Genomic DNA, 56,351 nt, shown 5'->3' with positions numbered 1-56,351 from the left:
GTGCCTGGCGCTGGTTGATGCACGGTTGGTTCGCGTTGATCGGCGTATCGGTGTTGACCACTTACCAGCATCACTTTGTCGACGTACCGACCGGCGCACTGGCCGGCTGGCTGTGTGTCTGGTTGTGGCCGCTGGACCGGCCGAGCCCGCTACTCAGTGCCCGCCTGACGCCTGATCGCAGCCGTCTGCAATTGGCCCTGCGCTATGGCGTGGGTGCGGCGGCGCTGTTCGTCCCGGCATTCGCCTTTCGCGGCGCGTGGCTCTGGTTGATCTGGCCGGCGGTGGCGGTATCGTTGGTGGCGCTCAACTATCTGCTGTTCGATGCCGGCGGCTTTCAGAAGCGTGCCGATGGCCAACTGAGCCCGGCGGTGCGCTGGTTGTTGGCGCCGTATCTCGCCGCTGCCTGGATCAACTCTCGCTGGTGGACGCGCAAGCATCCGCAGCCGGATCACGTGACCGATAACGTCTGGCTGGGGCGCATTCCCACCCCGCTGGAGTTGAAGGACAGCGCGTTTACCGGGGTGCTCGACCTCTGTGCCGAAATGTCCATGGACAGCAGCGCGATTGCCTATCGCTCGTTGCCAGTGCTCGATCTCACGGCACCGACCAGCGAGCAATGCCTGCAGGCGGCGCAAGCGATTGAAAAACTGCGCCAGCAAGGGCCGGTGCTGGTCTGCTGCGCCTTGGGTTATTCGCGCAGCGCCACCGCGGTGATCGCCTGGCTGTTGCACAGTGGCCGGGCGGCCAGTGTCGACGCTGCGATTGTGCAACTCCAGCGCGTCCGCCCTCATATTGTTTTACATCAGGCGCACCGTCAGGCGCTGGAGCCATTGCGCAAAGGCCATCGCCATGAGCAGTGACATGCAGCTGCACACTGTGGCGAGCCTGTTGCGCCGGGGCCATTCGCTGGACCAGTTTTCCACCGGGTTGGCCCTGCTGGCGGCGCTGCTGGGGTTGGGTCAATGGCTGGTGGGCAATGTCGATCCCTGGTTGCTGCTGTTCAGCGTCGTGCTGTTCAGCCTCGGCGTGTTGCAAAAATACTGGGCGTTGCGCGTGGCGTTCGACGCCGATCTGTTCCAGCGCGTGGCGGACGGTATCCAGCCATTGGCCGAGCGGACCCAGGCACTGGATCAGGCACTGAGTACGCTTGGCCTGCAACCGCCCGAACGCAGTGGCCGCCCCTGGAGCGAACGCAGCCACGGCGCCTTGCGGCTGCTGCGCAGGCAGTCGCTGTTGTTGGCCGCACAAATCGTCTTGACGCTGGGCTTCATCCTGGCCAGCCCTTGGTTAGCTTTTTCAGGATAAGGAATCCTCATGCTCGAACCCGTGGTCGCCAATCTCATCACCTCCGCCGCCCGCATGGTCACGGGCGCCCGCAGCCTGTGGCTCGGCAGTGCGCCGCGACCGGTGCAGCGGATCTACTTCGCCAACCACAGCAGCCACGGTGATTTCGTGCTGCTCTGGGCCTCGCTGCCACCGGCATTGCGCAAGCTCACCCGGCCCGTGGCGGGTTCCGATTATTGGCAAAAGAGCCCGGTGCGTCGCTACATCATCAACCGGGTGTTCAACGGCGTGCTGGTGGATCGGGAGCGCAAGGACCCGTCCTATAACCCTCTGCAGCCGATGCTCGAAGCCCTGGAGAACGGTGACTCGCTGATCATCTTTCCGGAAGGCACGCGCAACCCCGATGAAGGATTGCTGCCGTTCAAGAGCGGGATCTATCACTTGATGAAGAGTCATCCCGAGGTCGAGGTGATCCCGGTGTGGATCGCCAACCTCAACCGCGTCATGCCCAAGGGCCGCGTGCTGCCCCTGCCGCTGTTGTGCACCACCAGTTTCGGCGCGCCGTTGTGTATCGAAGACGGTGAAAGCAAAGAGCATTTTCTTGAACGCAGCCGCGCCGCGCTGCTGGCACTGGCCCCGGAGCACGTCTGATGGATCGATATACCCTCATGTTGTTTGGCGGGATTGGCGCAATTCTGGTGCTGGCTTCGCTGATCGGTTTCATTCTCAAGCTGAAGACCAAAGGCACGCCGAACTCAGTCATCGACAACCTCAATGCGCGGATCAACGCTTGGTGGATCATGGTGCTGGTGATTGGCATTGCGTTCTGGCTCGGCAATGCGGCGGTGATCCTGTTGTTCTACGCCGTGTCGTTCTATGCCCTGCGGGAATTCCTGACCCTCACACCGACCCGGCGCAGTGATTATCCAGCGTTGGTGGCCGCGTTCTACCTGGCACTGCCGCTGCAATACCTGCTGATCTACTACGACTGGTACGGACTGTTTTCGATCTTTATCCCGGTGTATGTGTTCCTGCTGTTGCCGATCCTGGCGTCCCTGGGGGGCGACAGTACGCACTTCCTGGAGCGTGCTTCCAAGGTGCAGTGGGGATTGATGATTGCGGTGTTCTGCATCTCCTTCGTCCCGGCCTTGCTGACCCTGGACATCGCCGGTTTTGAAGGACGCAACCTGCTGTTGATCGCTTACCTGGTGATCGTGGTGCAACTGTCGGATGTGCTGCAGTACGTGTGCGGCAAGCTGTTCGGCAAACACAAGATCGCGCCGAACCTGTCGCCGTCGAAAACCGTCGAGGGTTTTGCCGGCGGTATTTTCCTGGCTTCGCTGATCGGTGGTGCGCTGTGGTGGATCACGCCGTTCAACCCTTGGCAATCATTCCTCATCGCCTTGCTGATCAACCTGCTGGGCTTTGCCGGCGGCATCGTCATGTCGGCAATCAAGCGCGACCGGGGCGTCAAGGATTGGGGGCACATGATCGAAGGCCATGGCGGCATGCTCGATCGGTTGGACTCGGTATGCTTCGCCGCGCCGATCTTCTTCCATCTGGTGCGGTACTGGTGGACCTGAAAAAAAGCCCACTTGAAGTGGGCAAAGGGAAAACGAGTGTTACGTCACGCCGGAAAAGCATCAGGTCGACTGCTTACCGGTGGCTGGGGGCATAGCGGTGCAATCGCCTCGGACTTTGCGCGCCCGGGCCAGGGCGCGCTCCCATTCCCGAGAGTCGTGGCTGCAAAAGATATCCACGGGTTGATGGTCCCGGGACAAGGCCAGTTCCCGCAAACGTCCCTGGTTATGCAGGCGCGCCGGACGATGGGTGTCCATCATGTACTGATAAAGCTTCAGGCCCGGTGGGCAATGGGGCTCGGGCTGGTGGACTTCATCGTGAAAGAAGTACGCATCGCCGGCGTGTAGCATCCAGCCGTCCGGGGTGCGCAGGGCGATTCCGGCGTGACCGGCGGTGTGGCCCTGTAGCGGCACCAGGAAAATATCTTCTTCCTCGGCACCGATCAGTGCACGCACCGAGTCGAAGCCGAACCAGGTATCGCCTTCGGTGGTGTAGAACTCCCAACTGTCTACCCCCTGCCACTGGCGGGCCTGGAACCGACGCCGACTGATCCAGGTATTTGCAGAGCGGGCCACCGCCATCTCATCGCGCATCACATGCACCCGGGCCTGGGGGAAATCCTGCAGCCCACCAGCATGATCGAAATCCAGGTGGGTCAGCAGGATATGGCGCACATCGTGGGCATCGAAACCCAAGCGCCGGACTTGCTCCAGGGCCGTGAGGCGATGTTCGAACTTGATGTTGTTGAAGACACGAAAGAACCGGCTCAGCCGCTCCGGCGTCTGGACATCCCGCTGGCCGAAACCGGTGTCCACCAGGATCAACCCGTTGGTATCGGTTTCAATCAACAGGCAATGACACACCAGACACGCCGTCAGCCCCCCGCTATACCCATCGAACAAAGCCCCACCCACCGGGCACATGCAACCGCAGTTCAGGTGATGGACACGCATGGATGGCCTCCTGTCGCGGGGGGGTGGGCTTGTCCCGTTTTATGAATGGGCTCTTTGAAATCGACTGGAAGTCAGGGGGAGAATTCAGGGAAAGCGACAAGCGGCGGACCGCAAGCTGAAAAACCTGTGGTGCCTAGTGCAAAACCTGTGGAGAGGGAGCTTGCTCTCGCCACATTTCTGTACGTGGCAGAGCGATGGTGCAAATCGACAGTTGCCGAGTGGGCCATGCAATCGCTAACTTAACCTGAAATATCATTACAGGCCTCGCAATGCCTTCCATCAGTTTTCATATCGACGATGACCTCAAACACCGGTCATTTGCCGAGCTGAAGAAGCTCGGCATTACTCCATCCGAACTGATGCGTCAGGCCCTCCAATACGTCGCAGAACGAGGAACGCTACCGTTCGACGAAGAGGACGAAGTGCTCTTTGAAAAGGCTAAAAATCGTCTAGCTGCCCCTCAGCGAGTGAAGGTCAGCTTGGACGATTCCGATTTCACGGATAGCTAAAGCTCTTCACCAACGTCAGCTCCCCCACCGCCCGCATCGGCACGACAAACGTTTCCATCTTCTCGCTCGGAGTGCCTTCCTCGGTGATCACGGTGACTTGCGCCGTGGTCAGCGCTTGCACAGCGTCCTGCCCGCCGCTGCTTTCCCCGTCGCCTTCCTCGTCATCCGGAACGCTGCGATAACCGCCGCCGTAGTAGTTCAGATAGACCTGGTATTGCCCTTTGATCGGTGCGGGCATGGCGAAGATTTCCGGGCCGTAGCCGGTGGTGACGTCGACGTCGAGGACCGCGCCGTTGGGGGCGACGCGGTCGCCGTACCAGATGTGGGCGCCGTCCGGGGTGATGACGTGCAGGTCCAGGTCGGTGCCGTCGCTGTCCCAGGTCAGCAGCACCCGCAGCTTGGCCGGGGTGGCGCCGCCGCTGGTGTTGAGGAACTGGGTGCGGTGACGATGCTGGCCGTCGGGGCTGCGCACCTCGACGCTGTTGCTGCCGTTGGGGAACGAGAACGGCCGGTCGAAGCGACCTTCCTCATCGAGCTTCAGCGGCAGGGCCACACCGTTGACGATGAGCTTGCCCGGCTCGTTGTTGTCCTTGGGCATGGCCTTGATCTGGCCGGTGATGCGCGCGGTGTTGGCCTGGCCCTGGGGCGTGTTGACCGACGAGGCCGGATAATTGACGGTCTGGCTGAAGTTTTCGCCTTCGCCGCCCGGCGCCCCGCTGCGCCACCCACCAATCGGAGTGTCGAGTTTGATCCCATCGGCGGCAATGGCCAGGGGCAACGCGGTCATGGCGCAGAGCAACAGCAAGACCTGTGGATAACGGAGTGTCATGGTCTATTCCAGCAAGAGGTGACGGGCGAGCCCTTCGATATAGTCTTCGTCCTGGCCGTTGGGGTGAGCTTCAAAGGCCAGGTGCAAATATTCGTGTGTCAGGTCGAGACGGTCCTGCAGCGACAGCACACCACGGACGTAGATGCGCTGGCGTTCGCGGTCGACGTAAGGCCGGCCGAAAGCGACGCGGCACACCGCGAATGAGCTGATTTCGTTGTAGCCCACTTCGCTTTCCAGCCTGGAGCGCCAGCCTCGACGCTGCTTGAGCAGCCAGTCCTGGGCGGCCGGCAGCGCTTCGCAGGACGCCACGGGGTTATCCCAGCGGCTGAGACTGGCACGCGGATAGGCATGCAACAGGATGGCGTCGTAGCGTTGGCCGGCGTTGGCTTGTTCCACGGCTTGCAGCCAGGACAGTTTGTCCGGGCCGGGTTGGTCGGAGTGGTAGGTGACGTCGGTGCCGGCCAGGACCAGATCGCTCGTCCAGGCCGCAATGGCACGGGTTTGCGCTGCCGCCGGGCGGGGGGCGACGCGCTGGCGATGGCTGCTGTCGTCGATGCTCAGGCAATCGCCGTTGCGTTGGGCGTTTTGCAGCAGATAGGTGCGGATCGCCACGGCCAGGGCCTTGGCTGCTTCGGCGGGTTCGGCCTTGGCCTCGCGTTGCAGGACCCGGGCGACGTATTCCTCCCGATCCAGCCGCGCCACCAGTTTGCCGGGCGTCAGGAACAGTTCGCCATCGCTGTGAATATCCAGTTGGTTGCCATTGGTGAACTCGACGCGGTAATCGCCGCGCAACTGGCCCAGCGAGGCTGGCTGGTTGCCCGACATGACCTGCTGCAACGGATAACGGGCAAACAACCCCACTTCCACGCAACGCCCTGTCTCGGCCGGCCAGTGGGTCGGCAGCGCCGTGGCCAGTCCATCACCGAACACCTTCAGGACCTGCTGGCTGGTGCCGCGCCCACCGGCCCATACGGGCGTGCCATCGGCCAGCCAACCGGCGAAGCCGCCCTGGCGCGACGACGGTCCCTGGTCGCCCAGCCAGCTCCAGGTCTTGACCCGCAAACGGCTGCCCAGTTGCCCCACGAGGCGACCATCCGCCGCATTGAGCGCCACGTCCAGCAGCACCCGGCGGGCCTGGTCCTGGGCCGGCAGCGTCGCCAATGCCTTGAGCAATTGCGCGACGGGAACCTGTTTTTGCGGTTGCAGGGTCGGCAGGTCGAGCAGCCACGCCGGCGCCTGACGGGCCTGCCAGTAGTCGCGCCAACCGGCGGCCGAAAGCCCGAGCCGCTGCGGTTCGAAATACAAGCCGCAGGACTTCACCAGTGCCTGATCGCGACCAATACTTTTCCCGGCGCTGCAGCAGTAAACCTCTTCTTTCGACTCCCCGCGGCATTCATACACCGGTTCGTGGGCGCCGGTGTCCACCAGCCACGCGTAGACGAACAACTTCCACAGACTGCCCAGCGGTGTCTGCAGGGAATCGGGCAATGGCTGGCGATCCAGCACCTGGGTCTGGCTCACCCGCAACAACTGGCCGTCGAAGGCCAGGCGCAACGGCTCGTCCTGCGCCGTCGCCAGCGCAGGAATCAAGCACAACAGCCACCCAACCCACCGCTTGCGCATGTCAGTTGACCGTGACCTGACCGAGCGCCGGTTTCTTTTCCCAGGCCTGATTCTGTGGCGCATAGACCTGAGTGAAGCGCACCGGTGGCAGGTTGAACTGGCCCTTCTGGGAGAAGCGCACCAGATGCCGCAGGCGCAGTTCGCCACTGAGGGCATCCACTGGTACCGCATAAGCCATCTGGCCCGGCTCGAAGCGCGCCTTTTCCAGCGACGTCGGTTCGCTGTCGGGTTTACCCTGCAACTGGATGCCCCAGGTGGTGCGTTCCACGTCGGCGCCTGGTGGCAGTGGTACTTCGAGCATGCCGTAGCGCAATGGTATGGCGGCCTTGCTGTTGATGATCACTTCATCCAGGTAGAGGCTGTCGCTGGACAACGGTTTGTTGCCCACGGCCTCAAGCGTGAAGGTAAAGGCATCGGTCCCCGGTACCAGGCGCGACAGCCGACGGGTAATGGACACTGCCATCGGCGCCACCGGCGGTTGCTGGCTCTGGAAACTCAGAGCCGCTTGCAACGGACGCTGCTGCGCACCGCTGAGGGTCAGAGTGGTCGGTAACTGCGCGCCCTGCCACTGCCAGTAGGTTTCCCCGGTGGCGCCTTGACGGGCTTTCCAACCTTCGCCTGGAGCCAGTGCCACGGCCGGCGATGCCTGCTCGATGCTGCGCTGCAACCAGGTCAGGGCCAGGGCCCGTTCCAGGGTGGACTGTTGTGGCAACAGCCGCTCCAGCAGCGCGGCTGCCCGGGCCTGATCGAAGGTTTGCAACGACAACACCAGGGCCTCGACAAACGGCTGAACGCTGACATCCAGCTGCTGTTGGGCGGCGGCCAGCTGACGGTTGAATGCATCCGGCAGTGGCACTTTCGCCTGTTTGGCGAGGGCTGCGGTCAGTACGCGAGCAGTGGCCAACCCCAGGGCCGAATCCGGTGTGTTCATGACCAGGCTGTCGTCACCGTTGTCCATCACACTCCCGGCGTTGCCCGCACCGGCCTTCGCCAGATCGTCCACCAAGCCGCTGAGCAAGGTGTTCACCGGCAGCTGCATCTGCTTGGCAAACGACAGAATCAGCGCGCGCTGCAACAGCGGCGTATCGCCGGCCTGCTTGGCGTAGACCTCCAGCACGCGCTGCCAGTGTTCCGGCGGCAAGCTGATGTCCAGCGCCTTGCTGGCGTGCCAGTCGGCGTAATAGGCGTAAGCGGTCAGGAAGGCATCCGGCTCGCCGTCCTGGCCCCACCAAGTGAAGCTCGCCGATGGGCCGGCCATCTGTACCAGGCGCAGGCGACTGTTTTGCATGATCAGGCGCAAGCGGTCGCGGGTCTGCGAGTCCGACGCCAGGGTCGGGTACGCAATGCTCAACGGCAGCAGGCCACTGGCGGTCTGCTCGACACCACCGTAGGGATAGCTCAACAGGTCGTCCAGGGCGGAACGGAACAGCGCTTGCGGGCTGTCGTCCAGGCGCAGGCGGACATCGCTGGCGTCGGCCGGCAAGGCCAGTGGCGTGTCGCCGGCGGCCACATCAAGGCGTTGGCTCTGGGTGACCAGCCAGCCATTGCCGCTGGCGTTCAGGTGAACGGCCAGGGCGTCCTGGGTTTCGCCGCTCAATTGCAACTGGACGTTCAGGTCGCCGCTGCTCAACTCCATGGCTGGCAGCGCCACGTAGTTGATGCCTTTCTTCAGATCCGCTGCCACACGTTGCTCGGCGCCGGCGTAACGGATCAGCAGTTCCGCCTTCAGCGGTTTATCCGGCTGACTGAAGGCGAACAGGCCCAGTTGCGGCTTGTCGCCGGTGCGGAACCGGGTCGGGCCGCTCCACTTCAGGTACAGCGGCTTTTCCGAGGCGATGAATTGCTTTTTCTGACCGACCTGGCCGTCGTCGGAGATGGCCTTGGCGGTGATGCGCCAGCGGGTCAGCGAGTCCGGCATCTTGAAGGTGAAGCGGGCCTTGCCGTTGGCATCGGTGACCAGCTCCGGCTGCCAGGCAGCCGTGTCCACGTCTTCACGACGCGGCCGCTCCAGCACCTTGACCCCGCGTTCGCTGCGGTTGGCCTTGCCCGGCGCACCGGGGCTGCCCGGCAGCGCCACGTCGTAGCTGATGAACGACAGGCTGGCACTGGTGCGCACGTTGTTGCGGCGCGGGTGATAGAAGAACTGATCGATGGTCGGGGCCACTTCCGGTTGCAGGGCGTAGATCATTTCATCCACGACACTGACGGTCAGGTGCGCCGCAATTGCCTTGCCGGCGAACTGGGTGCTCAGGTCCACAGTCACCGTGTCGCCAGGCCGGTAAGTGGCCTTGTCGGTGACGACCGCGACGTCGATCTGCGGCGTAATCACCTTGATGCCGGCGTTCTGGAAGCTGTACTGGCCGCCCTTGGTGTACAGGACCGAGAACGTCATGTTTGGTGCAAAGTTGTCTTTCACCGGAATGCGGGCGCGGTATTGGGTCGGACTGAGGCTTTCCATTTTCAGCCAGTCGCCACCCTTGGACAGCAGCGCCGTGGCCTCGACCTTGTCCCGCTCCAGGGACAGCAGCGCATCGCTGACTGGCTCCGGGAAGGTGATCAGTGCCAGTGCTTCGTCACCGGCCTTGTATTCCTGCTTGTCGAGGACGATCTCGACGGTGCCCGGCACGGCCTTGACGCCTTCGCCGGTCACCGCATGCGCCGCGGCGCCGATGACCCGGCCGTGGTCGTCCTTGAGGGTCAGGTTATAGGTACCGGGACGATCAAAGGCCACGGTGAACCCCTTGTCCTTGGCCGTCAATTTGCCCTCGCCGGTGCTCTGGTCTTCCAGGCGCACCCAGGCGTAGCCCGCCGGCGTCACGGCCTTGCTTTGCTCGCTGCCGCCTTCGTTGACGTAGCTGAACGCAACCTTTTCACCGGACGCACTGAAACGCTGGCGAGCGCTCAAGCGGAAATTCGCCGCGCCGCGGTCGATGAGGATTTCCTTGGTGGTCTTGACCCGATACGCCGCGCCGTCGCTGGCAAACACGGTAAGGGTGTAGCGGCTCGGCTTGTCGGCGGCCGGCAGTTCGAGCATCGCGACGCCCTGGTCGTCGGTGGTCACTTCGCTGCTGGTCAGTTCAACCGGGAATTGCCCCAGGTATTGCAGCTCGTTGTCCACCATCGACAGTTGCTGGGCCCGCAAGCTCAGACTCACCGTGGCATCGACCACCGGCTTGCCATCCGGGTACAGCAGCACGAGCTTGCCCTTGACCGGCTCGCCGGTGCGGTATTCCTGCTTGGCCAGGTTCAAGGCAATCTCGAAGTGCGGCTTGATGTATTCAGCCACACGGAAGGCGCTGCTGTAGATCTGATCCTTGTAGCTGAAGCGCAGTTCATAGCCGCCGGCCACGGCATTTTCCGGCAATTGGAAACGGCCTTGGGTACCGGCCTTGGAGTCCAGCTTGAGGGCCAGGGTCTGCAGCGCGGTGCCCGTGGCATCCAGCACGCTGACATTGACGTCGGCCGCCGCCGGTTGCACCGAGTCGCGGGCGTTCTTGAATTCACGGCCGACGATTTTCAGCGAGACCCAATCCCCCGGGCGATACAGCGGCCGGTCGGTGAAGGCGTAGAGCTTGGTGTCGTAGATTTCGCTGTCGTAGTAGAAGTTCTCGGAAACGAATACCCCACCCTCCTCATCCTCGCCAATGACGAACGAACGCTCCGGGCTGACGTGCTTGAGACGCAGCAGGCCGCTTTCATCGGTAGCACCGCTGTTCATCACGCCCAGGCCGTCGGTCCACAGCACATTGACCTTGGGCACCGAGCTGCCTTCATGCTTGCGGGCAGCCCAGACCAACAGTTCGTCACCGGAAATCTTGCTCACCGCCACGGTGTTCGAGACGAAGACCATGGTGGTCGCCCGGTACTTGCCGACCAGTGCTTCCACCAGGTACAGGCCAGGCTTGAGCTGGCCCAGCGGGATGTAGACATTGCCCGGCGCGACGCTGACGAACTCGCTGGACGAACCGGCCAGGTTGACGCCCGCCGGCGGCTGGATCGGCTTGGCTTGCCACAGCGGATAACGGAACTGGCTGACCAGCGGCAGGCCCGGGATCAGGGCGAACTGGGCCGGAGCCTCGTAGGGCGTCGGTGCAACCAGGGCATCACCAATCTTCAGCTCCGGTACTTCCTCGGTCACCTGCCGGCGGGATTCGTAGGAGAACGCCCGCTGCATGACCCGACGGGACTTGCGGTACCAGTTGTCCCACAGGTACGCGAGGGTGTTCGAGAGCCCTTCACCCTTGAACTGGCCGTCGCTGACGACACGGTGCAGGTTCTTCTGGCGCTTTAGGAAGTCCAGGGGCTTTTCAATGCGATAGACGCGGATATCGGCGCCACCGTAAGGCTCCATACGAAACCGGCGATAGTCGCGGCCCGGCGCTTCGAGGCGGACCATGGCCTGCTCATCGCTGGCGAAACTGCTGTCGGCCAGCAGGAAGAAGCTTTCACCGGACACTGGCGTGTAGCCGCTGGGCTCCACCGTGTCTTCGGCGTGCACGAAGGAGGCCAGCAACAAGGCAAACAGCAGGGACAGTTTCGAACACAAGCGCAGCATGCGGGCACCGGTCATTGGGAGAGAAAGTTGAGTCGATAGACGCCGATGAAGTTGGGGTTGGCTGCGTCGGGTATCCATCGGGTGTCCTTCCAGTTCATGAGTTGTTGCAGGCTTGCGGAGCGCATGCCGTTGTCGGTAGGGGTTGTGGTGCCGGTGTGATAGGCGATGTAGCGGCCCATCCAGATCATCAGGTGCTGGTCATCGCCCTGATCGAAGAACATCAGGTCGCCAGGACGGGCCTGGGCCACGTCACGGCCCACCAGACGACTGTTGAACTGGATCAACTTGATGGCGTTGACGTAAGGCCCGACCTTGCCGCCACCCTGCTGCCATTTCTGGGCCAGGCGTCGCTGGTCGTCGCTCAGCTCAAGCTCCGGCGGCAGGTAGCGATTGGACAGGCCATTGCTGCGCAGCCATTTTTCGTTGTGGACCTTCAGCGCTTCGTTGGCGGCAAAACGTACCAGCCCGGCACAGTCCTGCTGGTACCAGCGCGGGCTCGGGCCCCGGCTCAACTGCTCCTCGGCGATGCGCACGAACCAGGCACGGAACACCTGGGATTGCTGCACATCCAGCGACGGCGTTTCCATGGCAAACGCCTGTCCTCCCAGGAACAGTGCCATCAGCCCGAGCGTGCGGATCAGTCCGGTCACAGTGCTTTCCATTCCAGCGGCAACCACTGCCAGTGGCCGTCCGGCTCGCTGCCTGCCGGCAGGGTCAGGGCGTATTTGCCATAGCCACCGAGGGTGCGCAGTTTTGGAATCAAGTAGGTCTGCGCGGCGTTGTAGAACACCGGTTCCATGTCCTGGGGCAAGCTGTCCAGGGTTTCACGCTGCATCAGTTGCGCCATGGAGTCCGGGCCGAAGTAGAACGGCATCAGCAGGTCCTTGGGCACCACGTCGGCCATCGGCGGGAAGCGCTTGTCGAGGGTGCCGAGGGCCTTGTCCACCAGTTTGTCGTCGAGGGAGAACAGCAGAGTCGAACCGTGGCGCGCCAGGCTGACCCGCATGAACGCCTTGCCGGTGATGGCATCGGGTTGCAGCGAGTCCTTGGCCAGGTACGGGCCGAAGTTGGAGCTCACCTGGCGCTGCCAGTGATGCATCGAGCCTTCCTGCTTCTCGACGACCGGGAACGCGTGCTCGGCCACGTTGTTTTCATAGGCGCCGACCATCGACCCGAACAGGTTGCCCAGGTCGGCGTCGAACTTGCCGTCGTCTTCGTTCAGGCTGGCCACCAGCAACGGCGTGTACAAACGCGAATCGGCATACCAGCACAGGCCCGCCGCGCCGGCCATATGGTCAACCATGGCCTGAGCAGCTTTTTCCTCGGCCCCGAGTTTTACCAGCAGCGGTTTCTGCTGTTCAGCGGCCAATGGCAAGGCCACGCAGGCACTGGCGCCCATGGGCATGGCTTGCCAGATCGGCTTGAAGTCGAAATCCGGTTGGTTCTCCAGCTCGTCCATGGCCAGGAAGCTGTGCCAGCCCTTGTCGTCCATGTCGAAACGCAACCCGGCGAAGTTCGGAATGAAACGTTGGTAGCCCATGGCGAGCACGCTGGCGTTGACCGAGATGCGTTGCTTGACCTCAGGTGCCTTGGGCGGCAGGCCGAAGGCTTCGGTAAAGAGCTTGTCGCCATTGAGCAGCGCCGCCAGTGCGGTAGTGGAAACGGCACCACGCTCGTCGAACGCCCCGTTGGCCGGATCATAGAGCTTGCTCGGATCGGACAGCACCACCAGCTTGTCGCCATGGGAGGCGAACACCAGGGATTTGCTGGCGTTGTAGCTAAGCTGGTAGAGCGCGACGTCATCGCCGCCGACCTTCAGGTCGCTGAGCTTGCTCAACTGCGTATCGTCCAGGGCGACTTTTGCCAGCGGCTCCAGCACCTTGGCCAGCCCGCCGCGGTCCATCACCAACAGGAAATCCTTGAGCCGGCCATCCGCACCGCGCCACAGCGCCACATCGGCGGGCTGGTCAAAAAGTTCCTCGATCAGGCTGTCCTGCAGCTTGAGGTCATGCTCATAGATGATTCGGCGCAGGCTGCCGATCAGCCCCAGGCGGTCGGCATGGGCCTGGTAATAAAAGACGAAATCCTCGGTGAGTGTGGCCTTGAGGAACGGCACTGCCAACAGGTCCTTGGGCAACTGGCTCAGGGAATGGGCTTCAAGCAGCCCATCGGGACGACTCAGGCCGAGCTTTTCCAGCGCCAGCGCCGTGGGTGGTGTTTTGGGCTTGTGCATGAACCAGCCCAACCCGGCGGCGACACCGGCCACCAGGCACAGCCCGATCAGCAGCGCCGGCCAGCGGCGCGCAGGTTTAGCGACAGGTGTCGGCACGGTCGGGGAAGCAGTGTTGTCGCTCATATTCACAAGGGCCTGTTCATCCGTGGAGCGGAATTAGTAGTTGAAAGTCTTGACCAGCAAGAGATCGCCGATGGCCCGCAGGGGCACGACAAAGGTTTCGCGTTTCTCATTGACGGTGTTTTCGTTGAGCACCAGATTGATCTGCGAGGTGATCACCTCGTTCTGGTTGCTGGTTTCGTCGAAGTTATAGCCGCCGTCGCCGTAGTTGCCCCAATAATTCACGTAGACCAGGTAGGTGCCGTGCATCGGCGCAGTCATGGTGAACATTTCGGGACCGGGGCCATCGACGCCGTCCGGGTCGAGGCCGCCGCCGTTGCTCAGCGCCGGCTGGCCGAAGAAGGCATGCTGGCCGTCGGGGGTGATGATGTGCAGGTCCAGCTCGGCCTTGGGGTCGTCCCAGCCCAGCACCACGCGGATCTGCGCCGGGGTCCGCAGGTTGTTGGCCTCATAGAACTGCACACGCTTGAGGGACTTGCCTTCGGAACTGCGGACCTCGACGCTGTTGGAACCGGCACCGAACGCGTACGGCCGGGCGAAACGACCTTCTTCGTCGGTATAGAGATTCAGTGGATTGCCGTTGACCGCCAGGCTGTGGGGCGGACGGGCGGTGCCCATGGCCTTGAGCCGGCCCTCGATCATCGTGCGATTGCGCTGCACGCCTCGGTCGATGGGCGGCGTGGGATAGGCCACCTGCGGGTTTTCAGTGCGATCGAGCAAGCCGCTGTAACGCCAGCCGCCCACCGGCTCCGACATCTCGGCCGCAGGCTCGGCCCACACCAGCGGTGTGACCATCAGCGCAATCAGCAATGAAAGAAAACGCATGTATGCCTCCTGCCATGCACAACGCAACCTGGCGCCCTTCCTCGGCGCATTGATTATCTTTTTTCAGGTTTCGTCAGGAGCCCGCCATACGGGGGCTGTAGATGGCGCGAAGGTTAGCGATTCGGCGCATTATTCACAATCGGGGAACGCGTGATTCTGTGTGGGAAATCACGTCTTGGGGAGAGCGTGAGCCGATTAGCGAAGTTATTCGGCTCACGAAATGAGCCGAATAACGTTATTATTCGGCTCATCCCCGGTATGGACAGGCTCATGGAACCCTATTGGATCTGGCAACAGCCCGACTGGCCCAACTTTCACTGGCAGCCCGAAACATTGGCGGCTCTGCTACGCGAATGCGTGCAAACCCAAGGTCAACTGCTCGGCATGACCGGCGCTGTCACCGCGTCGCTCAACGCCCAGAACGAATTGGATGCGTTGTTGCAGAACATCGTGACCTCATCGGCCATTGAAGGGGAGCAATTGAATGTGGGCTCGGTGCGGTCGTCCCTGGCCCGACGCCTGGGCCTGGAGCGGGCCAGTGACACTCCGGTCAGCCCGCGCAGTGAGGGCCTGGCGAACCTTTTGCTGGATGCTACCCGACACTTCAGCCAGCCCCTGACCGTCGAGCGGCTGCTTGAATGGCACGAGTGGCTCTTCCCTGAACAGACGAGCGACCTGGCCCATCAGCACATTCGCGTAGGTTCGCTACGGGGAGACGAGCCAATGCAAGTGGTCTCGGGCAGATTGGACCGTCCCACTGTTCATTTCGAAGCCCCGCCTCGCCAAGGTCTCGAGCAGCAACTGCAAACCTTCCTCGACTGGTTTGAGGCCAGCCGTCATCAATCCGGACTCGATCCTTTGTTGCGGGCCGGTATCGCCCACTTCTGGTTTGTCACCCTGCATCCATTTGACGATGGCAACGGGCGCCTGACCCGCAACCTCACCGATCTCGCACTGGCCCAGGGCGAAGCCCAGGCGATCCGTTTCTACGCCATGTCCGTGAGCATTCTTGATGACCGCGCTGGCTACTACCGAGCACTTGAAAGCGCTCAGAAAGCCACGCTGGATATCACCGATTGGCTTACCTGGTTTTTGCAGACCCTGTCGCGCAGCTTGCACAAAGCCATGGCCCAGATCGAAAGCGTGTTGGGCAAGGCTCGATTCTGGCAGGTTCACCGCGCCTCGGGACTCACCCCGGAACAGACCAAAGTGCTGAATCGGTTGCTTGATGGTGGTGAAAAAGGTTTTGAGCACGGTATCAGCGCAGCGCAGTACCAGGCCGTGGCCAAGGTTTCCAAGGCAACCGCAACCCGACACCTGGCGGAGTTGCTGGAAAAAGGCTGTCTGGAGCGATTACCGGGAGGTGGACGCAGTACTCGGTACCGAATCAATTATCCAGCTGCGTGAGACTGTGTTTGTGGTAAGCGGATGTTGCTGCGGCAAAGACACGCCACAGAGGAACACTCCCCCCCAGCCCTGTCCTGATTTGCCCCGAACCCCCATGTCTGCTAGTGTCGCGCCGGTTTAACAGTCAACCGGAATAGCCGCCATGGCCCGCAAAAAAGCTGCATTGGACTTCGAACAATCCCTGGCCGACCTGCAAACGCTGGTCGAACGGCTGGAGAACGGCGAATTGTCGCTGGAAGACTCGCTGACTGCCTTCGAACAAGGTATCGGCCTGACTCGCGACTGCCAGGCGGCGCTGGCCCAGGCCGAGCAGAAGGTGCAGTTGTTGCTCGAACGCGATGGCGAGCTGACCGAAGAACCTTTCGACGCGGAACAACCTGAATGATCGGTGCCTATCAGGCCAGCAGCCAGGCCCGGGTCAATGCTGCACTGGGCACGTTGTTTAGCGCGCCGAGCCCCGAGCTGGCGCGCCTGTACGAAGCCATGCGCTACAGCGTCATGAACGGTGGCAAGCGGGTGCGGCCGCTGCTGGCCTATGCCGCTTGCGAAGCCCTGGGCGGTGTGGCCGAACAGGCCAACGGCGCGGCGTGCGCGGTGGAGCTGATCCACGCCTATTCCCTGGTGCACGACGACCTGCCGGCCATGGACGACGACGACCTGCGTCGCGGCCAGCCGACCACCCACAAACAATTCGACGAAGCCTGCGCGATCCTGGCCGGCGATGGTTTGCAGAGCCTGGCCTTCAGCGCCCTGCTTGACCCGGCCCTCAGCGACTGCCCGGCGCAGATCCGCCTGGACATGGTCAGTGCCCTGGCGCTGGCGGCAGGGCCCGCCGGCATGGTCGGCGGCCAGGCCATCGACCTGGGTTCGGTCGGCCTGAAGCTGGATCAGGGTGCGCTGGAGTACATGCACCGGCACAAGACCGGGGCTTTGATCGAAGCCAGCGTCAAGCTTGGCGCCCTCGCCAGCGGCCGGGCCACCCCAGAACAGTTGCACGCCTTGCAGACATACGCGCGGGCCGTCGGCCTGGCGTTCCAGGTGCAGGACGATATCCTCGACGTCGAAAGCGATACCCAGACCCTGGGCAAGCGCCAGGGTGCCGACATCGCCCGTGACAAGCCGACTTACCCGGCCCTGCTGGGCCTCGACGCCGCCAAGGCTTACGCCCTGGAGTTGCGCGACCAGGCCCTGGAAGCGTTGCGGCCGTTTGACGCGGCGGCCGAACCGTTGCGCGACTTGGCGCGCTATATCGTCGAACGACGCAGCTAATACGGGGTCAATCTTTCAGACTGCGTATCGGCCAAGTTCCGGCCAACGCGTGGGCAGCTTGCGATGCATAAGGTAAACTGCCGCCTCTTTCTATACCTATAACGATTCGCCTGATGCCCACGACGTTTCAAGAGATTCCCCGCAAACGCCCGACCACGCCCCTGCTGGACCGCGCCAACACGCCGGACGGCTTGCGTCGGCTGGGTGAAGCCGAGCTGGAAACCCTGGCCGATGAGCTGCGCCTGGAACTGCTCTATACGGTCGGCCAGACCGGTGGGCACTTCGGTGCCGGTCTGGGCGTCATCGAGCTGACCATTGCGCTGCATTACGTATTCGACACCCCGGACGACCGGCTGGTGTGGGACGTCGGCCATCAGGCCTACCCGCACAAGATCCTCACCGGTCGCCGCAAGCGCATGGGCACGCTGCGCCAGAAGGACGGGATCGCCGCTTTCCCACGGCGTTCCGAGAGCGAGTACGACACCTTTGGCGTCGGCCACTCCAGCACTTCCATCAGCGCTGCGCTGGGCATGGCCATTGCCGCCCGCCTGCAGAACAGCGACCGCAAGGCGATTGCCGTGATCGGTGATGGCGCCCTGACGGCGGGCATGGCTTTCGAGGCGCTGAACCACGCGCCGGAAGTCAACGCCAACATGCTGGTGATCCTCAACGACAACGACATGTCGATCTCGCGCAATGTCGGTGGCTTGTCCAATTACCTGGCGAAGATCCTTTCCAGCCGTACCTACGCCAGCATGCGCGAAGGCAGCAAGAAGGTCTTGTCGCGCCTGCCCGGCGCTTGGGAAATCGCCCGCCGCACCGAGGAATACGCCAAGGGCATGCTGGTCCCCGGCACACTGTTCGAAGAACTGGGCTGGAACTACATCGGCCCGATCGACGGTCATGACCTGCCGACGCTGATCGCCACGCTGCGCAACATGCGCGACCTCAAGGGCCCACAGTTCCTGCATGTGGTAACCAAGAAAGGCAAGGGCTTCGCCCCGGCGGAAGTCGATCCCATCGGTTACCACGCCATCACCAAGCTCGAACCACTGGACGCCCCGGCCTCTGCCCCGAAAAAGGCCGGTGGACCCAAGTACTCCGCCGTGTTCGGCCAATGGCTGTGCGACATGGCCGCCACGGACCCGCGCCTGGTGGGGATTACCCCGGCCATGAAGGAAGGCTCCGACCTGGTGGCCTTCAGTGAACGCTACCCGCAGCGCTATTTCGACGTGGCGATTGCCGAGCAGCACGCCGTGACCCTCGCTGCCGGCATGGCATGCGAAGGAGCAAAACCGGTGGTGGCGATCTACTCGACCTTCCTGCAACGCGGTTATGACCAGTTGGTGCATGATGTCGCGGTGCAGAATCTCGATGTGCTGTTCGCCATCGACCGCGCCGGCCTGGTGGGTGAAGACGGCCCGACTCACGCCGGCAGCTTCGATCTTTCGTTCCTGCGCTGCATCCCCGGCATGCTGGTGATGACCCCGAGCGATGAAAACGAGCTGCGCAAGATGCTCACCACCGGCCACCTGTTCAATGGTCCGGCAGCAGTGCGCTACCCCCGTGGCAGCGGACCGAACGCAACCATCGAGGCCACCCTCGAGCCAATTGAAATCGGCAAGGGCGTGATCCGCCGCCAGGGCAAACAGACCGCCCTGCTGGTGTTCGGCGTGCAACTGGCCGAGGCCATGAAAGTCGCCCAGACCCTGGACGCCACGGTCGTTGACATGCGTTTCGTCAAACCATTGGACGAAGCCCTGGTCCGCGAAATGGCCGCCGGCCATGAGCTGCTGGTGACCATCGAAGAAAACGCCATCATGGGCGGTGCCGGTGCGGCAGTCAGTGAGTTCCTGGCCCGGGAAAACATCCTCAAGCCGGTGCTTCACCTGGGACTGCCGGACATCTACGTCGAACACGCCAAGCCGGCGCAGATGCTGGCCGAGTGCGGCCTGGACGAGGCTGGGATCGAAGCCTCCGTGCGCCAGCGGTTGCAGCTGCTGGGTCTCTGACCTTCAAACACCACAGACTCCTTGTGGGAGCGGGCTTGCTCGCGAAGGCGGAGTGTTACTCGACATCAGCGTCGACTGACACTCCGCCTTCGCGAGCAAGCCCACTCCCACAGGGGCGTGCGTAACAGACATGGCGAGGGCATCGCTGACGGCCGGCAGCAGACGCGCCAGCCAACAGCCTATCAGCCGAGCTGACGCGGAAGGCGATACAGGTAGAACAGCACCGCGGAAGACAAGGCCAGCAACATCAGCGGCACCGCTTCCAGGCCCACGAACACCGCCAGGGCACCGATCCAGGCCGGCAACCCGGCAGCCAGGAAGGCAGCACGTCGACGGGCCGCCAACGTGATCCAGGCCTGAGGCTCTTCGGGGGTATCGAGGGCATTCTGGGTGGCGATCAAGGCGTGCTTGTATGCGCCGAAGAATCGCAGGCTGACGAACATCGAGGCCACGCCGGCGATGAACAGTGGCATCGCCAGCACCGGCAGAATCGCTTCGCCCTGGCCGAAGGCCAGATTGATCACGAACAGCGGCAGCAACGCCAACGCCAGGTACTTCCACCAACCGATGGACAGCCGTCGCCGGACCTGACCCCGCGTCACGCCCGGTCGACCTCGCCCTGGTGCTCGTTGCCCATCATGTGGTCGAGCTTGCTGGCCTTGGTCGCCAGGTAGAGCTTGTTGTGGGGATTATGGCCGGTGTGCAGCGGCACCCGCTCCGCCACCACGATGCCCATGTCGGTCAACGCCTTGACCTTGCGCGGGTTGTTGGTCATCAAACGCAGGGACTTGACGCCCAGGTGTTCGAGCATGGGCAGGCAGATGCTGTAGTCGCGCAGGTCGGCGGCAAAACCTAGGCGCTCGTTGGCCTCCACGGTATCGGCACCGCCATCCTGCAATTCATAGGCACGGATCTTGTTCAACAGACCGATGCCACGCCCTTCCTGGCGCAAGTACAGCAACACGCCTCGACCTTCGCGAGCAATGGCCTGCAAGGCGGCTTCGAGTTGCGAACCGCAGTCGCAGCGCTGGCTGAACAGGGCATCGCCCGTCAGGCATTCGGAGTGCAAGCGGCCCAGTACCGGAGCGCCATCGGCAATATCACCCAGGCTCAGCACAACGTGCTCGCGGCCAGTGGCCTCATCCAGAAAACCATGCATGGTGAATTGCGCAAAGGGCGTTGGCAGCTTGGAAGCGGCAACAAAAACGACAGGCACCGGTGTGCTCCTGATCTAGTACTGGAGATTCGCAGAGAAGGGCATTGTAACAGCAGGTCCCGGCAGACGCTTAAGCTGAATTGTCGACTATTACTATCGACAAGATTGATTACGCCTTCGGTGGCTTACCGTGCTCGTCGAAAGGATAAGGTTGCTTCCAGCGCTCGAAAATCGGTTTCAACTTGCCACTTTTCACCAATACCTCCATGCGCCGGTCGAACAGCGCACGCAGCGCCCGTCCATTTTCAGTGTTGGCGAAGCCCAGGTACAGCGGCAGGTTGATCAACGGCGAGAGCTTGTACTGCTGGGGATTGTCGGCCTTGGCGAGCACGCCCTGGATCTCCATCAGGGCATCGATGTAGAAATCGGCCCGATCATGCAGCAGCATCGGCAGGATACCCACCGCCCGGTGGATTTCGTTGAAACGGCGGATGTTGGGCAGGTAGGCGTTGTATTCGTACCCGCGCATCCATACCAGTCGATAATTGCCGACTGTCTCCAGGGTAGGTGACGGCTTGGAGGCCAGTCCCAAGGCATAGATATGATCGACGTCGTAGTGCCATTGGGGATAAAGCAGCCCTTCGGTTTCATTGCGATAGGCACCGACCTGTGCATCGGCCTCGCCGCGCTGCACCAAGCCGATCGAACGGGTATAGGGGACGCTGCGGATCTCCAGCTTCACGCCTTCGGGTTCGAACACCTCGCGCAGGATGTCCCATGCCATGCCCCGGCCATCAGCGCCGGTATAGTCGCTCCACTCCTCGCTGGCCGCGCGGATCTTGCCGGGCAGCGGCGTCGGCTCGGCCGCCAGAACGCCGAAGCAAGCCCCTAGACACAGCAACAGCAACAGCGCTCGGCTTACGCCCATGCCTGGATCCCTCAGGTAAAACACCACACCAGTCCTTGCATTGCCAGCCAGGCAAACACCCCGGCCAGGATATCGTCGAGCATGATGCCGACGCCTCCGTGGACATGCCGGTCGATCCAGCGGATCGGCCATGGCTTGAGAATATCGAAGAAGCGGAACACCAGGAAACCCGCCAAGAGCCAGTACCAGCCTTCCGGCACCAGCCACAGGGTAATCCACATCCCGACCATTTCATCCCAGACGATCCCCTCATGATCGTGCACACGCAGGTCGTCCGCCACCTTGCCACACAACCAGAAGCCAAACAGCATGGTGATGCCGAGCATCAGCCAGTAACCCCAGTCCGGCAACATCTGCCACAACGGTATGAAGGGTAGCGCAACCAGCGAACCCCAGGTACCTGGCGCCTTGGGTAAAGTGCCTGAACCGAAGCCAAATGCCAGGAAATGCCAGGGATTACGCCAGACCGAGGGAGGTACGAACTCGGCTGGAACCTGGTTGGGATGATCTGTCACGGTGTCTCCCGAAAATGTTGATAACCCCGGACTTGCGGGGTGATGTCGCCTCCGTCGGCGTCCACCAGCATGACGCCCTGACCTGTCATGACACTGCCGATCACGTGGATCGGCCAGCCTTCGGCCTGCAATGTCGATAATCGGACCGGTGGCAAGCTGAACAGCAGCACGTAATCGTCGCCCCCGCTCAGCGCGGCCTGCTCCGCGCCCGCTTGGCCGAGCAAGGCCCGCAAAGCGTTGGACAGCGGTAGCCGGTCCCGTTCAACCTGGATTGCCACGCCGGACGCCAACGCGATATGCCCGCAATCGGCCAGCAGGCCATCGGAGATATCCATGGCCGCACTGGCCCTGCCCCGCAGCGCCAGCCCCAAGTCGACCTGCGGACGCGGTGACCAATAATGCGCCAGCAACGGCTCGGCGACGGTGGGCTCAGTGTGACGCTGGCCGAGCACGAGGGGCAATGCACCGGCGGCATTGCCCAGCTCTCCACCGACGCAGAGCAGGTCGCCGGGTTGCGCGCCGCTTCGAGTCAACGCCTGGCCGGACGGAAGGCGACCGAACACAGTCATGGTCAGGCTCAGGGGGCCGCGAGTGGTATCCCCGCCTACCAGCGCTACACCGCAGGCCTGGGCCATCTGGTTCAAGCCATGGGCATAGGCCTGCAGCCAATCGGCTGTCACCGTCGGCAAGGTCAGGGCAAGGGTAAAGGCCAGGGGCCTGGCGCCCATGGCGGCGAGATCACTGACCGCCACGGCCAGCGAGCGCTGGCCGAGCAGGAACGGATCGCAAGGATCTGGAAAATGCACACCGGCCACAAGCGTGTCGGTGGACACCGCCAACTGCTCCCCGGAAGGAACCGCCAGCAAGGCACAATCGTCACCGATCCCCAGCGCAACGCCGTCGCCGCCCTGCGCACAAGGCGCGGCGGCGAAGTAGCTGCGGATCAGCTCGAATTCACCCATTCAGCGCTTGAACGCCTTCACTTCAGCTTCCCGCAGGCGCGGAGCGAGCTTGTCGAGCACACCGTTGACGAACTTGTGTCCGTCGGTGGAACCGAAGATTTTCGCCAGTTCGATCCCTTCGTTGATCACCACGCGATACGGTACATCGACACGCTGCATCAATTCCCAGGTGGACAGGCGCAACACCGCCAGCTCGACCGGATCCAGCTCTTCGATGGTCAGGTCCAGGCAAGGCGCCAGGGCCTTGTCGATTTCGGTCTTGTGCGCCGGAACCCCATGAAGGATCTCGCGGAAATACGCGCCATCGACATCGCTGAAATCGTTATCGACCCGGAACTGCGCTTCGATCTCGTTCAGCGACTGCTTGGCCATATGCCATTGATACAGCGCCTGGGTCGCAAGCTGGCGGGCTTCGCGACGCTTGACGCTTTTCGAAGGCTTGCCGGCATCGGCAGGCTTGGGATCGCGCGGGTTGAAACGATCGCTTTCGTCGCTAATCACTTGGCCTCCAACTGCGCCAGCAGACTGACCATTTCCAGGGCGGACAGGGCGGCTTCGGCGCCTTTGTTACCGGCCTTGGTGCCGGAACGTTCGATGGCTTGCTCGATGGAGTCAACAGTCAGTACGCCGAAAGCGACCGGCACGCCGAACTCCATGGACACCTGGGCCAGGCCCTTGGTGCACTCGCCAGCCACGTATTCGAAATGCGGAGTACCGCCACGAATGACCGCGCCCAAGGCGATGATCGCTGCATATTCGCCCTTTTGAGCGACTTTCTGCGCAACCAGCGGAATTTCGAAGGCGCCAGGGGCACGGATGATGGTGATGTCGCTCTCGCTCACGCCATGGCGAACCAGGGCATCGACCGCACCGCCAACCAGGCTCTCGACCACGAAGCTGTTGAAACGGCCCACTACCAGAGCGTAGCGGCCTTTGGGGGCGATGAAGGTACCTTCGATGGTCTTCAGGGTCATTCGTCAATTCTCTTAAAGAGCCGGAACGCGCTCTATGCGCGCTCCTCAATGTTGTTGGGGCTGGAAACCCCTGTGGGAGCGGGCTTGCTCGCGAAGGCGATGTGTCAGCCAACATCAATGCTGGATGTGCTATCGCCTTCGCGAGCAAGCCCGCTCCCACAAGGGGGACCTCCTTAACTGAACGAGGTCATTATTCAGAGGGCACGTATTCTACAACTTCCAGATCGAAACCGGATATCGCATTAAATTTCATCGGCGCACTCATCAGGCGCATTTTGCGTACGCCCAGGTCGCGCAGGATCTGCGAACCGGCGCCGACCGTGCTGTAAGTGGTGGTTTTCTTCGCTGGCAATTGCTCGCCGGTTTCGCGGATATGCGCCAGCAGCACGTCGCCATCAAGGGGATGCCCGAGCAGCAGCACCACACCGCTGCCGGCCTCCGCCACCGCAGCCATCGCGGCCCGCAGGCTCCAGCGGCCAGGCTGCTTGACCATCAGCAGGTCCCGCAACGGGTCCATGTTGTGCACGCGGACCAGGGTCGGCTCTTCGGCGCAGACGGTGCCCAGGGTCAGGGCCATGTGCACGTCGCCCTCCACGGAATCGCGGTAGGTCACCAGGTTGAAATGGCCCAGTTCGCTGTCCAGCGGCTGCTCGGCAATCCGCTGAACGGTACGTTCGTGGATCATCCGGTAATGGATGAGGTCGGCGATGGTGCCGATCTTGATGTCGTGTTCGGCGGCGAAGGCCTCCAGTTCCGCGCGACGGGACATGGTGCCGTCGTCGTTCATCACTTCGCAGATCACGCCGCTGGGTTCGAAACCAGCCATGCGCGCCAGGTCGCACGCCGCTTCAGTGTGGCCGGCACGGGCCAGGGTGCCGCCGGCCTGGGCCATCAGCGGGAAGATGTGGCCGGGGCTGACGATGTCTTCAGCCTTGGCGTCCTTCGCGGCGGCGGCTTGCACGGTGCGCGCGCGGTCGGCGGCGGAAATGCCGGTGGTCACGCCCTCGGCGGCTTCAATGGATACGGTGAACTTGGTACCGAAGCCGGAACCGTTGCGCGGAGCCATCAGCGGCAACTTCAGCAGCTCGCAACGCTCACGGCTCATCGGCATGCAGATCAGGCCGCGGGCGTGCTTGGCCATGAAATTGATGTGTTCGGCCTTGCAGCATTCGGCGGCCATGATCAGGTCGCCTTCGTTCTCGCGGTCTTCGTCATCCATGAGGATGACCATCTTGCCTTGGCGGATATCTTCAACCAGCTCTTCGATGCTATTGAGCGCCACGCGGCACCCCCTTGGGTCAGGATTTGAGGTAGCCGTTGGCGGCCAGAAAGCTTTCGGTGATGTTGCTGCCGGACGTCGGTTCTGCAGCCTTGTCACCGAGCAGCAGGCGCTCCAGGTAACGAGCCAGCAAGTCGACTTCCAGGTTGACCCGGCGTCCAGGCCGGTACGAGGCCATGATGGTTTCGCTTAAAGTGTGCGGGATGATCGTCAACAGAAATTCGGCGCCATCCACCGCGTTCACCGTCAGACTGGTGCCGTCGACGGTAATCGAGCCCTTGTGGGCGATGTACTTGGCCAGCTCCTTCGGCGCACGGATACGAAATTCCACGGCCCGGGCATTATCGGTACGGGAAACCACTTCGCCGACGCCGTCGACATGGCCGCTGACCAGGTGCCCGCCCAACCGGGTCGTGGGCGTCAAGGCTTTTTCCAGGTTGACCGGGCTGCCGCTCTTGAGATCGTTCATGGCGGTGCAGTCGAGGGTTTCGCGGCTGACGTCCGCCAGGAAACCATTGCCAGGCAGTTCGACGGCGGTCAGGCAGACACCGTTCACGGCGATGCTGTCGCCCAGTTTGACGTCGCTCAGGTCGAGCTTGCCGGTTTCGACATGGACCCGCACATCGCCGCCCTTGGGGGTGAGTGCGCGGATGCTGCCGATGGATTCGATGATGCCGGTAAACATGAGTCCTCCTCGAGAACAGGCCGCCGCTTGAGCGAAGGCCGGGAATTATACGCTGGCCGGCGGGATGGGAACGGCGATGACTCGCCAGTCATCACCCACGGCACGAATTTCGGTGATTTTCAGCGCCGGAGCGTCCTTCATGTGCGCCAGCGGCCAGTCCAGCAGCGGTCGCGCCGAAGATCCCAGGAACTTGCCGGCGATAAAAATCTGGAATTCGTCCACCAGGCCTTGCCGGGCGAATGCCCCTGCCAGGCGCGGACCGGCCTCCACCAGCACCTCGTTGACGCCACGGGCCGCCAGCTCCACCAGCAGGCGACGCAGGTCGACCTGACCATCATCGCCTGCCACGATCATGCATTCGGGGCCGTTGGCGTATTGTTCTTCCACCGCCATGCACGTGGCGACCAGCGCCGGGCCGGCCTTGAAGAAGGGCGCATCGAGCGGCACCCGCAGGCGACCGTCCACCAGCACCCGCAGCGGCGGACGACTCATGACCAATGCCGTCTGGTCGGCGTCCAGCCCGAGTTCATCGGCGCGCACGGTCAACCGGGCATTGTCCGCCAGCACCGTGTCGGCGCCGGTCAGCACCACACTGGCCTGGGCCCGCAAGCGCTGGACCGCCGAACGTGCCGCCGGGCCGGTGATCCACTGGCTTTCGCCACTTTCCATGGCGGTGCGGCCATCGAGGCTCATGGCGAGCTTGACCCGCACGAACGGCAGGCCGTGCTCCATGCGCTTGAGGAAACCCTGGTTGAGCTGGCGGGCCTCGCCTTCGAGCACGCCGCTTTCGGTGGCGATACCGGCCTGGGCCAGGCGCTGCAAACCGCGACCGGCAACTTCCGGGTTCGGGTCCTGCATCGCCGCCACGACCCGAGCGACACCGGCGTTGACCAGCGCATCGGCACAAGGCGGCGTACGGCCGTGATGGCTGCAAGGCTCGAGGGTCACGTAGGCCGTGGCGCCCCGGGCCAGTTCACCGGCGGCGCGCAAGGCATGGACCTCGGCGTGGGGCTCACCGGCGCGGATGTGCCAACCTTCGCCGACAATCTGCCCATCACGCACCATGACGCAGCCCACCCGGGGATTGGGATGGGTGGTGTAGTGACCGCGCCGCGCCAGCTCCAGCGCGCGGGCCATGTAATGGGCGTCGAGGACGGCCTGTTGCGCCGAGGCAGTCATTCTTTCACCGGTTCGCGGGCCAGGCGGTCGATTTCCTCGCGGAATTCGTTCAAGTCCTGGAAGCGTCGGTACACCGAAGCGAAACGGATGTAGGCGACTTCATCGAGCTTCTGCAGCTCGGCCATCACCAGCTCGCCAACCACCAGGGATTTGACCTCGCGCTCGCCGGTCGCCCGCAGCTTGTGCTTGATGTGCACCAGCGCAGCTTCCAGGCGTTCGACGCTCACCGGGCGTTTTTCCAGCGCGCGCTGCATGCCGGCGCGCAGTTTTTCTTCGTCGAACGGCTGGCGGCTGCCGTCGGTTTTGATCAGGCGCGGCAACACCAGCTCAGCGGTCTCGAACGTCGTGAAACGTTCGCCGCAGGCCAGGCACTCGCGCCGGCGGCGGACCTGTTCGCCCTCGGCGACCAGTCGCGAGTCGATGACTTTGGTGTCGTTGGCACCGCAGAATGGACAGTGCATGGTGGCAGGCAACAAAAAAAGGGAGGGCCATGGTAGCGCATCCCACTGGCAAGACAAGCCATAGGGTTTACGGTATACAGACGGGCTTACCGTCAGATCCATGGAATTCACCTTGCTGGAGCCGCACATGCCGTTACGATCGCTCTTTTTGCTCAGTCTTTTCAGCCTGCTGATGGCGTGCAGCAGTGACGCTCCCAAACCCACTGCTCCGGCACCGGCACCGGCGCCGAAACAGGCCCAGGAAAAAGCCCGCCAAGCCGCCGAGGTGGGACCATTGCCCGCGTACCAGCGGGAACTGAGCGGCACCCTCGAGGGCGTACCGACCGGGGCCGAGGTCGAACTGGCGCTGCTGGTGATCGATGACAAGGGCCGTCCGCAGCAATTGCTCGCCAGCTCCAGCCTGATCGGCACCAACCGCGCCCTGCCCTTCCGCCTGCGTTTCAACCCGGATGCCTTCCCGGTCGGCGGTCGCGTGGAACTGCGTGGCCGTGCCAGCCAGTCGGGCCAATTGATCCTGCACCTGCCGGAACAGCGCATCGCGCAACCGACCACCCAGGCGTTGGGCGCGCTGCAATTCGTCAAAGCACCATGAATGCACCGCAGGACTTGCAAGACGCGCTGAGCGAGTTGCTGGGAGACGCGCACCTGGTGGCCTGCCCATTACCCGGCACTGACTTGAAGCTGTGGCTGATCGACGGCGACAACATGGACCGCGCCTTCAGCCCGGAAGAAACCCGGCGCATCCTCCACGAACCGCCCTACTGGAGCTTCTGCTGGGCCAGCGGCTTGGCGATGGCCCGCTACCTCGCCGAGCAGCCGCAGTGGGTCGAAGGCAAGCGGGTGCTGGATTTTGGTGCCGGTTCCGGCGTGGCAGGCATCGCGGCGGTCAAGGCCGGGGCGCTGGAAGTGGTGGCGTGCGACCTCGACCCACTGGCAATCGCGGCATGCCGGGCCAACGCCCTGCTCAATGGCGTGGAGCTGGCTTATTCCACGGACTTCTTCGCCGAGGCGGATCGCTTCGACCTGATCCTGGTCGCCGATGTGCTTTACGACCGGGCCAACCTGCCGTTGCTGGACCAGTTTCTCAGTCGCGGCCGCGAGGCCCTGGTGGCCGATTCCCGGGTACGGAATTTCGAGCATCCGCTGTACCGGCGCATCGAAATGCTCCAGGCCATGACCCTGCCGGACCTGGCCGAGCCGGAAGAGTTTCGCCATGTGAGCCTGTACCACGCGCGGCGCGCCTGAAAAGCTTCGCGAGCAGGCCCGCTCCCACAGGGGATCCAGAGTGAACGCGAATGTTGTCTCCACTGCAGATCAACTGTGGGAGCGGGCTTGCCCGCGAAGGCGTCCTGTCAGACACCACAGGGCGAAAGACCAACCCGCTTTCAGCCACCCACCACCACGCCGTATAGTTGCCCCATTCAAGCGTTCTACGAGATTCCCATGACCCAGGACACCTCCTACATCTTCGACGCCACCACTGCCGATTTCGACCAATCGGTGATCGCAAACTCTTTCCACAAACCGGTACTGGTGGATTTCTGGGCCGAGTGGTGTGCACCGTGCAAGGCGCTGATGCCCATGTTGCAGGGCATTGCCGAAAGCTATCAGGGCGAACTGCTGCTGGCCAAGGTCAACTGCGATATCGAGCAGGACATCGTCGCCCGCTTCGGCATCCGCAGCCTGCCGACGGTGGTGCTGTTCAAGGACGGCCAACCCGTCGACGGGTTCGCCGGGGCCCAGCCGGAATCGGCGGTACGGGCGATGCTCGAACCCCATGTGCAGATGCCGCCTCCCGTCGCGGCCGATCCGTTCGAGCAGGCCCAGGCGCTGTTCGATGACGGGCGTTTCGCCGATGCTGAGGCGCTGCTCGCCGGGCTGCTGGGCGAAGACAATACCAACGCCAAGGCGTTGATCCTGTTTGCCCGTTGCCTGACCGAACGCGGCGAGCTGGGCGAAGCGCAGACCGTGCTGGACTCGGTGAAAAGCGACGAGCACAAGGCTGCCCTGGCCGGGGCCAAGGCGCAGATCCAGTTCCTCGGCCTGGCCAAAAACCTGCCAGACGCCGCTGACCTCAAGGCCCGCCTGGCAAAAGACCCGCAGGACGATGAAGCGGCGTATCAACTGGCGATCCAGCAACTGGCGCGCCAGCAGTATGAGCCGGCGCTCGAGGCACTGCTCAAGCTGTTCAGCCGCAACCGCAGCTACAGCGAAGGCCTGCCACACAAGACCCTGCTGCAAGTGTTCGAACTGTTGGGCAACGACCACCCGCTGGTGACCACCTATCGCCGCAAGCTGTTTGCCGCGTTGTACTAGGCGTCAGCCCCGACCCAGCTATAGAGCGGCGTATCGCCGCCGCTCAAGACCTTGACCTCGGCGCTGTGGCGCAAGCGCACCAGCAGGCGCTTGCCCGCCGGCGCACTGCCCGTCAGGCCTTCCAGTTGCTCCAGCAGGTCCGGGCCGCTCAACTGCCCGGCCTTGCGCAGCAATTCCCTGGCGATCTGCCACAACGCATCGTCCTGACTCGCCGGTCTGGCCGCCGCCATCGCCGCGCCCTCCGGCTTGACCGCCTGCAACTGCGCGCCGAGCTGCGCCCAGTCGCCCGCGTCCATTTCGATCGACAAGTCCACCGGCCAATCGCCGACGGTTCCGCGTATGCGCAACATCACCTTGCTCCTGAAGATTTAATCTTCCCATGCTCCCATGGGCCTTGCGCGACGCCAAGCAGACGGTCAAACTCTGCGCACATTCGTTATAAGATTACATAACAAAACATTCACTTTACCTGGAGACTCGTCATGCGTCGTCTGCTTCTCGCTTTGCCTTTCGCCCTGTTGCCATTGGCTGTCGCTCACGCCGCGGTCGAGCACGACCATGACCACGATCATGAACATGGCAGCCTGGGTGCCCATGAACACGGCGTTGGCCGCCTCAATGCCTCATTGGACGGCGAGACCCTGGAATTGGAACTGGAGAGCCCGGCCATGAATTTGGTGGGCTTCGAACACGCCGCCACCAGCGATGCCGACAAGGCTAAGGTGGCCGCTGTCCGCAAGCAGTTGGAGAAGCCGGCGGCGTTGATCATTCTGGCCGATGCCAAATGCTCCCTGGAGCAGCAGGAACTGGAAAGCCCGCTGTTCGGCGACGAGCCGGATCACGAAGATCACGCCGAAGATGCCGATGACGATGGCGACGAGCACCACGAACACAGCGAAATCCACGCTCGCTACCAGTTCCGCTGTGTCGCGCCTGGTTCCCTGACGCAACTGAACCTGGCACCGCTTTTCAAGACCTTCCCGGCCACCCATAAAATTCTGGTGCAGATGATCGGCCCGAAGGGCCAGCAAGGCGGGGAATTGACGCCTGAAGCGCCGGCACTCAAATTCTGAGTATTGCGAATCATCCCTGTGGGAGCGGGCTGGCTCGCAAAGAGACCGGCACATCCAACACAGAGGGTGTCTGACACACCGCTTTCGCGAGCCAGCCCGCTCCCACAGGGGCTACTCCATTTACCCTGACTTCGGCCAACATGACCCAAGCACTCATCGAATTGTCCGACCTGGTCTTCAGCTGGCCCGGGCAACCACCACTGCTGGATATCCCGGCCTTTCGCCTCGAAGCCGGCGAAACCCTGTTCCTCAAGGGCCCCAGCGGCAGTGGCAAGACCACCTTGCTGGGGCTGCTGGGCGGCGTGCAGACGCCGGATCGCGGCAGCGTCCATCTGCTCGGCCAGTCGCTCACCGAACTGGGTGCGGGCAGCCGCGACCGCTTTCGCGTGGACCACACCGGCTACATCTTCCAGCAGTTCAACCTGCTGCCGTTTCTCTCGGTGCGCGAGAATGTCGAACTGCCCTGCCACTTCTCCAAACTGCGAGCGCAGCGGGCCATCCAGCGTCACGGCAGCATCGACCAGGCTGCCGCCACGCTGTTGACCCATCTGGGGCTGACCGATGCGAATCTGCTGGAGCGCCGCGCCGACTCGCTGTCTATCGGCCAACAGCAGCGGGTCGCCGCCGCCCGGGCGTTGATCGGCCAACCGGAACTGGTAATCGCCGACGAACCGACCTCAGCCCTGGACTATGACGCCCGGGAAAACTTCCTGCGGTTGCTGTTTGCCGAATGCCGCGAGGCCGGTTCAAGCCTGCTGTTCGTCAGCCATGATCAGAGCCTGGCATCGCTGTTCGACCGCCACCTCTCGCTGGCCGATCTCAATCGTGCCGCCAAGCCACTCGAGGTCTGAGATGTATTTGCTCCGTCTAGCCATGGCCAGCCTGGCGAACCGCCGTTTCACTGCGATCCTCACTGCCTTCGCCATCGCCCTGTCGGTCTGCCTGCTGCTGGCGGTGGAGCGGGTGCGCACCGAGGCAAAAGCCAGTTTTGCCAGCACCATCAGCGGCACCGACCTGATCGTCGGCGCTCGCTCCGGCTCGGTGAACCTGCTGCTGTACTCGGTGTTTCGCATCGGCAACGCCACCAATAACATCCGCTGGGACAGCTTCGAACATTTCGCCAGCAACCCGAAAGTGAAGTGGGCGATCCCCATGTCCCTCGGTGACTCCCATCGTGGCTATCGGGTAATGGGCACCACCGAGGCCTATTTCGAGCATTACCAGTACGGCCGCCAGCAGCACCTGGAACTGGCCGATGGTCGAGCTTTTGCCACCGATCCGTTCGAAGTGGTGCTCGGTGCCGAAGTGGCCGAGGCGTTGCATTACAAGCTCGGCGACAAACTGGTGCTGGCCCACGGCGTGGCGGCGATCAGCCTGGTCAAGCATGACGACAAGCCTTTCACCGTGGTCGGCATCCTCAAGCGCACCGGCACCCCAGTAGACCGCACGCTACACATCAGCCTCGGCGGCATGGAAGCGATTCACATCGATTGGAAGAATGGCGTGCCGGCCCAGGGCAGCGGTCGCATCAGCGCCGACCAGGCCCGCAACATGGACCTGACACCCCAAGCCATCACCGCGTTCATGCTCGGCCTCAACAGCAAGATTTCCACCTTTACCTTGCAGCGCGAAATCAATGAATTCCGCGGCGAGCCGTTGCTGGCAATCCTGCCTGGCGTGGCCCTGCAAGAGTTGTGGAGCCTGATGGGCACGGCGGAAAAAGCCTTGTTCGTGATTTCGCTATTCGTGGTCCTGACCGGGTTGATCGGCATGCTCACGGCGATTCTCACCAGCCTCAACGAGCGCCGCCGGGAGATGGCGATCTTGCGTTCGGTGGGTGCGCGGCCGTGGCACATCGCGAGCCTGCTGGTGCTGGAAGCGTTTGCCCTGGCGTTGACCGGGGTGGCCGCCGGGCTGGCCTTGCTGTATATCGGCATCGGCGCCGCCCAGGGTTACGTACAATCGGCCTATGGCCTGTACCTGCCGCTGAGCTGGCCAAGCGAATATGAATGGACGCTCATGGCTGGCATCCTGATCGCCGCCCTGCTGATGGGCAGCGTGCCAGCCTGGCGCGCCTATCGCCAATCGTTGGCCGACGGCTTGTCGATCCGTTTATGAGGACATTGAAGATGCCCCGCGCCCTGCTTGCGCTGTTGATGATGGTCGCCCTGCCGCTGTGGGCGGCCGAGCCAAGGGACCTGGCCTGGTCAGAAATGATCCCGCCCGACGCGCCGCCGGAAGTACCAAACATGACCCCGCTGCATGACCTGTCGCAGATGGGCAATGCACTGTCCGCCGAATCCGCCCCGGCCGCCAAACAGGACTTGCCCAACGCTCCGGTGGTCAAGGCGCTCGACGGCCAGCAGATTCGCTTGCCGGGCTACATCGTGCCGCTGGAAGTCAGCGAGGAGGGCCGTACCACAGACTTTTTGCTGGTGCCGTATTTCGGCGCCTGCATCCATGTGCCGCCACCGCCTTCGAATCAGATCGTGCATGTGAAAAGCGAAGTCGGGGTGAAGCTCGATGAGCTGTACCAGCCGTACTGGGTCGAAGGGCCGATGCAGGTCAAGCCGTCCACCAGCGAACTGGCCGATGCCGGGTACCAGATGGAAGCTGAGAAGATTTATGTGTATGAGCTGCCGGAGTGAATCCGATGGTTCGTTATTGCCGGTGAGATAGCTTTCGCGAGCAAGCCCGCTCCCACAATTTGACTGCATTCCTCCTGAAGGAACTCGTTAAACTGTGGGAGCGGGCTTGCTCGCGAAGGGGCCTTAGAGGTGCTCATCACACTTTCATTGAGCTGAGTCAAAAGACCGGTCCAGAGCGCTCCGTACCATGGGACATCCTTTTCAAATGTCCGCTGGAGCCCCCATGCACAAGTCCTTGCTCAGCACTTCCCTCGTCGCCCTCGCACTCGCGGCCCCAATCGCCCAGGCCCATACAACCGGCGATATCATCGTTCGCGCCGGCGCCATCACCGTCAATCCGCAAGCCGACAGTTCCAGCGTCAAGGTCGACCGCGGCCCGTTGGCCGGTGCCGACCTGGGCGGCAAGGCGACCATGAGCAGTGATACGCAACTGGGCTTGAACTTCGCCTACATGATGACCGACCACCTGGGCATCGAGCTGCTGGCAGCCTCGCCGTTCGAGCACGACGTGAAGATCAAGGGCACCGCCCTGGGCGCGGCCAACGGCAAGCTCGGCAGCCTCAAGCATCTGCCGCCGACCCTGAGTCTGGTCTACTACCCACTCGACGCCAAATCGGCATTCCAACCGTATGTCGGCGCCGGCATCAACTACACCTGGATCTATGACGAACACGTCGGCAGCGACGCCAGCGCCAACGGCTTCAGCAATTTCCGGGCGAGCAACAGCTGGGGCATGGCATGGCAAGTGGGCGCCGACTACATGCTGACCGACAACATCATGGTCAATGGCCAGATCCGTTACATCGACATCGATACCACGGCGTATGTCGACAACAACGCAGTGGCCGGTGGCACCCGGGCCAAGGTGAATGTCGATGTGGACCCATGGATCTACATGGTGGGGTTGGGTTACAAGTTCTGAGCCAATTCGATAGCGACACAATCACTGTGGGAGCGGGCTTGCTCGCGAATGCGTTCTGTCAATCACCTGTTAAGTGACTGACCCACCGCATTCGCGAGCAAGCCCGCTCCCACAGTGGGTTTTGTGGCGACTGGAAACTCAGCGTCCGAGCAACCGCGCCAGCCCCACACTCATCGGCGTTTGCTGCGGGAAGCTGAAGCGCTGCAACAGCCGATGGTTGTCGGCCCGGGAATGGCGGATATCTCCCGAACGTGCCGGGCCGTAGCTGACCGGAGGCAGGTCACCGATGACCGTGGCCAGGGCCTGGAGCAGTTGTGTGAGCGTCGTGGCCTGGTTCCAGCCGACGTTCACCGCCCCGATTTCCACCTCAGGCTTCTCGATGGCCTGCACCAGCAAGTCCACCAGGTCTTCGACATAGACAAAGTCGCGGGTCTGCTCGCCGTCGCCGAATACGGTAATCGGCAAGCCCTTCTGTGCCCGCTCGCTGAAGATGCTGATGACCCCGGAATACGGCGAGGACGGATCCTGGCGCGGACCGTAGATGTTGAAGAAGCGGAACACCACCGGCTCCAGCGCATGCTGGCGACGATAGAAGTCGAGGTAGAACTCGCTGGCCAGCTTGTCCGAGGCGTAGGGTGTAAGCGGCGCCTTGGTGGTTTCTTCGTCGATGGACTGGCCTTCGCCGTTGTTGCCGTAGACCGCGGCGCTGGAGGCGAACAACACCCGCTTCACGCCGGCCTGGCGCATGGCTTCGCAGACATTCAGGGTGCCGATGAAATTGCTTTGGTGAGTGCGCACCGGGTCGTCCACCGAGGCTTGTACCGACGCCACCGCGGCCAGGTGCGCCACGGCGCTGCAGCCGGCCATGGCCCGAGCCACCAGGGCGGCATCGGCGACGTCGCCTTCGATCAGTTCGACGGCGGGGTTGTCCAACGGCAGGTTGCTGCGCTTGCCGGTGGACAGGTCATCGAGGATGCGCACCGAGTGTCCCTTGGCGAGCAAGGCGTCGGTCAGGTGCGAACCAATGAAGCCCGCACCGCCGGTGATAAGAACAGGACCGTCAGCCATGGCGATAAAACCTATCCAGTAAGCCCGGGAGCGCGGCGCGCCAGGCGCGGGGTTTGATCCCGAAAGTGTGCAGAATTTTCTTGCAGGCCAGTACCGCGTGCTGCGGTTCTTCCGCGGCATCCGGCCGTGCGGCGTGAGCCTGGGGCGTCGGCTCTTCGATTGCCAGCGGATGCAGAGCACGGGCTTCGGTGAGGATCGCCTGGCCCAGCGCCAGCGGTGTGGTCGCCTCATGCCCGGCGTAATGATAGGTGCCCCACAGCGGCGCGGCGCAATCGAGTTGCTTGAGCACGGAGATGATCACCCGGGCCGCGTCGTCCACCGGTGTCGGGTTGCCCCGACGGTCATCGGCCAGCAGCAGCTCTTCGGGCTGCTCGGCCCGGGCGAGAAAACGTCCGAGGATGCCGTCGGCGCTGTCGTCCAACAGCCAGCCGAAGCGCAGCAGCACATGTTGCGGGCACGTGGCGCGCACACTTTGCTCGATCCGCCACAAGGCCTGGCCGCGCAGGCCCAGGGGCACGGGCTCGTCCTTTTCGCTGTAGGCGGTGGCGCGAGAGCCGTCGAACACGCGATAGCTCGACGGTTGCAACAAGATGATGTTGTGGTGTTGGCACAATTCGGCCAGGCGCTCGACCGCACGCTCCTGGCTGGCCAGGCGCTGCTCGCTGACGACCTCGGCCTGAAACCAGTCGAAGTAGTACGCCAGGTTGATCAAGGCGTCCGGGCGGGTGTCGTCGAGCAACTGCGTCAGGCTCGCGGCATCCCAGCCATCTTCTGGGGGGCGGGGGGCGAGAAAACCGATGTCTTCTTCCGCACCGAGGCGAATCAGCGCCTGCCCAAGGGCATTTCCGCCGCCCAGTAACATAAGGCGCATTCGCATAAAGTCAGCAGGCCCAGTCTGTTGGCACAAGAATTTGGTCGACAACGCCCGCGGGCGTCGCCGGAATCGTTGCATTTTGCGGGTTTAGTGCGCAACCGTCACCCGTAAAGTGCAGATCCAGAATGTGTGCTGCCTTTTAAGGCCCCTCGCGAGCAAGCCCGCTCCCACAACTTACCGAGTTTCGTCAGACAAAATGCGGTCGACTTGGGGAGCGGGCTTGCTCGCGAAGAGGCCCTCATGGACAACAGAGATATCAGCCGGCACTTGCATCCTCCTCCTCCCACCCGCATAACTGCCTCTATGAATCTGCCCCTTGCAGCCGACCACGCCATGGCAGGCTTCCACCCCGCTGTCCGCGCCTGGTTCAGCCAGACTTTCCCGGCGGTCACGGCCGCCCAGGCCCGGGCGTGGCCGTTGATCGGCCAGCGTCGTTCGACCCTGGTGGCCGCGCCCACCGGCTCGGGCAAGACCCTCACGGCGTTTCTCGCCGTGCTCGACGAGCTGGTGCATCGCGGCCTGGAACAGGGTGGCCTGCCGGACCAGACTCTGGTGGTCTATGTCTCGCCGCTCAAGGCCCTGAGCAACGACATCCGGATCAACCTGCAAACACCGCTGGCCGGCATTACCGAACAATTGCGCCAGATGGGCCTGCCGCCCCTGCAAATCACCACCGCCGTGCGCACCGGCGACACCCCGCAGAAAGAACGCACGGCGATGCGCAAGGCCGCGCCGCACATTCTGGTGACCACGCCCGAATCGCTCTACGTGCTGCTCGGCTCCGATTCCGGCCGGCAGATGCTCGCCAGCACCCGCACGGTGATCGTCGATGAAATCCACGCCATCGCCGCCAGCAAGCGCGGCAGCCACCTGGCCCTGAGCCTGGAACGCCTGCAAGCGCTGTGCAGCGAGCCGCTGGTGCGCATCGGCCTGTCCGCCACGCAAAAGCCCATCGAAGCGGTATCACGCTTTCTGGTGGGCGAAGGCCGCTCGTGCGAAATCGTCGACATCGGCCATGCCCGCCCCCGCGACCTGGACATCGAGGTACCACCGGTGCCGCTCTCGGCTGTGATGGCCAATGACGTGTGGGAATTGGTCTACAACCGCCTCGCCGAGCTCGCCCGGGCACACCGCACCACCCTGGTGTTCGTCAATACCCGGCGCTTGGCCGAACGCTTGAGCCGCCATCTGAGCGAGCGCCTGGGCAAGGATGCCGTGGCCGCCCACCATGGCAGCCTGGCGAAAGAGTTTCGCCTCGATGCCGAGCAACGGCTCAAGCGCGGCGAATTGCAGGTGCTGATCGCCACCGCTTCCCTGGAGCTGGGCATCGACATCGGCGATGTCGATCTGGTGTGCCAGATCGCCTCGCCCCGTTCGATTTCGGCGTTTCTGCAACGGGTCGGCCGCTCCGGTCATCAGGTCGGCGGCACGCCCAAGGGGCGTCTGTTCGCCACCACCCGCGACGATCTGATCGAGTGCGCCGCCCTGCTCGATTGCGTACGCCGGGGTGAACTGGACATCCTGCACATCCCCAAGGCACCGCTGGACGTGCTGGCCCAGCAGATCGTCGCCGAGGTCAGTTGCCAGGAATGGCAGGAACAGGCACTGCTGGACACCTTTCGCCGCGCCGCGCCCTATGCCGAACTGGATGAAGGACATTACCAGGCGCTGTTGCAGATGCTCGCCGAAGGCCTCAACAGTCGCCAGGGCGTGCGCAGTGCCTACCTGCATCGCGACGCGGTCACCCGCACCCTGCGCGGGCGGCGGGGCAGCAAACTGACCGCCGTGACCAGCGGTGGCACCATCCCGGACAACGCCGACTACAGCGTGCTGCTCGAACCCCAGGGCCTGAACATCGGCAGCGTCAACGAAGACTTCGCGGTGGAGAGCATTGCCGGCGACGTGTTCCAGCTCGGCAATACCTCCTACCGCATCATTCGCGTCGAGACCGGCCGCGTGCGGGTCGAGGACGCCCAGGGCCAGCCGCCGACCATTCCGTTCTGGCTCGGTGAGGCCCCGGGACGCAGCGCCGAACTGTCCCTGGCCGTGGCCCGCCTGCAAGCACAGCTTGATCAACTGCTCGGTGCCACCCCCGGCAATCTGCAACCGGCCCTCGACTGGCTGACCGGCACCCTGCAACTGAACCTGGCCAGCGCCGAGCAATTGCTGGACTACCTGGCCCCGGCCCGCCTGGCCTTCGGCGCCCTGCCGTCCCAGGACACGCTGGTGATGGAGCGGTTCTTCGACGAGTCCGGCGGCACGCAACTGATCATCCATACGCCATTCGGCAGCCGCATCAACCGCGCCTGGGGCCTGGCCCTGCGCAAGCGTTTCTGCCGCACGTTCAATTTCGAATTGCAGGCCGCCGCCAGCGAAGACGCCATCGTGCTGTCGCTGTCCACCAGTCACAGCTTCGAGCTGGATGAGGTCTGGCACTACCTCAACAGTCACAGCGCCGAACAAATCCTGGTGCAGGCGGTGCTGGATGCGCCGCTGTTCGGCGTGCGCTGGCGCTGGAATGCCGGGGTGGCGCTGGCTTTGCCGCGCTACACCGGCGGACGCAAGGTCGCCCCGCAGATCCAGCGGATGAAGAGCGAAGACCTGATCGCCAGCGTGTTCCCCGACCAGATCGCCTGCCTGGAGAACCTCGCCGGCGAGCGGGAAATCCCCGACCACCCGCTGATAGAGCAGACCCTCGACGACTGCCTGCACGAAGCCATGGACAGCGAAGGCTGGCTGGCGCTGCTGCGGCGCATGGAGGCGGGCGAGGTTCGCCTGATCAGTCGCGACCTGCCTGCCCCGTCGCCCCTGGCGGCCGAAATCCTCAGCGCCCGGCCCTACACCTTCCTCGACGACGCGCCGCTGGAAGAGCGCCGAACCCAGGCAGTTATCAACCGGCGCTGGAGCGATCCACAATCCACCGACGACCTCGGCGCGCTGGACGCCGAGGCCATCCAGTCGGTCAGGGAAGAAGCCTGGCCGACCCCGGCCAACCTCGATGAAATGCATGAAGCACTGATGAGCCTGGCCTGCATCGCCGACAGCGAAGCCCACGCCCACGCATCGTGGCCGGGCTGGCTGCAGGCACTGGCCGACCGCGGGCGCGCCAGCCATATGCAGATCAGCGCCGAGCGCGGCCTGTGGGTGCCACTGGAGCGGCTGACCTGCCTGCAAGGAGTTTATCCACAAGCCCAATGGCAACCCGCGCTGACACCCCTGGCCGGGTTCGATGAGCCCTGGGACAGTGACGAAGCGGTGGTCGAAGTACTCCGCGCCCGGCTCAGCGCCTTTGGCCCGCTGCCGCTGAGCGCTATCGCCTATCCGTTGGGGTTATCGACAGCGCAAGTCACTCAGGCCCTGGCGCACCTTGAACACCAAGGCTATGTGCTGCGCGGCCGCTTCACACCGGGCACCGGCCAGGAAGAATGGTGCGAACGGCATCTGCTGGCCCGCATCCACCGCTACACCGTCAAGCGCCTGCGCCGGGAAATCGAACCGGTGATGCTGCAGGACTTCATGCGGTTCCTGTTCGACTGGCAACACCTGTCGCCGTCGACCCAGGGCCGGGGCAGCGCCGTGCTGCCGTCGATCATCAGCCAGTTCGAAGGCTACCCGGCCGCTGCCTCGGCCTGGGACAGCGACTTGTTGCCCGCGCGGATCAAGGACTATTCCGCCAATTGGCTCGATGAATTGTGTCGCAGCGGCAAGCTGATCTGGACTCGCCTCAGCGCCCGGCAGAAAGCCTCCGCCACGGCCCTGCGCAGTACGCCGGTGGTGTTGCTGCCGCGTAGCCAGGTCGCGCTATGGAGCAGCCTGACAGAGCAGACGCCACTGAGCGAGCTCTCCCTCAAGACGCAGAAAGTCCACCAGGCCCTCAGCGAGGAGGGGGCACTGTTTTTCGACGAGTTGCTGCACGAAGCCCATCTGCTGCGCGCCGAACTGGAGATCGCCTTACAAGAGCTGGTGGGCGCCGGCCTGGTGAATGCCGACAGCTTCGCCGGGCTGCGGGCGCTGATCACGCCCGCCAGCAAACGCCAGGCCCGCAGCAGCCGACGCGGGCGCGGGGCGTTTGTCGGCGGCATGGACGATGCCGGCCGCTGGGCCTTGTTGCGCCGCAGTCAGCCCGCGCCAACCGAAGGCAACCGACCCACGCCGACACCGTCCGAAACCTTGGAACACATCGCCATGACCCTGCTGCGGCGTTACGGCGTAGTGTTCTGGCGCTTGCTGGAGCAGGAAGCGGATTGGCTGCCGAGCTGGCGTGAGTTGCTGCGCACCTTCCATCGCCTGGAGGCACGCGGCGAAATCCGTGGCGGGCGTTTCGTCAGCGGCCTGGCCGGCGAGCAATTCGCCCTGCCCGAAGCCATCCCGCTATTGCGCGAAGTCCGTCGCCGCCCCGCCGACGGCAGCGTAGTTGCGGTGTGCGGCGTCGACCCGCTGAACCTGGCCGGTACATTGCTGCCAGGGGCGAAAGTGCCGGCGCTGGCGAGCAATCGGCTGGTGTATCGCGATGGGTTGCCGGCGGCGGCGTTGATCGCTGGCAAGCCGGTTTTCTGGATGGAATTGGATCAGCAGGGGATGGCTGAGGTACGCAGTAGGCTGATTCAGAAAGGTTGAGGAAGGCAGGTCTGGCCTCTTCGCGAGCAAGCCCGCTCCCACAAGGGACCGCGTTTCCTCAGTCGGAATGCGATCACCTGTGGGAGCGGGCTTGCTCGCGAAAGGGCCGTCAGCCTCGCCACCCAACTCGGCGATTACTGAGGTTGACCAGGCACCTCATCCCCAACCTTCGCCCCCCCCACCAACCGCCTCGGTAACATCACCTGCTGTGGATAAGTCTGCGCGAAATGCACTGTTGGGCTGTTATCCACAAGCTTTTTCAAGCGCTGGTTGAACGCCCGGCTCACCGCATATTGCCCGCCCGATACGGTGCGGAACTGCGCCGTGAGCACCACGCCGTTGAGATCCATCCGGTCCACGCCGAACACGTCCAGCGGCCCTTGCAGGTTGAACTTGAGAAACGGGTCTTCCGAAATCGAACGGCCGGCTTCGCGGATCAGTTCGATGGCCTGGTCCACGTCGGTGTCGTAGGTGAACTGCACCGAGAAAAAGGCGAAGGCGAACTGCCGGGACTGATTGGTCACCGCCTTGATCTGGCCGAACGGCACCGAATGCACGAAACCCTTGCCGTCGCGCAGGCGCAGGGTGCGGATCGTCAGGCCTTCCACGGTGCCGGCGTGGCCGGAGTCGAGTACCACCCAATCACCAATGGACAGGGTGTCTTCGATGATAATGAACAACCCGGTAATCACGTCCTGCACCAGTTGCTGCGAACCGAAGCCGATCGCCAGCCCCACCACCCCGGCGCCCGCCAGCAACGGCGCGACATTGATACCCAGGTTGGCCATGGTGGTGATGGCGCAAATCACCACCAGGATGATTTTCGCCGCGTTGCGCAACAGCGGCAGGATGGTTTTGATCCGCGTGCTGGGCTGGCGTGCGCCGCGCTTGTTCAGCGGCGGTTTCAGGGCTTCCTGGATGGCCGTGTCAAGCACCACCCACATCAGCCAGGTCACCAGGAAAATCAGGCCGATGCGGCTCAGGGAATCGCTGATCGCCCTGCCCACGGCATTGCGCGAGGCGAACTCGAACAGCGAAATCCCCCAGATCCGGCCGAGGATTTCAATGAACGCCACCGCCATGACAATCCGCAACAACGCGTGCAGCAGGCTCAGCAACCGGCCTTTGTAGGCGCTGTTGCGCTGGATGGTTTCGGCCTTGGGCGACTTGAACACATGCTGGAGCACGGTGCTGAGGAACACCGTGGCAATCAGCAGGATGGTGGTGAACAGCGCGCAGCGCAGGGCTTTCTGGTTGTCTTCGCCGACGCCGATCAGGCTCACCGCCGACACTAGCACCATCAGCAGGATCGGCCAGTACCAGAGGCCGGAAAAGATCCGTAGCGACTCTTGCAGGGCCGGTTGCTTCAAACGTTGGGCCAGCGGCCGGTTGCGGATCAGGTGGGCCACCGGCCGGCGCATGCGAATCACCAGCCAGCCAAAGATCACCGAGGCCAGCAGCCCGGTGAACACCGCCACGCTGCTGGTGATGTTGCCACCCAGTTGCCGGGCAATCTGGGGACTGGTGAGCGCATCGCTCAAAGCCGCGAGGAAACCGATCAGGAACAGCGGTCGCGGGCTGAAATGGCGAATGATCGCCACCGCCCGGCGCTTGTGGCCGGCATTGAACATCACGATTACGCACAGCAGCACTGAGGTCGAGAAAACGCCGCTGCTGGTGGCATAGGCGAAGCACAGCGCCAGGGCGCGACCGACCGACACCTGCAGGAAGTGGCTGACATACAGGGTCAGCGGCAGGCCGACCAGCGCCGGCACGGTGTAGGGCAGCAGGTAACCGAGCAGGTCCACTACCCGCTGACGGGTGCGCAACCAACGACGCCGCCCCAGATGGCGTACCAGGAGCCGTGCGCCGGCCCAGATCAGCCCGAAGGCGCCCAGCCAGACGCCGGAGAGCAGCAGGAAATCCCCCGCCACACGCCAGGACGAGCGAGAAGTCTGGTCCACCAACCGGTCCACCTCGTCCGCCGCCCGATCCGCGCGCAAGCGCCAGGCATCGATCAGGCTCTGGTTGAGGTCGAGTTTTTCCTGGACGTCATCGATGCTCGAACTGATCGCCCCGAGCAAACCGCCCTGGACCAGGGGTTCGGGTTCGGCGGGCGCTTCACTGGGCGCGGGCGTGCCGGGAACGGCGGCGGCGCCATAGGCGATACCGCCGGTCAGCGCCAGCAAGACCAGCAGCAATACACGGCTCAATCGAGACAAAACGTGAGGCTCCTTGATGGGGATCGGTAAGGAACTGATCCATATCAAGCAGGCAAGTTCGCTCAAGGCCCATACAAACCCCTCGCCACAAGAACCCCACCGCTTTCACCACCGGGCACTTCGTCGAAACTTTCTGCGCTGCCCGACAGTCATCAGCAAGACACCGGCAGTACGAGGTCATCTGGCACGGGAGGGACACATGACGGCAATCCACATCGGCATTTCCGGTTGGCGATACACGCCTTGGCGGGGGGATTTCTACCCCAAGGGGCTGACCCAGAAGCGTGAATTGCAGTTCGCCTCACGAGCGGTCAATAGTATTGAAATCAACGGCTCGTTCTACGCCCTCCAACGTCCCGAACGCTATGCCCAGTGGTATGCCGAGACGCCACCGGGCTTCGTGTTCAGTGTCAAGGCGCCGCGTTTCATCACCCATATCAAGCGCCTGCGGGATATCCACAAGCCGTTGGCCAATTTCTTCGCGTCCGGAGTGCTGGAGCTCAAGGAAAAGCTCGGCGCCATCCTCTGGCAGTTTCCCCCAAGCTTCAAATTCGACCCCGAGCTGTTCGAGGACTTTCTCAAGCAGTTGCCCCATGACACCGTCAGTGCCGCCGCCCTGGCCCGGGAGCACGAGCCGCGCCTGGACGGCCACGCCAGCATCGAAACCGATAAGAAGCGCCCGCTGCGCCACGCGGTCGAGATCCGCCATGAAAGTTTCATCGACCCACATTTCGTCGCCCTGCTCAAGCGCTACGACATTGCGCTGGTGATCGCCGACACCGCCGGCAAGTGGCCTTATCGCGAAGACGTCACCAGCGATTTCGTCTATCTGCGCCTGCACGGTGCCGAAGAACTCTATGCCAGCGGCTACACCGACGAGGCGCTACAACGCTGGGGCGACCGGATCGAGGCCTGGAGCCACGGCAAGCAACCCGAAGACGCCCATCTGATTGACCCGAACAAGAAACCCAGAGCGCGCAAGAGCCGGGAAGTGTTCTGCTATTTCGACAACGACATCAAAGTCCGCGCGCCCTATGACGCACGGCACTTGCTGGAGCGCTTCGACCTGGACAAGGACCTCGCCACCACACCCGGCGAGCGTCCGGCCGAGGGAGTATTGCCATGAGCACGCCAGGCCCTACCGAAGCGACCCGCGACGCAACCACCGACGCCCCGCAGAACCTGGCGCACGACCTCGACCGGATCAGCCGCTTCACGGTCCTGACGGTCAATACCCATAAGGGTTTCACCGCCCTGAACCGGCGTTTCATCCTGCCGGAACTGCGCGAAGCGGTGCGCAGCGTGTCTGCCGACGTAGTGTTCCTGCAGGAAGTACACGGTGCCCACGAACATCACCCCCAGCGCTTCTCCAATTGGCCGAGCATGCCGCAGTACGAATTCCTCGCCGACAGTCTCTGGCCGCAATTCGCCTACGGGCGCAACGCCGTGTATCCGGCGGGCGACCACGGTAACGCGCTGCTGTCGAAGTTCCAGATCATTCGCCATGAGAACCTGGACGTCTCCATCAGCGGTCATGAGAACCGCGGCATGCTCCACAGCGTGTTGCGCCTGCCGGGTGGCGACGGTCCGCAGGTCCATGCCATTTGCGTGCACCTGGGATTGCGTGAGGGGCATCGTGTCGAGCAGCTGAAATTATTGTGCAAACGCTTGAGCGAACTGCCGCCCGAAGCGCCGGTGATTGTCGCCGGGGACTTCAATGATTGGCGTGGCAAGGCCAACGATCTGCTCGAACCCTGCGGCTTGCGAGAAGTCTTCGCCGAGCAATGGGGCAAGCCGGCCCGCAGCTTTCCGGCGCGCCTGCCGATCCTGCGCCTGGACCGTATCTATGTGCGCAATCTCAAGGCCCATCAGCCCAAGGTATTGAGCGTACGCCCCTGGTCGCACCTGTCCGACCATGCGCCGCTGTCGGTGGAGATCGAACTATGAGCGCGACGATGAACAAGGCGACGGTGGAGCAGGTCGAAACGCCGCCCACCGAGCGCGATCCGGCACTGGTGGACGTCGAATATGGTTGGCATGGCAATAACCGCGTCACCCTGCTGGAAAATGGCGAGGAATATTTCCCCCGGGTGTTCGAGGCTATCCGTCGAGCCGAAAATGAAATCCTCATCGAGACCTTCATCCTGTTCGAGGACAAGGTCGGCAACGAATTGCGCGACGTACTGGTGGATGCCGCCCAACGGGGCGTACGAGTCACCCTGAGCCTGGATGGCTTCGGTTGCGGGGAACTGACGCCGAACTTCCTGGCCTCGTTGAGCGATGCCGGTGTTCGCCTGCAGATGTTCGACCCCGCTCCCCTGCACCTGGGCATCCGCACCAACTGGTTCCGTCGGCTGCACCGTAAGGTGGTGGTGATTGATGGCGTGATCGCCTTCATCGGCGGGATCAATTTCTCCGCCGACCATCTGGGGGATTTCGGCCCCGAGGCCAAGCAGGACTATTCGGTGGAGATCAAGGGCCCGGCGGTGGTCGATATCCATCACTTCGCGTTGATGCAAAGCGGTCGTCCGGCCCGGGCCAAATATTGGTGGCAGCGGCGCCGCGGCCGGCGCAGCGAGCTGGCCTTCAGCGACCACGACGGCCAGGTGCGGCTGGTCTATCGCGATAACCACGAGCACCAGACCGACATCGAAGAGGTCTACCTGCAAGTACTGCGCAGCGCCAAACGGCGCGTGGTCATTGCCAATGCCTATTTCTTCCCTGGCTATCGGTTGCTGCGGGAAATCCGCAATGCGGCGCGGCGTGGCGTGGAGGTGCGGCTGATCCTGCAGGGCCAGCCGGACATGATGATCGCCAAGCTGGCGGCGCGGATGCTGTATGACTACCTGCTCAAGGCCGGCGTGACGATCTACGAATATTGCGAGCGGCCCCTGCATGGCAAGGTCGCACTGGTGGACGAAGACTGGAGTACCGTGGGTTCGAGCAACCTCGATCCCCTGAGTCTGTCACTGAACCTGGAAGCCAACGTGCTGATCCGCGATCGGGCCTTCAACCGCGAACTGTTCCAGCGCCTCGATCACCTGAGCCGCGAGCACTGCACCGTCATGCGCGCCAACCACGCTCCACGGGGCCTGCTCTGGCGCATGACCATCGGTTTCATGGTGTTCCACTTCCTGCGTCACTTCCCGGCCTGGGCCGGATGGTTGCCGGCCCATAAACCGCGCCTGAAACCTTTTTCGCCGCCGACGGCGGTTCGGAGCGAACCCCATGAACCACTCTGAGGCGCATACCGCGCCGAGCGACGCCCGCGTCCGGGACGAGAGCAAGCCCAAGTCACGCTGGAGCCGCTGGAAAAAACCGCTGACCCTGGCGTTCTTCCTGCTGCTGATCGTGCTGTTCACCACCCTGGCCCGGCGCATCGACTGGTCAGAGGTGTTCGATACACTGGCGGATTTCAAGGTACGGACCCTGATCATCGCCGCCACGCTGACCCTCGTCAGTTTCATCACTTATGCCTGCTTTGACCTGATCGGGCGCACCTACATCCGCCAGAAACTGGGTTGGCGGCAAATCTTGCCCGTAGGGGTAATCAGCTACGCCTTCAACCTCAACCTGAGCGCCTGGGTCGGTGGCATTGCCATGCGTTATCGGTTGTATTCCCGCCTGGGAGTGAGCAACGGCAATATCGCCAAGATCCTGGGCCTGAGCCTGGCCACCAACTGGTTCGGCTACATGACCCTGGCCGGGGCGGTATTCAGCAGCGGCCTGGTGACGATGCCGCCGGGCTGGAAACTGAGCAGCGATGCCTTGCAGGGCGTGGGCGCGCTGTTGCTGCTGGCGAGTGCCGGGTACCTGCTGGCTTGCCGGTTTTCCAAGCGTCGTGCCTGGACGATCCGCGGCATGGAAATCAACCTGCCCTCGCTGCGCATGGCGGTGCTGCAACTGCTCCTGGGCGCGCTGAACTGGTCGTTGATGGCGGCGGTGATCTTCACCCTGTTGCCCAGCAAACTGGAATATCCGGTGGTGCTCGGCGTATTGCTGATCAGCAGCATCGCCGGGGTCATCACCCATATTCCGGCGGGGCTCGGCGTACTGGAAGCGGTGTTCATCGCGCTGCTGCAACACGATGCGTCACGGGGCAGCCTGCTGGCGGGGTTGATTGCCTATCGAGCGATCTACTTCATCCTGCCGTTGCTGGTCACGGTGGTGATGTACCTGGTGATAGAGGCAAAGGCCAAGGCGTTGCGGATCAAGCCTGGGCTCAAGAAGCCCGAGCATTGATCATCGTCTGCCCCGGCGCCATCGCGAGCAGGCTCGCTCCCACAGGGGGAACGCGAGCCCATGTGGGAGCGAGCCTGCTCGCGATGGCGCCCGCATAGACAACAAAGTCTACCGCTCCTGAATGATGCTCAACCGCTCTCCCACCACCATTTCCGTGATCCAGTCCACCAGGATCGAGGTGTAGGCCTGCTGTGAGATGGGGTCGCTCAAGGCATGGTCGGCGCCATCGATGATTCGATGGGTCAACGAATGGGTCTGCTGGCACGCGGCACGGTAGCTCATGATGGTGGCATGGGGCACGTGATCGTCGGTTTCCGACTCCACCAACAGCACATCGCCGGTGAACTGCGAACAGGCGTGCAGTGCGCGGTTGGTGCTGGCGTGCACCAGCGTACTGCGATAATCCAGCAGGTCGCTCTTGTCCAAGTCACGCTTGGGCGTATGCCATTGCTCGTCGCGGTACAGCGCCGGCACCCGCAACGCCAGCCAACGTACCGGACGCAGCGAGGTCAGAATCGAGGCGAGGTAACCGCCGTAGCTGGTGCCGACCACTGCAATCGCCGACGTATCCAAGGCGGGATGAGCAAGCAGTCGGTCGTAGGCCGCCAGCAGATCCCGCAAGTTGTCTTCCCGCGTCACCCGGGACAGCGGAATACCCGCCCCACCGGTATGGCCGCGCAAGTCGAAGGTCAGACAGACGCAACCCAGGCCGGCAATGCCCTTGGCCCGTTCCAGGTCACGTTCCTGGCTGCCGCCCCAACCATGTACGAACAACACGCCAGGGACTTTCGACTTGGGGCTCAGGAACGTGCCGTTCATGTGCTCGTCGTCGATCTCTATCTGAATGGTTTCACTTCTAGCCGTCATGGGAATGAACCGTTACATATTTGAGTAGGAAATCACCGTTATGTGCCGGGCCGCGGTATACCTCCATGGCGCCGGGGGGCAACGGCTGGTCAATGTAGGTTTCCACCGAGGAAACGCGGATTACGCCGGTCGACGGTTCCTGGACGAATACTTGCAACGCCGCCAGTTCCGCACTGCTGGCTCCGCCCATGCGCCAGGATTGTTCCAGCACACCCCCACGGGGCTGGCCGCCAGCGTCGATGCCTTGGGCAATGTCGTAATTGCGCCGGGAAGCAAAGAATCCGGGATACGCCTGGTTGGCCGCATCGTCGAAGACTTGCGCGAGCCGCACCGCTTCGCGCATCTCATCGGGTAGCTCAAGCCTGAGTAACTCGATGTAGCCGCCCTGCACCACCAGCAGATCCGAACCGCCATACACTTCCAGCCCTTGGCTGTCCCGGGTCAGGTGCTGCACGCCGCAATAACTCAGGTTATTGCCATGGATAGAGCTCTGGCCGACGCTCTGGGTCCTGACCTCATCGAGGTTCTGCTCCAGTACCACACCGTCGCGGAACACGGCCTGGGCACCGGGATCAGCGGCGATCTCATCGAACTGCGCAAGGTTCTGGATCACCCGCTGGTCGCGCCCGGCACAGGCATGAATCGGCTTGAAGCGGATCGGCCCGGTATACAACAGATGCTCGGCAGCCTGACGTGCGTCCTTGAGTGAAAAAACACTCACGCCATCGAGCACCACGCTACGGGCGAGCTTGGCAAACAGCGGCGACCAGCCGATGGGTGCGACAGCATCCTTATTCGATAGACCGTGGGTAATGGCCTTGGTGCAGATGAAATCATGCTCGACGTAACCGCCCCACAGATCATCCGGCCCGGAGACACCCAGTTGCCGCGCAGCTTGCGGGCCGATCAGGGTTTGCGTGGGCAGCAGATACAGATCGCTTCCGGCATGCTGCTGGCTGTCATAGCTGCCGCCATATTCAATTCCCAGGATCTGCGCCAACCAACGGGCCAAGGCACGATTGGTTTCCACTTCATGGAGCGGCGCGTGAGGATTGACCGAATGGGCCACCACGGTTTTGTTGCGATTGACTGGCGTCATGCGTTGCCCTTTTACCTGCGCTCATGGCTGTGGATAAATGGGTGCAGAGATCAGGCCAACAGGTAATGCTGGGGCGAACGCTCAAGGAAACGGGCTGATTCCGGAAAGTGGATCAAATCGAGCCTGTTTCATTCTGCACGATCCGTGGCGGGCATCTCGCAAATTGCACGATGCCTTGAGTCTGCCATCACCTTGCGGCGAGCAACTACTGTTTCGAAACGCCTGGCGGACTCACCCCGAACTTCGTCCGGTAATCACTCGGCGCCAAACCGGTAATTTTCTTGAATGTCGCCCGGAAAGCGCCCGGGTCCTGGTAACCCACCTTCCAGGCAATGTGATCGATGGTGCCATTGGTGAATTCCAACATCTCCCGAGCCTTGCCGACCCGCAGGTGCTGGCAGTACTCGGTGGGCTTGAGCCCGGTGGCGCTGCGGAACCTGCGCAGGAAAGTGCGCTCTTCCAGGCCCGCCTGTTCGGCCATCGCGGCCAGGGAGACATCCACCGCGCCGCTGCCTTGCAACCAGTGTTGCACCTTGAGAATCGCTCCGTCGCCATGCGCGAGAATCGGCGCAAAATTGCTGCCGCACTCGCTGACGCTGTCACTGTGCTCGATGACCAGGAACCGCGCCGTGCGCGTCGCGATGCTGGGCCCCAGCAAGCGACTCACCAGCCGCAGCCCCAGCTCGGCCCAGGCCATCAGTCCAGCGGTGGTGATCAGGTCGCCGTCATCGACAATCGGTTTGTCGGCTTCGAGTTTGATCTTCGGATAACGTTCGGCGAAGTTCTTCGCCGACGTCCAGTGGGTGGTGGCGCTCCGCCCATCGAGCAGGCCGCTTTCAGCCAGCAGGATTGATCCCACGCACACTCCGCCCAACACGGTGCCGCCGGCATGCTGCGCCCGTAGCCAATTCATCAGTGCCTGGCAGACAAGCCCGTCGCTGAAACCGGCGATGGAAGGTGGGATCAACAACGCAACCAACCGACCCGCAGTGCCGGTTTCACTGTCGAACACCTGCTGCGGCACCTCGCCTTGCGCCGCCCGCCAATGGCTCACTCGCAGCCGCGGCAATTGTGCGCCGACCTGCTCGGCCGCGATCCGCTCCGCCACCGCAAACAGATCGGTCAAACCGTGCACCGCCGCCAGTTGTGCACCGGGGTAAATCAATATCCCCAGCTCGGCGACCGCCCTTTCCTGCGCCATTGTCAGTTTTCCCTCGCTTATTGTCGTTGCGGCCAATCCTCGAACCGGCGGCAAGAGCTGATACTGGCCCCACACACCTTATCGAGGAAGTCACCATGTCCAAGCAAGCGCTCATCGTAGTCGATATCCAGAATGACTACTTCCCCCAGGGGAAATGGCCACTGAGCGGTGTCGAAGCCGCCGCGGACAACGCCGCCCGGATGATCGCGGCCTTTCGCCAGGCCGGAAACCAGGTCGTGCACATCCGCCACGAGTTCACGTCCGCCGATGCACCCTTCTTCGCACCGGGCTCCGATGGCGCGAAGCTGCATCCCAAGGTGCTCAACCAGGCCGATGAACCGGTGGTGCTCAAGCACTTCGTCAATTCATTCCGCGAAACCGAACTGCAATCCTTGCTCGACCATCACGGCATCACCCAACTGGTCATCGTCGGCAGCATGAGCCACATGTGCATCGACGGTGTCGCCCGGGCAGCGGCGGACCTGGGCTACGAGGTCACGGTGATCCACGACGCCTGCGCGACCCTCGACCTGGAATTCAACGGCGTCGTCGTTCCAGCAGCCCAGGTCCACGCGGCCTTCATGGCGGCACTGGGGTTTGCTTATGCGGAGGTAGTGAGTACGGAGCAGTTTCTGGAGCAGGCGCAGCGTTAAGCTGCAAGCTGCAAGCTGCAAGCTGCAAACAAAAAACCGCGCTGGAAATCCAAGCGCGGTTTTTGTTTACAGCTGGTGGCTTGAAGCCCGAGGCTCCAAGCTGTTTTAGAACGGAATATCGTCATCAAAGCTGTCGAAATCCGGAGCCGGTTGCGGCGCGGCCTGTTGTGGGGCCGGGCGCTCGCGTTGTGGCTGTGGTGCCGATTGCGGGCGCGGTGCCTGCTGACGCGGAGCCGACTGCTGGTAATTGTTGCCACCCTGCTGCTGGTCACCCTGTGGACGACCGCCCAGCAGTTGCATGGTGCCCTGCATGTCGACCACGATTTCAGTGGTGTAACGCTTGATGCCGTCTTTTTCCCATTCACGCGTCTGCAGCTTGCCTTCGATGTACACCTGCGAACCCTTGCGCAGGTATTCGCCGGCGATCTCCGCCACTTTGCCGAACATCGACACGCGGTGCCATTCGGTCTTCTCGACTTTCTGGCCGGTCTGCTTGTCGGTCCACTGCTCGCTGGTCGCCAGACTCAGGTTGGTCACGGCGTTGCCGTTAGGCAGGTAGCGAACCTCGGGATCCTGGCCGCACGTGCCGACCAATATGACTTTGTTAACCCCACGGGCCATAACGTTCTCCTAGGCTTCGCACGCAGTCGGGGCCGGGTTGTTCACCAGGCGCTCGAGGCTCGCACGATCCAATAATTCGGTGTCCAGTTTGATATAAACGGCCGCTTCGTCGGCGACCACCACTGCATCGGTTACGCCAACGACGGCCCTGAGGCGCTCGACCAGGCCTGCTTCGCGAATGGCTTCGGGCGATAACGGCAAGCGCAGGCTCGTCACATACGGTGGTTCTCGCATGGTAACAGCAAAGACCAGCCAAAGTGCAGCCAGCGCGGCGCATCCCAGGAAGACAACCGACAAACCGCCATGCTGGAACAGCCAGCCACCGAGAATCCCGCCCAACGCCGAACCGAGGAACTGGCTGGTGGAATAAACCCCCATTGCCGTGCCCTTGCCGCCCGCCGGTGAAACCTTGCTGATCAGCGACGGCAGCGACGCCTCCAACAGATTGAACGCGGTGAAGAACACCACCGTGCCGATCACCAGGGCGCGCAGGCTGTCGCCGAACTGCCAGAAGAATAGCTCAGTGAGCATCAGCGTCACGACGGCGCCGAGCAGAACTCGTTTCATTTTGCGTCGCTTCTCGCCATAGATGATGAACGGGATCATGGCGAAGAACGAAATCAGCAGCGCAGTCAGGTAGACCCACCAGTGCTGCTCCTTGGGCAACCCGACCTTTTCCACCAGGGCCAATGGCAAGGCGACGAAACTGGACATCAGCATGGCGTGGAGCACGAAGATCCCCAGGTCCAGGCGCAGCAGGTCCGGGTGCTTGAGCGTCGGGATCAGCGCCTGGCGCGCCACGCCGGATTCACGGTGCTGCAGCGGCCCAGTGGAACGGGGCACCATGAACGCCACGATCAGGATACCCACCAGCGCCATGCCACCGGTGGCCAGGAACAGGCCCGACAAGCCGAAGGCACGGGTCAGCAAGGGGCCGACGACCATGGCGACGGCGAACGACAGGCCGATGGTCATGCCGATCATGGCCATGGCCTTGGTCCGATGCTGTTCGCGGGTCAGGTCCGAGAGCAAAGCCATGACGGCAGCGGAAATCGCCCCCGCGCCTTGCAGGATCCGTCCGGCAATCACGCCCCAGATCGAGTCGGCGTTGGCCGCCAGCACACTGCCGAGGGCAAAGACGATCAGCCCCAGGTAGATCACGGGACGTCGGCCAATGCGGTCGGAAATGATCCCGAACGGGATCTGGAAAATGGCCTGGGTCAGGCCATAAGCGCCAATCGCCAACCCGATCAGGGCCGGCGTCGCGCCCGCCAGGTCCATGCCATAGGTCGCCAGCACCGGCAACACCATGAACATGCCCAGCATACGGAAGGCGAACACCAGGGCCAGACCGCTTGCCGCCCGGGTCTCGCCGCCACTCATGCGCTCGCTGTGGGGATCGTGCATGGAAAAACCTCATCTGAACCGGCGGCGATTCTACCAGTCCCATCGATTGAGGGGGTATATCGCGACTGTTTGACGCGCAGTCTTCATGTATGGCTGCCATCGCACGCTCAATAGTGTTTATCCATCCAGTATTTGCCCGTATACTCCTACGTTTTCGACGCCCGCCGAGCGAGGCCATTTTGGACAAGATCCTGATTCGTGGGGCCCGCACCCACAACCTGAAGAACATCGACCTGACCCTGCCCCGGGACAAGCTGATCGTCATCACCGGCCTGTCCGGATCCGGCAAATCATCGCTGGCCTTCGATACCCTGTACGCCGAAGGCCAGCGACGCTATGTCGAATCGTTGTCGGCCTACGCCCGGCAGTTCCTGTCAATGATGGAAAAACCGGACGTCGACACCATCGAAGGCCTGTCGCCGGCGATCTCCATCGAACAGAAGTCCACCTCCCATAACCCCCGATCGACGGTCGGCACCATCACCGAGATCTACGACTACCTGCGCCTGCTGTATGCGCGGGTCGGCATTCCCCGCTGCCCCGACCACGACATTCCCCTGGAAGCCCAGACCGTCAGCCAGATGGTCGACCTGGTGCTGGCCCAGCCGGAAGGCAGCAAGTTAATGCTGCTCGCGCCGGTCATTCGCGAGCGCAAGGGCGAGCACCTGCTGGTGTTCGAAGAATTGCGGGCCCAGGGCTTCGTGCGGGCCCGGGTCAATGGCAAGCTCTGCGAACTCGACGAACTGCCGAAGCTGGACAAACAGAAGAAGCATTCGATCGATGTGGTGGTCGACCGCTTCAAGGTCCGGGCCGATCTGCAGCAGCGGCTGGCCGAATCCTTCGAGACCGCGCTGAAACTGGCTGACGGCATCGCTCTGGTGGCGCCGATGGACGACGAGCCCGGCGAGGAAATCATTTTCTCGGCACGTTTCGCCTGCCCGGTCTGCGGCCACGCCATCAGCGAGCTGGAACCCAAGCTGTTTTCCTTCAACAACCCGGCCGGTGCCTGCCCGACCTGCGATGGCCTGGGGGTCAAGCAGTTCTTCGACACCAAGCGCCTGGTCAACGGCGAACTGACCCTGGCCGAAGGCGCGATTCGCGGCTGGGACAGGCGCAATGTCTATTACTTCCAGATGCTCGGATCGTTGGCGGCCCATTACAAGTTTAGTCTGGACAAGCCCTTCAACGAACTGCCCGCCGACCAGCAGAAATACATCCTGCATGGCAGCGGTTCGCAGAACGTCGACTTCAAATACCTGAACGACCGAGGCGATATCGTCAAGCGCTCCCACCCGTTCGAAGGCATCGTGCCAAACCTCGAGCGGCGCTACCGCGAGACTGAATCGGCCAGCGTGCGCGAAGAACTGGCCAAGTTCCTCAGCACCCAGCCCTGCCCTGATTGCCGCGGTACCCGCCTGCGTCGCGAAGCACGGCATGTATGGGTCGGCGAGAAGACATTGCCGGCAGTGACCAACCTGCCGATCGGCGATGCCACCGATTACTTCGCCGGCTTGAAGCTCACCGGCCGCCGGGGCGAAATCGCCGACAAGATCCTCAAGGAAATCAGCGAGCGTCTGCAATTCCTGGTGAACGTCGGCCTGGATTACCTCACCCTCGACCGCAGCGCAGACACGTTGTCCGGCGGCGAAGCCCAGCGTATCCGCCTGGCGAGCCAGATCGGCGCCGGCCTGGTGGGAGTGATGTACATCCTCGACGAACCGTCCATTGGCCTGCACCAGCGGGACAACGACCGGCTGCTCGGCACCCTCAAGCACCTGCGGGACATCGGCAACACGGTGATCGTGGTCGAGCATGACGAAGACGCGATCCGCCTGGCTGATTACGTCGTGGACATCGGCCCGGGTGCCGGCGTGCATGGCGGGCATATCGTCGCCCAGGGCACCGCCGCCGAAGTCATGGCGCACCCCGACTCCCTGACCGGCAAATATCTGTCGGGGCGGGTGAAGATCAAGGTCCCGGCCAAACGAACGCCGCGCAACAAGAAGCTGTCGCTGACCCTCAAGGGCGCCCGCGGCAACAACTTGCGCAACGTCGACCTGGAAATCCCGATTGGTTTGCTGACCTGCGTCACCGGCGTGTCCGGCTCGGGCAAATCGACTCTGATCAACAATACTCTGTTCCCCCTCAGTGCCACGGCCCTGAACGGCGCGACGACCCTGGAAGCCGCCGCTCACGACAGCATCAAGGGCCTGGAACATCTGGACAAGGTCGTCGACATCGACCAGAGCCCGATCGGCCGTACACCGCGCTCCAACCCGGCGACCTACACCGGGTTGTTCACGCCGATCCGCGAGTTGTTCGCCGGCGTGCCGGAATCCCGCTCCCGGGGCTACGGTCCGGGACGGTTCTCGTTCAACGTCAAGGGTGGGCGCTGCGAAGCCTGCCAGGGCGACGGCCTGATCAAGGTGGAAATGCACTTCCTGCCGGACATCTACGTGCCTTGCGATGTGTGCAAGAGCAAGCGCTACAACCGCGAGACCCTTGAGATCAAATACAAGGGCAAGAACATCCATGAAACCCTCGAGATGACCATCGAGGAGGCCCGGGAGTTCTTCGACGCGGTGCCGGCCCTGGCGCGCAAGCTGCAGACGTTGATGGATGTCGGCCTGTCGTACATCAAGCTTGGCCAATCGGCGACGACGCTGTCCGGCGGCGAAGCCCAGCGGGTCAAGCTGTCCCGCGAGCTATCCAAGCGCGACACCGGCAAGACGCTGTACATCCTCGACGAGCCGACCACCGGCCTGCACTTTGCCGATATCCAGCAATTGCTCGACGTGCTGCATCGTCTCCGCGACCACGGCAACACCGTGGTGGTGATCGAACACAACCTGGACGTGATCAAGACCGCCGACTGGCTGGTAGACCTGGGACCGGAAGGCGGCTCCAAGGGCGGCCAGATCATCGCGGTGGGTACGCCTGAGCAAGTCGCCGGGATGAAGCAGTCCCACACAGGGCACTACCTGAAACCGTTGCTGGAGCGCGATCGGGACTGATCAATCCCAAGGCATGAAAAAGCCCCTGTCATCTGATCGATGGCAGGGGCTTTTGCTTTTCTGTGGGAGCGAGCCTGAACTGGCTTAATGATCCCGGACACCTCTTAAGGGCGATATGATTCGCCCCATCAGGAGGATCCATGCAAGAGCGAAAGACCTACACCCGCG

At 63.0% G+C, this 56,351-nt stretch carries 51 protein-coding genes (1 of these 51 running past the window's edge); 24 read left to right on the top strand and 27 right to left on the bottom strand.

Annotation, left to right across the window (positions count from 1 at the left end):
• The 4 genes in view from FBY02_RS23910 to FBY02_RS23895 are tightly spaced (at most 9 nt apart) and all read left to right on the top strand, a layout consistent with a single transcriptional unit that may run on beyond the window.
• Positions 1-860 carry the 3' portion of a phosphatase PAP2/dual specificity phosphatase family protein gene (locus tag FBY02_RS23910; RefSeq protein WP_144930563.1) on the top strand. Its footprint begins 478 nt before the window's first position, so the window shows 860 of its 1,338 coding nt (coding positions 479-1,338); the start codon falls outside the window, past its left edge; its stop codon occupies positions 858-860.
• Entirely contained in the window at positions 850-1,305 is a 456-nt protein-coding gene (locus FBY02_RS23905) for a hypothetical protein (protein ID WP_144930562.1), read from the top strand. Before FBY02_RS23910 ends, FBY02_RS23905 begins: the two co-directional genes overlap by 11 nt.
• A gap of 9 nt (positions 1,306-1,314) precedes the next feature.
• Entirely contained in the window at positions 1,315-1,935 is a 621-nt protein-coding gene (locus FBY02_RS23900) for a 1-acyl-sn-glycerol-3-phosphate acyltransferase (RefSeq protein ID WP_047702737.1), read from the top strand.
• Entirely contained in the window at positions 1,935-2,867 is a 933-nt protein-coding gene (locus FBY02_RS23895; RefSeq protein WP_047702738.1) for a phosphatidate cytidylyltransferase, read from the top strand. Before FBY02_RS23900 ends, FBY02_RS23895 begins: the two co-directional genes overlap by 1 nt.
• A gap of 60 nt (positions 2,868-2,927) precedes the next feature.
• Here the strand turns inward: FBY02_RS23895 and FBY02_RS23890 are convergent, their stop codons facing one another.
• Positions 2,928-3,818, bottom strand: coding sequence for an MBL fold metallo-hydrolase (locus FBY02_RS23890; RefSeq protein ID WP_144930561.1), 891 nt, complete (start codon positions 3,816-3,818; stop codon positions 2,928-2,930).
• Between the two features lie 269 nt (positions 3,819-4,087).
• On the opposite strand from FBY02_RS23890, the gene FBY02_RS23885 reads away from it, so the two are divergent.
• The gene (locus FBY02_RS23885) at positions 4,088-4,327 is read left to right on the top strand and encodes a type II toxin-antitoxin system RelB/DinJ family antitoxin (protein ID WP_144930560.1); all 240 of its coding nucleotides are present in this window, start codon (positions 4,088-4,090) and stop codon (positions 4,325-4,327) included.
• On the opposite strand, the gene FBY02_RS23880 is transcribed toward FBY02_RS23885, so the two are convergent.
• From FBY02_RS23880 to FBY02_RS23855, 6 genes are read right to left on the bottom strand one after another with little or no spacing between them, the layout of a single operon-like run.
• The gene (locus tag FBY02_RS23880; protein ID WP_144930559.1) at positions 4,314-5,156 is read right to left on the bottom strand and encodes a YfaP family protein; all 843 of its coding nucleotides are present in this window, start codon (positions 5,154-5,156) and stop codon (positions 4,314-4,316) included. The genes FBY02_RS23885 and FBY02_RS23880 overlap by 14 nt on opposite strands.
• Positions 5,157-5,159: 3 nt before the next feature.
• Entirely contained in the window at positions 5,160-6,779 is a 1,620-nt protein-coding gene (locus tag FBY02_RS23875; protein WP_144930558.1) for a DUF2300 domain-containing protein, read from the bottom strand.
• Position 6,780: 1 nt separating this feature from the next.
• Positions 6,781-11,349 carry an alpha-2-macroglobulin gene (locus FBY02_RS23870; RefSeq protein WP_144930567.1) on the bottom strand — a complete coding sequence of 1,523 codons (4,569 nt, stop codon included), beginning with the start codon at positions 11,347-11,349 and terminating at the stop codon, positions 6,781-6,783.
• Positions 11,346-11,954 (bottom strand): DUF1175 domain-containing protein, encoded by a 609-nt coding sequence (locus FBY02_RS23865; RefSeq protein ID WP_256662556.1) that lies wholly within the window; start codon positions 11,952-11,954, stop codon positions 11,346-11,348. The genes FBY02_RS23870 and FBY02_RS23865 overlap by 4 nt, the downstream gene beginning before the upstream one ends.
• 26 nt (positions 11,955-11,980) lie before the next feature.
• A complete protein-coding gene (locus tag FBY02_RS23860) occupies positions 11,981-13,690 on the bottom strand; it encodes a DUF2138 domain-containing protein (protein ID WP_144930556.1) in 1,710 nt (569 codons plus the stop codon).
• A gap of 33 nt (positions 13,691-13,723) precedes the next feature.
• Positions 13,724-14,512: a YfaP family protein gene (locus FBY02_RS23855; protein WP_144930555.1), complete on the bottom strand. Its 789-nt coding sequence runs from the start codon at positions 14,510-14,512 to the stop codon at positions 13,724-13,726.
• Between the two features lie 270 nt (positions 14,513-14,782).
• Between FBY02_RS23855 and FBY02_RS23850 the strand changes: the two genes are divergently transcribed.
• From FBY02_RS23850 to dxs, 4 genes are all read left to right on the top strand, one after another.
• A complete protein-coding gene (locus FBY02_RS23850; RefSeq protein ID WP_144930554.1) occupies positions 14,783-15,919 on the top strand; it encodes a Fic family protein in 1,137 nt (378 codons plus the stop codon).
• A gap of 142 nt (positions 15,920-16,061) precedes the next feature.
• A complete protein-coding gene (locus FBY02_RS23845; protein ID WP_003185917.1) occupies positions 16,062-16,304 on the top strand; it encodes an exodeoxyribonuclease VII small subunit in 243 nt (80 codons plus the stop codon).
• Positions 16,301-17,188: a (2E,6E)-farnesyl diphosphate synthase gene (gene ispA, locus FBY02_RS23840; protein ID WP_144930553.1), complete on the top strand. Its 888-nt coding sequence runs from the start codon at positions 16,301-16,303 to the stop codon at positions 17,186-17,188. The genes FBY02_RS23845 and ispA overlap by 4 nt, the downstream gene beginning before the upstream one ends.
• A gap of 113 nt (positions 17,189-17,301) precedes the next feature.
• Positions 17,302-19,200, top strand: a complete 1,899-nt coding sequence (dxs, locus tag FBY02_RS23835; RefSeq protein ID WP_144930552.1) for a 1-deoxy-D-xylulose-5-phosphate synthase — start codon at positions 17,302-17,304, stop codon at positions 19,198-19,200.
• 182 nt (positions 19,201-19,382) lie between these two features.
• Here the strand turns inward: dxs and FBY02_RS23825 are convergent, their stop codons facing one another.
• The 11 genes from FBY02_RS23825 to nrdR all read right to left on the bottom strand — a co-directional run bounded on the left by FBY02_RS23825 (position 19,383) and on the right by nrdR (position 27,339).
• Positions 19,383-19,802, bottom strand: a complete 420-nt coding sequence (locus FBY02_RS23825; protein WP_144930550.1) for an MFS transporter — start codon at positions 19,800-19,802, stop codon at positions 19,383-19,385.
• A complete protein-coding gene (gene ribA / locus FBY02_RS23820) occupies positions 19,799-20,416 on the bottom strand; it encodes a GTP cyclohydrolase II (protein WP_144930549.1) in 618 nt (205 codons plus the stop codon). Before ribA ends, FBY02_RS23825 begins: the two co-directional genes overlap by 4 nt.
• A gap of 109 nt (positions 20,417-20,525) precedes the next feature.
• The gene (locus FBY02_RS23815) at positions 20,526-21,284 is read right to left on the bottom strand and encodes an ABC transporter substrate-binding protein (protein ID WP_144930548.1); all 759 of its coding nucleotides are present in this window, start codon (positions 21,282-21,284) and stop codon (positions 20,526-20,528) included.
• 11 nt (positions 21,285-21,295) lie between these two features.
• Entirely contained in the window at positions 21,296-21,799 is a 504-nt protein-coding gene (locus FBY02_RS23810; RefSeq protein WP_144930547.1) for a phosphatidylglycerophosphatase A, read from the bottom strand.
• Complete coding sequence (thiL, locus tag FBY02_RS23805; RefSeq protein WP_144930546.1) at positions 21,796-22,761, bottom strand: thiamine-phosphate kinase; 966 nt, start codon at positions 22,759-22,761, stop codon at positions 21,796-21,798. The genes FBY02_RS23810 and thiL overlap by 4 nt, the downstream gene beginning before the upstream one ends.
• On the bottom strand, positions 22,762-23,262 hold the full coding sequence (gene nusB / locus FBY02_RS23800) for a transcription antitermination factor NusB (protein ID WP_144930545.1): 501 nt from the start codon (positions 23,260-23,262) through the stop codon (positions 22,762-22,764).
• A complete protein-coding gene (gene ribE, locus FBY02_RS23795; protein WP_003206025.1) occupies positions 23,259-23,735 on the bottom strand; it encodes a 6,7-dimethyl-8-ribityllumazine synthase in 477 nt (158 codons plus the stop codon). Before ribE ends, nusB begins: the two co-directional genes overlap by 4 nt.
• 190 nt (positions 23,736-23,925) lie before the next feature.
• A complete protein-coding gene (gene ribBA / locus FBY02_RS23790) occupies positions 23,926-25,017 on the bottom strand; it encodes a bifunctional 3,4-dihydroxy-2-butanone-4-phosphate synthase/GTP cyclohydrolase II (RefSeq protein ID WP_047702752.1) in 1,092 nt (363 codons plus the stop codon).
• A gap of 16 nt (positions 25,018-25,033) precedes the next feature.
• Positions 25,034-25,699 carry a riboflavin synthase gene (locus FBY02_RS23785; RefSeq protein ID WP_139650196.1) on the bottom strand — a complete coding sequence of 222 codons (666 nt, stop codon included), beginning with the start codon at positions 25,697-25,699 and terminating at the stop codon, positions 25,034-25,036.
• 45 nt (positions 25,700-25,744) lie between these two features.
• Positions 25,745-26,878, bottom strand: coding sequence for a bifunctional diaminohydroxyphosphoribosylaminopyrimidine deaminase/5-amino-6-(5-phosphoribosylamino)uracil reductase RibD (gene ribD / locus FBY02_RS23780; protein ID WP_144930544.1), 1,134 nt, complete (start codon positions 26,876-26,878; stop codon positions 25,745-25,747).
• Positions 26,875-27,339, bottom strand: coding sequence for a transcriptional regulator NrdR (gene nrdR, locus FBY02_RS23775; protein ID WP_013694316.1), 465 nt, complete (start codon positions 27,337-27,339; stop codon positions 26,875-26,877). The genes ribD and nrdR overlap by 4 nt, the downstream gene beginning before the upstream one ends.
• Before the next feature lie 127 nt (positions 27,340-27,466).
• On the opposite strand from nrdR, the gene FBY02_RS23770 reads away from it, so the two are divergent.
• The 3 genes from FBY02_RS23770 (at position 27,467) to trxA (ending at position 29,655) form a co-directional block, all read left to right on the top strand.
• Complete coding sequence (locus FBY02_RS23770) at positions 27,467-27,931, top strand: hypothetical protein (RefSeq protein WP_144930543.1); 465 nt, start codon at positions 27,467-27,469, stop codon at positions 27,929-27,931.
• A complete protein-coding gene (locus FBY02_RS23765; protein WP_144930542.1) occupies positions 27,928-28,584 on the top strand; it encodes a methyltransferase in 657 nt (218 codons plus the stop codon). Before FBY02_RS23770 ends, FBY02_RS23765 begins: the two co-directional genes overlap by 4 nt.
• A gap of 198 nt (positions 28,585-28,782) precedes the next feature.
• Positions 28,783-29,655 carry a thioredoxin gene (trxA, locus tag FBY02_RS23760; protein WP_144930541.1) on the top strand — a complete coding sequence of 291 codons (873 nt, stop codon included), beginning with the start codon at positions 28,783-28,785 and terminating at the stop codon, positions 29,653-29,655.
• On the opposite strand, the gene FBY02_RS23755 is transcribed toward trxA, so the two are convergent.
• Positions 29,652-30,005: a hypothetical protein gene (locus tag FBY02_RS23755; RefSeq protein ID WP_144930540.1), complete on the bottom strand. Its 354-nt coding sequence runs from the start codon at positions 30,003-30,005 to the stop codon at positions 29,652-29,654. The genes trxA and FBY02_RS23755 overlap by 4 nt on opposite strands.
• 132 nt (positions 30,006-30,137) lie before the next feature.
• Here FBY02_RS23755 and FBY02_RS23750 point away from each other — a divergent pair, with 132 nt between their 5' ends.
• From FBY02_RS23750 to FBY02_RS23730, 5 genes are all read left to right on the top strand, one after another.
• Complete coding sequence (locus FBY02_RS23750; protein WP_144930539.1) at positions 30,138-30,728, top strand: DUF2796 domain-containing protein; 591 nt, start codon at positions 30,138-30,140, stop codon at positions 30,726-30,728.
• 140 nt (positions 30,729-30,868) lie between these two features.
• Positions 30,869-31,579 carry an ABC transporter ATP-binding protein gene (locus FBY02_RS23745; protein WP_144930538.1) on the top strand — a complete coding sequence of 237 codons (711 nt, stop codon included), beginning with the start codon at positions 30,869-30,871 and terminating at the stop codon, positions 31,577-31,579.
• A gap of 1 nt (position 31,580) precedes the next feature.
• The gene (locus tag FBY02_RS23740; protein WP_144930537.1) at positions 31,581-32,846 is read left to right on the top strand and encodes an ABC transporter permease; all 1,266 of its coding nucleotides are present in this window, start codon (positions 31,581-31,583) and stop codon (positions 32,844-32,846) included.
• A gap of 11 nt (positions 32,847-32,857) precedes the next feature.
• Positions 32,858-33,376, top strand: a complete 519-nt coding sequence (locus FBY02_RS23735; RefSeq protein WP_144930536.1) for a DUF3299 domain-containing protein — start codon at positions 32,858-32,860, stop codon at positions 33,374-33,376.
• Positions 33,377-33,599: 223 nt separating this feature from the next.
• A complete protein-coding gene (locus tag FBY02_RS23730; protein ID WP_144930535.1) occupies positions 33,600-34,298 on the top strand; it encodes an OmpW family protein in 699 nt (232 codons plus the stop codon).
• A 138-nt stretch (positions 34,299-34,436) separates the two neighbouring features.
• Here the strand turns inward: FBY02_RS23730 and FBY02_RS23725 are convergent, their stop codons facing one another.
• Positions 34,437-35,366 (bottom strand): NAD-dependent epimerase/dehydratase family protein, encoded by a 930-nt coding sequence (locus FBY02_RS23725; protein WP_144930534.1) that lies wholly within the window; start codon positions 35,364-35,366, stop codon positions 34,437-34,439.
• Positions 35,359-36,243 (bottom strand): sugar nucleotide-binding protein, encoded by an 885-nt coding sequence (locus FBY02_RS23720; protein ID WP_144930533.1) that lies wholly within the window; start codon positions 36,241-36,243, stop codon positions 35,359-35,361. Before FBY02_RS23720 ends, FBY02_RS23725 begins: the two co-directional genes overlap by 8 nt.
• A 300-nt stretch (positions 36,244-36,543) precedes the next feature.
• On the opposite strand from FBY02_RS23720, the gene FBY02_RS23715 reads away from it, so the two are divergent.
• Entirely contained in the window at positions 36,544-40,857 is a 4,314-nt protein-coding gene (locus FBY02_RS23715) for a DEAD/DEAH box helicase (RefSeq protein ID WP_144930532.1), read from the top strand.
• 134 nt (positions 40,858-40,991) lie between these two features.
• Here FBY02_RS23715 and FBY02_RS23710 read toward each other — a convergent pair whose 3' ends face one another.
• Entirely contained in the window at positions 40,992-43,079 is a 2,088-nt protein-coding gene (locus FBY02_RS23710) for a mechanosensitive ion channel family protein (RefSeq protein WP_144930531.1), read from the bottom strand.
• Positions 43,080-43,278: 199 nt separating this feature from the next.
• On the opposite strand from FBY02_RS23710, the gene FBY02_RS23705 reads away from it, so the two are divergent.
• The 4 genes from FBY02_RS23705 to FBY02_RS23690 are packed head-to-tail and all read left to right on the top strand — an operon-like array spanning position 43,279 to position 47,321.
• Positions 43,279-44,205 (top strand): DUF72 domain-containing protein, encoded by a 927-nt coding sequence (locus FBY02_RS23705; protein ID WP_144930530.1) that lies wholly within the window; start codon positions 43,279-43,281, stop codon positions 44,203-44,205.
• Complete coding sequence (locus tag FBY02_RS23700; protein WP_256662555.1) at positions 44,202-45,026, top strand: endonuclease/exonuclease/phosphatase family protein; 825 nt, start codon at positions 44,202-44,204, stop codon at positions 45,024-45,026. The genes FBY02_RS23705 and FBY02_RS23700 overlap by 4 nt, the downstream gene beginning before the upstream one ends.
• Positions 45,023-46,321 (top strand): cardiolipin synthase ClsB, encoded by a 1,299-nt coding sequence (clsB, locus tag FBY02_RS23695; protein WP_144930529.1) that lies wholly within the window; start codon positions 45,023-45,025, stop codon positions 46,319-46,321. Before FBY02_RS23700 ends, clsB begins: the two co-directional genes overlap by 4 nt.
• On the top strand, positions 46,308-47,321 hold the full coding sequence (locus FBY02_RS23690) for a lysylphosphatidylglycerol synthase domain-containing protein (protein ID WP_144930528.1): 1,014 nt from the start codon (positions 46,308-46,310) through the stop codon (positions 47,319-47,321). Before clsB ends, FBY02_RS23690 begins: the two co-directional genes overlap by 14 nt.
• 108 nt (positions 47,322-47,429) lie before the next feature.
• Here FBY02_RS23690 and FBY02_RS23685 read toward each other — a convergent pair whose 3' ends face one another.
• The 3 genes from FBY02_RS23685 to FBY02_RS23675 form a co-directional block, all read right to left on the bottom strand.
• The gene (locus tag FBY02_RS23685; RefSeq protein ID WP_144930527.1) at positions 47,430-48,188 is read right to left on the bottom strand and encodes a S9 family peptidase; all 759 of its coding nucleotides are present in this window, start codon (positions 48,186-48,188) and stop codon (positions 47,430-47,432) included.
• Positions 48,178-49,287 (bottom strand): DUF3182 family protein, encoded by a 1,110-nt coding sequence (locus FBY02_RS23680; RefSeq protein WP_144930526.1) that lies wholly within the window; start codon positions 49,285-49,287, stop codon positions 48,178-48,180. Before FBY02_RS23680 ends, FBY02_RS23685 begins: the two co-directional genes overlap by 11 nt.
• A gap of 205 nt (positions 49,288-49,492) precedes the next feature.
• Positions 49,493-50,488 carry a GlxA family transcriptional regulator gene (locus FBY02_RS23675; protein ID WP_144930525.1) on the bottom strand — a complete coding sequence of 332 codons (996 nt, stop codon included), beginning with the start codon at positions 50,486-50,488 and terminating at the stop codon, positions 49,493-49,495.
• A 95-nt stretch (positions 50,489-50,583) separates the two neighbouring features.
• On the opposite strand from FBY02_RS23675, the gene FBY02_RS23670 reads away from it, so the two are divergent.
• Positions 50,584-51,141, top strand: coding sequence for a cysteine hydrolase family protein (locus FBY02_RS23670; protein WP_144930524.1), 558 nt, complete (start codon positions 50,584-50,586; stop codon positions 51,139-51,141).
• A 105-nt stretch (positions 51,142-51,246) separates the two neighbouring features.
• On the opposite strand, the gene FBY02_RS23665 is transcribed toward FBY02_RS23670, so the two are convergent.
• Positions 51,247-51,762 carry a single-stranded DNA-binding protein gene (locus tag FBY02_RS23665; RefSeq protein WP_024778338.1) on the bottom strand — a complete coding sequence of 172 codons (516 nt, stop codon included), beginning with the start codon at positions 51,760-51,762 and terminating at the stop codon, positions 51,247-51,249.
• Positions 51,763-51,771: 9 nt separating this feature from the next.
• Entirely contained in the window at positions 51,772-53,169 is a 1,398-nt protein-coding gene (locus FBY02_RS23660; protein WP_144930523.1) for an MFS transporter, read from the bottom strand.
• A gap of 179 nt (positions 53,170-53,348) precedes the next feature.
• Between FBY02_RS23660 and uvrA the strand changes: the two genes are divergently transcribed.
• The gene (gene uvrA / locus FBY02_RS23655; protein WP_144930522.1) at positions 53,349-56,183 is read left to right on the top strand and encodes an excinuclease ABC subunit UvrA; all 2,835 of its coding nucleotides are present in this window, start codon (positions 53,349-53,351) and stop codon (positions 56,181-56,183) included.
• Positions 56,184-56,351: the final 168 nt, after the last annotated feature.

It is taken from the genome of Pseudomonas sp. SJZ078 (assembly GCF_007828255.1).
Taxonomy (GTDB): domain Bacteria; phylum Pseudomonadota; class Gammaproteobacteria; order Pseudomonadales; family Pseudomonadaceae; genus Aquipseudomonas.
The sequence above is the reverse complement of the archived record's forward strand: the minus strand, read 5'-3'. Positions and strand labels throughout refer to the sequence as shown.

What these genes read in the sequence shown, in the direction of transcription:
- FBY02_RS23905 (WP_144930562.1), top strand. Translation starts at nt 850, where the DNA reads ATGAGCAGTGACATGCAGCTGCACACTGTGGCGAGCCTGTTGCGCCGG.
- FBY02_RS23900 (WP_047702737.1), top strand. Translation starts at nt 1,315, where the DNA reads ATGCTCGAACCCGTGGTCGCCAATCTCATCACCTCCGCCGCCCGCATG.
- FBY02_RS23895 (WP_047702738.1), top strand. Translation starts at nt 1,935, where the DNA reads ATGGATCGATATACCCTCATGTTGTTTGGCGGGATTGGCGCAATTCTG.
- FBY02_RS23890 (WP_144930561.1), bottom strand. Translation starts at nt 3,818, where the DNA reads ATGCGTGTCCATCACCTGAACTGCGGTTGCATGTGCCCGGTGGGTGGG.
- FBY02_RS23885 (WP_144930560.1), top strand. Translation starts at nt 4,088, where the DNA reads ATGCCTTCCATCAGTTTTCATATCGACGATGACCTCAAACACCGGTCA.
- FBY02_RS23880 (WP_144930559.1), bottom strand. Translation starts at nt 5,156, where the DNA reads ATGACACTCCGTTATCCACAGGTCTTGCTGTTGCTCTGCGCCATGACC.
- FBY02_RS23875 (WP_144930558.1), bottom strand. Translation starts at nt 6,779, where the DNA reads ATGCGCAAGCGGTGGGTTGGGTGGCTGTTGTGCTTGATTCCTGCGCTG.
- FBY02_RS23870 (WP_144930567.1), bottom strand. Translation starts at nt 11,349, where the DNA reads ATGACCGGTGCCCGCATGCTGCGCTTGTGTTCGAAACTGTCCCTGCTG.
- FBY02_RS23865 (WP_256662556.1), bottom strand. Translation starts at nt 11,954, where the DNA reads ATGGCACTGTTCCTGGGAGGACAGGCGTTTGCCATGGAAACGCCGTCG.
- FBY02_RS23860 (WP_144930556.1), bottom strand. Translation starts at nt 13,690, where the DNA reads ATGAGCGACAACACTGCTTCCCCGACCGTGCCGACACCTGTCGCTAAA.
- FBY02_RS23855 (WP_144930555.1), bottom strand. Translation starts at nt 14,512, where the DNA reads ATGCGTTTTCTTTCATTGCTGATTGCGCTGATGGTCACACCGCTGGTG.
- FBY02_RS23850 (WP_144930554.1), top strand. Translation starts at nt 14,783, where the DNA reads ATGGAACCCTATTGGATCTGGCAACAGCCCGACTGGCCCAACTTTCAC.
- FBY02_RS23845 (WP_003185917.1), top strand. Translation starts at nt 16,062, where the DNA reads ATGGCCCGCAAAAAAGCTGCATTGGACTTCGAACAATCCCTGGCCGAC.
- ispA (WP_144930553.1), top strand. Translation starts at nt 16,301, where the DNA reads ATGATCGGTGCCTATCAGGCCAGCAGCCAGGCCCGGGTCAATGCTGCA.
- dxs (WP_144930552.1), top strand. Translation starts at nt 17,302, where the DNA reads ATGCCCACGACGTTTCAAGAGATTCCCCGCAAACGCCCGACCACGCCC.
- FBY02_RS23815 (WP_144930548.1), bottom strand. Translation starts at nt 21,284, where the DNA reads ATGGGCGTAAGCCGAGCGCTGTTGCTGTTGCTGTGTCTAGGGGCTTGC.
- thiL (WP_144930546.1), bottom strand. Translation starts at nt 22,761, where the DNA reads ATGGGTGAATTCGAGCTGATCCGCAGCTACTTCGCCGCCGCGCCTTGT.
- ribE (WP_003206025.1), bottom strand. Translation starts at nt 23,735, where the DNA reads ATGACCCTGAAGACCATCGAAGGTACCTTCATCGCCCCCAAAGGCCGC.
- FBY02_RS23785 (WP_139650196.1), bottom strand. Translation starts at nt 25,699, where the DNA reads ATGTTTACCGGCATCATCGAATCCATCGGCAGCATCCGCGCACTCACC.
- ribD (WP_144930544.1), bottom strand. Translation starts at nt 26,878, where the DNA reads ATGACTGCCTCGGCGCAACAGGCCGTCCTCGACGCCCATTACATGGCC.
- nrdR (WP_013694316.1), bottom strand. Translation starts at nt 27,339, where the DNA reads ATGCACTGTCCATTCTGCGGTGCCAACGACACCAAAGTCATCGACTCG.
- FBY02_RS23770 (WP_144930543.1), top strand. Translation starts at nt 27,467, where the DNA reads ATGCCGTTACGATCGCTCTTTTTGCTCAGTCTTTTCAGCCTGCTGATG.
- FBY02_RS23765 (WP_144930542.1), top strand. Translation starts at nt 27,928, where the DNA reads ATGAATGCACCGCAGGACTTGCAAGACGCGCTGAGCGAGTTGCTGGGA.
- trxA (WP_144930541.1), top strand. Translation starts at nt 28,783, where the DNA reads ATGACCCAGGACACCTCCTACATCTTCGACGCCACCACTGCCGATTTC.
- FBY02_RS23755 (WP_144930540.1), bottom strand. Translation starts at nt 30,005, where the DNA reads ATGTTGCGCATACGCGGAACCGTCGGCGATTGGCCGGTGGACTTGTCG.
- FBY02_RS23750 (WP_144930539.1), top strand. Translation starts at nt 30,138, where the DNA reads ATGCGTCGTCTGCTTCTCGCTTTGCCTTTCGCCCTGTTGCCATTGGCT.
- FBY02_RS23745 (WP_144930538.1), top strand. Translation starts at nt 30,869, where the DNA reads ATGACCCAAGCACTCATCGAATTGTCCGACCTGGTCTTCAGCTGGCCC.
- FBY02_RS23740 (WP_144930537.1), top strand. Translation starts at nt 31,581, where the DNA reads ATGTATTTGCTCCGTCTAGCCATGGCCAGCCTGGCGAACCGCCGTTTC.
- FBY02_RS23735 (WP_144930536.1), top strand. Translation starts at nt 32,858, where the DNA reads ATGCCCCGCGCCCTGCTTGCGCTGTTGATGATGGTCGCCCTGCCGCTG.
- FBY02_RS23730 (WP_144930535.1), top strand. Translation starts at nt 33,600, where the DNA reads ATGCACAAGTCCTTGCTCAGCACTTCCCTCGTCGCCCTCGCACTCGCG.
- FBY02_RS23725 (WP_144930534.1), bottom strand. Translation starts at nt 35,366, where the DNA reads ATGGCTGACGGTCCTGTTCTTATCACCGGCGGTGCGGGCTTCATTGGT.
- FBY02_RS23720 (WP_144930533.1), bottom strand. Translation starts at nt 36,243, where the DNA reads ATGCGAATGCGCCTTATGTTACTGGGCGGCGGAAATGCCCTTGGGCAG.
- FBY02_RS23715 (WP_144930532.1), top strand. Translation starts at nt 36,544, where the DNA reads ATGAATCTGCCCCTTGCAGCCGACCACGCCATGGCAGGCTTCCACCCC.
- FBY02_RS23705 (WP_144930530.1), top strand. Translation starts at nt 43,279, where the DNA reads ATGACGGCAATCCACATCGGCATTTCCGGTTGGCGATACACGCCTTGG.
- FBY02_RS23700 (WP_256662555.1), top strand. Translation starts at nt 44,202, where the DNA reads ATGAGCACGCCAGGCCCTACCGAAGCGACCCGCGACGCAACCACCGAC.
- clsB (WP_144930529.1), top strand. Translation starts at nt 45,023, where the DNA reads ATGAGCGCGACGATGAACAAGGCGACGGTGGAGCAGGTCGAAACGCCG.
- FBY02_RS23690 (WP_144930528.1), top strand. Translation starts at nt 46,308, where the DNA reads ATGAACCACTCTGAGGCGCATACCGCGCCGAGCGACGCCCGCGTCCGG.
- FBY02_RS23685 (WP_144930527.1), bottom strand. Translation starts at nt 48,188, where the DNA reads ATGACGGCTAGAAGTGAAACCATTCAGATAGAGATCGACGACGAGCAC.
- FBY02_RS23680 (WP_144930526.1), bottom strand. Translation starts at nt 49,287, where the DNA reads ATGACGCCAGTCAATCGCAACAAAACCGTGGTGGCCCATTCGGTCAAT.
- FBY02_RS23675 (WP_144930525.1), bottom strand. Translation starts at nt 50,488, where the DNA reads ATGGCGCAGGAAAGGGCGGTCGCCGAGCTGGGGATATTGATTTACCCC.
- FBY02_RS23670 (WP_144930524.1), top strand. Translation starts at nt 50,584, where the DNA reads ATGTCCAAGCAAGCGCTCATCGTAGTCGATATCCAGAATGACTACTTC.
- FBY02_RS23665 (WP_024778338.1), bottom strand. Translation starts at nt 51,762, where the DNA reads ATGGCCCGTGGGGTTAACAAAGTCATATTGGTCGGCACGTGCGGCCAG.
- FBY02_RS23660 (WP_144930523.1), bottom strand. Translation starts at nt 53,169, where the DNA reads ATGCACGATCCCCACAGCGAGCGCATGAGTGGCGGCGAGACCCGGGCG.